The sequence below is a fragment of the Cobetia sp. Ld8 genome, assembly GCF_045066615.1.
In the GTDB taxonomy this organism is placed as follows: domain Bacteria; phylum Pseudomonadota; class Gammaproteobacteria; order Pseudomonadales; family Halomonadaceae; genus Cobetia; species Cobetia amphilecti.
Map to the genome: position 1 here is coordinate 517,279 of NZ_JBISHF010000007.1, position 57,671 is coordinate 574,949.

At 62.1% G+C, this 57,671-nt stretch carries 46 protein-coding genes (1 of these 46 running past the window's edge); 32 read left to right on the plus strand and 14 right to left on the minus strand.

What is annotated here, in order from left to right; genetic code table 11:
• The 5 genes from ACJJV2_RS07060 to ACJJV2_RS07080 form a co-directional block, all read left to right on the plus strand.
• Positions 1-3,348, plus strand: the 3' end of a protein-coding gene (locus tag ACJJV2_RS07060; protein WP_405279402.1) for a VCBS domain-containing protein. The gene continues 15,642 nt to the left of window position 1, outside the view; only the last 3,348 of its 18,990 coding nucleotides appear in the window; the start codon falls outside the window, past its left edge; it ends in the stop codon at positions 3,346-3,348.
• Positions 3,349-3,557: 209 nt separating this feature from the next.
• On the plus strand, positions 3,558-5,108 hold the full coding sequence (locus ACJJV2_RS07065; protein WP_405279405.1) for a TolC family protein: 1,551 nt from the start codon (positions 3,558-3,560) through the stop codon (positions 5,106-5,108).
• A 37-nt stretch (positions 5,109-5,145) separates the two neighbouring features.
• Complete coding sequence (locus ACJJV2_RS07070) at positions 5,146-5,958, plus strand: efflux RND transporter periplasmic adaptor subunit (protein ID WP_405279407.1); 813 nt, start codon at positions 5,146-5,148, stop codon at positions 5,956-5,958.
• Between the two features lie 74 nt (positions 5,959-6,032).
• Positions 6,033-7,331, plus strand: a complete 1,299-nt coding sequence (locus tag ACJJV2_RS07075; protein WP_405279409.1) for an efflux RND transporter periplasmic adaptor subunit — start codon at positions 6,033-6,035, stop codon at positions 7,329-7,331.
• Positions 7,332-7,334: 3 nt separating this feature from the next.
• Complete coding sequence (locus tag ACJJV2_RS07080) at positions 7,335-9,437, plus strand: HlyD family efflux transporter periplasmic adaptor subunit (RefSeq protein WP_405279412.1); 2,103 nt, start codon at positions 7,335-7,337, stop codon at positions 9,435-9,437.
• 202 nt (positions 9,438-9,639) lie between these two features.
• On the opposite strand, the gene ACJJV2_RS07085 is transcribed toward ACJJV2_RS07080, so the two are convergent.
• Positions 9,640-12,909 carry an EAL domain-containing protein gene (locus ACJJV2_RS07085; RefSeq protein WP_405279414.1) on the minus strand — a complete coding sequence of 1,090 codons (3,270 nt, stop codon included), beginning with the start codon at positions 12,907-12,909 and terminating at the stop codon, positions 9,640-9,642.
• A gap of 222 nt (positions 12,910-13,131) precedes the next feature.
• Between ACJJV2_RS07085 and ACJJV2_RS07090 the strand changes: the two genes are divergently transcribed.
• From ACJJV2_RS07090 to ACJJV2_RS07115, 6 genes are all read left to right on the plus strand, one after another.
• Positions 13,132-13,656: a CidA/LrgA family protein gene (locus tag ACJJV2_RS07090; RefSeq protein WP_405279417.1), complete on the plus strand. Its 525-nt coding sequence runs from the start codon at positions 13,132-13,134 to the stop codon at positions 13,654-13,656.
• Positions 13,653-14,381, plus strand: coding sequence for an LrgB family protein (locus ACJJV2_RS07095; protein ID WP_054557016.1), 729 nt, complete (start codon positions 13,653-13,655; stop codon positions 14,379-14,381). The genes ACJJV2_RS07090 and ACJJV2_RS07095 overlap by 4 nt, the downstream gene beginning before the upstream one ends.
• A gap of 323 nt (positions 14,382-14,704) precedes the next feature.
• Positions 14,705-15,580 carry a hypothetical protein gene (locus ACJJV2_RS07100; protein WP_405279420.1) on the plus strand — a complete coding sequence of 292 codons (876 nt, stop codon included), beginning with the start codon at positions 14,705-14,707 and terminating at the stop codon, positions 15,578-15,580.
• A gap of 147 nt (positions 15,581-15,727) precedes the next feature.
• Entirely contained in the window at positions 15,728-16,390 is a 663-nt protein-coding gene (locus ACJJV2_RS07105; RefSeq protein WP_215822920.1) for a response regulator, read from the plus strand.
• Positions 16,387-17,805 carry an ATP-binding protein gene (locus tag ACJJV2_RS07110; protein ID WP_405279424.1) on the plus strand — a complete coding sequence of 473 codons (1,419 nt, stop codon included), beginning with the start codon at positions 16,387-16,389 and terminating at the stop codon, positions 17,803-17,805. The genes ACJJV2_RS07105 and ACJJV2_RS07110 overlap by 4 nt, the downstream gene beginning before the upstream one ends.
• Before the next feature lie 224 nt (positions 17,806-18,029).
• The gene (locus tag ACJJV2_RS07115) at positions 18,030-18,803 is read left to right on the plus strand and encodes a 3-hydroxybutyrate dehydrogenase (RefSeq protein ID WP_248377924.1); all 774 of its coding nucleotides are present in this window, start codon (positions 18,030-18,032) and stop codon (positions 18,801-18,803) included.
• A 120-nt stretch (positions 18,804-18,923) separates the two neighbouring features.
• Here the strand turns inward: ACJJV2_RS07115 and ACJJV2_RS07120 are convergent, their stop codons facing one another.
• From ACJJV2_RS07120 to ACJJV2_RS07140, 5 genes are all read right to left on the minus strand, one after another.
• Complete coding sequence (locus ACJJV2_RS07120; protein WP_043336058.1) at positions 18,924-19,460, minus strand: response regulator transcription factor; 537 nt, start codon at positions 19,458-19,460, stop codon at positions 18,924-18,926.
• A gap of 32 nt (positions 19,461-19,492) precedes the next feature.
• The gene (locus tag ACJJV2_RS07125; protein WP_176677262.1) at positions 19,493-20,764 is read right to left on the minus strand and encodes an ATP-binding protein; all 1,272 of its coding nucleotides are present in this window, start codon (positions 20,762-20,764) and stop codon (positions 19,493-19,495) included.
• Positions 20,765-20,932: 168 nt separating this feature from the next.
• Positions 20,933-22,480 (minus strand): DASH family cryptochrome, encoded by a 1,548-nt coding sequence (locus ACJJV2_RS07130; protein ID WP_405279429.1) that lies wholly within the window; start codon positions 22,478-22,480, stop codon positions 20,933-20,935.
• Positions 22,467-22,634, minus strand: a complete 168-nt coding sequence (locus ACJJV2_RS07135; protein ID WP_084589600.1) for a DUF2256 domain-containing protein — start codon at positions 22,632-22,634, stop codon at positions 22,467-22,469. The genes ACJJV2_RS07130 and ACJJV2_RS07135 overlap by 14 nt, the downstream gene beginning before the upstream one ends.
• Before the next feature lie 114 nt (positions 22,635-22,748).
• Entirely contained in the window at positions 22,749-23,267 is a 519-nt protein-coding gene (locus ACJJV2_RS07140) for a MarR family winged helix-turn-helix transcriptional regulator (RefSeq protein WP_405279433.1), read from the minus strand.
• Positions 23,268-23,515: 248 nt separating this feature from the next.
• On the opposite strand from ACJJV2_RS07140, the gene hmgA reads away from it, so the two are divergent.
• The 3 genes from hmgA to maiA all read left to right on the plus strand — a co-directional run bounded on the left by hmgA (position 23,516) and on the right by maiA (position 26,769).
• Positions 23,516-24,844 carry a homogentisate 1,2-dioxygenase gene (hmgA, locus tag ACJJV2_RS07145; protein WP_405279436.1) on the plus strand — a complete coding sequence of 443 codons (1,329 nt, stop codon included), beginning with the start codon at positions 23,516-23,518 and terminating at the stop codon, positions 24,842-24,844.
• Positions 24,845-24,953: 109 nt separating this feature from the next.
• Positions 24,954-25,973, plus strand: a complete 1,020-nt coding sequence (locus ACJJV2_RS07150; protein ID WP_285461052.1) for a fumarylacetoacetate hydrolase family protein — start codon at positions 24,954-24,956, stop codon at positions 25,971-25,973.
• 145 nt (positions 25,974-26,118) lie between these two features.
• On the plus strand, positions 26,119-26,769 hold the full coding sequence (maiA, locus tag ACJJV2_RS07155; protein WP_405280707.1) for a maleylacetoacetate isomerase: 651 nt from the start codon (positions 26,119-26,121) through the stop codon (positions 26,767-26,769).
• A gap of 72 nt (positions 26,770-26,841) precedes the next feature.
• Here the strand turns inward: maiA and ACJJV2_RS07160 are convergent, their stop codons facing one another.
• On the minus strand, positions 26,842-27,624 hold the full coding sequence (locus tag ACJJV2_RS07160; protein WP_405279440.1) for a cation transporter: 783 nt from the start codon (positions 27,622-27,624) through the stop codon (positions 26,842-26,844).
• 68 nt (positions 27,625-27,692) lie between these two features.
• On the opposite strand from ACJJV2_RS07160, the gene ACJJV2_RS07165 reads away from it, so the two are divergent.
• The gene (locus tag ACJJV2_RS07165) at positions 27,693-28,163 is read left to right on the plus strand and encodes a helix-turn-helix domain-containing protein (protein WP_405279443.1); all 471 of its coding nucleotides are present in this window, start codon (positions 27,693-27,695) and stop codon (positions 28,161-28,163) included.
• A gap of 82 nt (positions 28,164-28,245) precedes the next feature.
• Here the strand turns inward: ACJJV2_RS07165 and ACJJV2_RS07170 are convergent, their stop codons facing one another.
• Both ACJJV2_RS07170 and ACJJV2_RS07175 read right to left on the minus strand, forming a co-directional pair.
• On the minus strand, positions 28,246-28,986 hold the full coding sequence (locus ACJJV2_RS07170) for an aspartate/glutamate racemase family protein (RefSeq protein ID WP_405279446.1): 741 nt from the start codon (positions 28,984-28,986) through the stop codon (positions 28,246-28,248).
• A 100-nt stretch (positions 28,987-29,086) separates the two neighbouring features.
• Complete coding sequence (locus tag ACJJV2_RS07175; protein WP_405279449.1) at positions 29,087-30,571, minus strand: Na+/H+ antiporter NhaC family protein; 1,485 nt, start codon at positions 30,569-30,571, stop codon at positions 29,087-29,089.
• Between the two features lie 205 nt (positions 30,572-30,776).
• Here ACJJV2_RS07175 and ACJJV2_RS07180 point away from each other — a divergent pair, with 205 nt between their 5' ends.
• The 5 genes from ACJJV2_RS07180 (at position 30,777) to ACJJV2_RS07200 (ending at position 38,026) form a co-directional block, all read left to right on the plus strand.
• Positions 30,777-31,607 (plus strand): helix-turn-helix transcriptional regulator, encoded by an 831-nt coding sequence (locus ACJJV2_RS07180; protein WP_284728764.1) that lies wholly within the window; start codon positions 30,777-30,779, stop codon positions 31,605-31,607.
• Between the two features lie 132 nt (positions 31,608-31,739).
• On the plus strand, positions 31,740-33,329 hold the full coding sequence (locus tag ACJJV2_RS07185; RefSeq protein WP_153635928.1) for a peptide chain release factor 3: 1,590 nt from the start codon (positions 31,740-31,742) through the stop codon (positions 33,327-33,329).
• Between the two features lie 388 nt (positions 33,330-33,717).
• Positions 33,718-34,200, plus strand: a complete 483-nt coding sequence (gene mscL, locus ACJJV2_RS07190; protein ID WP_405279454.1) for a large conductance mechanosensitive channel protein MscL — start codon at positions 33,718-33,720, stop codon at positions 34,198-34,200.
• 140 nt (positions 34,201-34,340) lie between these two features.
• Positions 34,341-35,108 carry a TatD family hydrolase gene (locus tag ACJJV2_RS07195; RefSeq protein WP_405279457.1) on the plus strand — a complete coding sequence of 256 codons (768 nt, stop codon included), beginning with the start codon at positions 34,341-34,343 and terminating at the stop codon, positions 35,106-35,108.
• A gap of 74 nt (positions 35,109-35,182) precedes the next feature.
• Positions 35,183-38,026 carry an EAL domain-containing protein gene (locus ACJJV2_RS07200; protein WP_405279460.1) on the plus strand — a complete coding sequence of 948 codons (2,844 nt, stop codon included), beginning with the start codon at positions 35,183-35,185 and terminating at the stop codon, positions 38,024-38,026.
• Positions 38,027-38,158: 132 nt separating this feature from the next.
• Here ACJJV2_RS07200 and ACJJV2_RS07205 read toward each other — a convergent pair whose 3' ends face one another.
• Positions 38,159-39,295, minus strand: coding sequence for a YgfZ/GcvT domain-containing protein (locus ACJJV2_RS07205; protein ID WP_405279463.1), 1,137 nt, complete (start codon positions 39,293-39,295; stop codon positions 38,159-38,161).
• Between the two features lie 284 nt (positions 39,296-39,579).
• On the opposite strand from ACJJV2_RS07205, the gene ACJJV2_RS07210 reads away from it, so the two are divergent.
• The 8 genes from ACJJV2_RS07210 to ACJJV2_RS07245 all read left to right on the plus strand — a co-directional run bounded on the left by ACJJV2_RS07210 (position 39,580) and on the right by ACJJV2_RS07245 (position 48,287).
• Positions 39,580-39,771 (plus strand): hypothetical protein, encoded by a 192-nt coding sequence (locus ACJJV2_RS07210; protein ID WP_054557000.1) that lies wholly within the window; start codon positions 39,580-39,582, stop codon positions 39,769-39,771.
• An 87-nt stretch (positions 39,772-39,858) separates the two neighbouring features.
• Positions 39,859-40,293 (plus strand): OsmC family protein, encoded by a 435-nt coding sequence (locus ACJJV2_RS07215; RefSeq protein WP_405279467.1) that lies wholly within the window; start codon positions 39,859-39,861, stop codon positions 40,291-40,293.
• 66 nt (positions 40,294-40,359) lie between these two features.
• Complete coding sequence (gene uvrB / locus ACJJV2_RS07220; RefSeq protein WP_405279470.1) at positions 40,360-42,387, plus strand: excinuclease ABC subunit UvrB; 2,028 nt, start codon at positions 40,360-40,362, stop codon at positions 42,385-42,387.
• A gap of 652 nt (positions 42,388-43,039) precedes the next feature.
• On the plus strand, positions 43,040-44,140 hold the full coding sequence (locus ACJJV2_RS07225; RefSeq protein ID WP_287024684.1) for a branched-chain amino acid ABC transporter substrate-binding protein: 1,101 nt from the start codon (positions 43,040-43,042) through the stop codon (positions 44,138-44,140).
• A gap of 257 nt (positions 44,141-44,397) precedes the next feature.
• Positions 44,398-45,318, plus strand: coding sequence for a high-affinity branched-chain amino acid ABC transporter permease LivH (gene livH, locus ACJJV2_RS07230; protein WP_043336883.1), 921 nt, complete (start codon positions 44,398-44,400; stop codon positions 45,316-45,318).
• Positions 45,318-46,643 carry a high-affinity branched-chain amino acid ABC transporter permease LivM gene (livM, locus tag ACJJV2_RS07235; protein ID WP_405279474.1) on the plus strand — a complete coding sequence of 442 codons (1,326 nt, stop codon included), beginning with the start codon at positions 45,318-45,320 and terminating at the stop codon, positions 46,641-46,643. The genes livH and livM overlap by 1 nt, the downstream gene beginning before the upstream one ends.
• 112 nt (positions 46,644-46,755) lie before the next feature.
• A complete protein-coding gene (gene livG, locus ACJJV2_RS07240; RefSeq protein ID WP_082388869.1) occupies positions 46,756-47,511 on the plus strand; it encodes a high-affinity branched-chain amino acid ABC transporter ATP-binding protein LivG in 756 nt (251 codons plus the stop codon).
• A gap of 74 nt (positions 47,512-47,585) precedes the next feature.
• Positions 47,586-48,287 carry an ABC transporter ATP-binding protein gene (locus tag ACJJV2_RS07245; protein ID WP_405280712.1) on the plus strand — a complete coding sequence of 234 codons (702 nt, stop codon included), beginning with the start codon at positions 47,586-47,588 and terminating at the stop codon, positions 48,285-48,287.
• A gap of 211 nt (positions 48,288-48,498) precedes the next feature.
• Here the strand turns inward: ACJJV2_RS07245 and ACJJV2_RS07250 are convergent, their stop codons facing one another.
• The gene (locus tag ACJJV2_RS07250; RefSeq protein WP_405279477.1) at positions 48,499-48,858 is read right to left on the minus strand and encodes a hypothetical protein; all 360 of its coding nucleotides are present in this window, start codon (positions 48,856-48,858) and stop codon (positions 48,499-48,501) included.
• 219 nt (positions 48,859-49,077) lie between these two features.
• A complete protein-coding gene (locus tag ACJJV2_RS07255; protein ID WP_405279480.1) occupies positions 49,078-50,076 on the minus strand; it encodes an N-acetylmuramoyl-L-alanine amidase in 999 nt (332 codons plus the stop codon).
• A gap of 348 nt (positions 50,077-50,424) precedes the next feature.
• On the opposite strand from ACJJV2_RS07255, the gene ACJJV2_RS07260 reads away from it, so the two are divergent.
• From ACJJV2_RS07260 to ACJJV2_RS07275, 4 genes are all read left to right on the plus strand, one after another.
• Positions 50,425-51,930 carry a fumarate hydratase gene (locus ACJJV2_RS07260; RefSeq protein WP_317292071.1) on the plus strand — a complete coding sequence of 502 codons (1,506 nt, stop codon included), beginning with the start codon at positions 50,425-50,427 and terminating at the stop codon, positions 51,928-51,930.
• Between the two features lie 218 nt (positions 51,931-52,148).
• A complete protein-coding gene (gene cls, locus ACJJV2_RS07265; protein WP_054556992.1) occupies positions 52,149-53,576 on the plus strand; it encodes a cardiolipin synthase in 1,428 nt (475 codons plus the stop codon).
• Positions 53,577-53,819: 243 nt separating this feature from the next.
• A complete protein-coding gene (gene mtnK, locus ACJJV2_RS07270) occupies positions 53,820-55,070 on the plus strand; it encodes an S-methyl-5-thioribose kinase (protein WP_405279484.1) in 1,251 nt (416 codons plus the stop codon).
• Positions 55,071-55,252: 182 nt separating this feature from the next.
• Positions 55,253-55,792 carry a YaeQ family protein gene (locus ACJJV2_RS07275; RefSeq protein ID WP_216060746.1) on the plus strand — a complete coding sequence of 180 codons (540 nt, stop codon included), beginning with the start codon at positions 55,253-55,255 and terminating at the stop codon, positions 55,790-55,792.
• A 129-nt stretch (positions 55,793-55,921) separates the two neighbouring features.
• On the opposite strand, the gene ACJJV2_RS07280 is transcribed toward ACJJV2_RS07275, so the two are convergent.
• Positions 55,922-57,025, minus strand: a complete 1,104-nt coding sequence (locus ACJJV2_RS07280; RefSeq protein WP_405279489.1) for a GGDEF domain-containing protein — start codon at positions 57,023-57,025, stop codon at positions 55,922-55,924.
• Positions 57,026-57,292: 267 nt separating this feature from the next.
• Positions 57,293-57,562, minus strand: coding sequence for a hypothetical protein (locus ACJJV2_RS07285; RefSeq protein ID WP_405279492.1), 270 nt, complete (start codon positions 57,560-57,562; stop codon positions 57,293-57,295).
• Between the last annotated feature and the right edge of the window lie 109 nt (positions 57,563-57,671).

Sequence of the window (57,671 nt, forward strand, 5' to 3'; positions counted from 1 at the left end):
GCGTTTGATCATCTGGCAGTGGGCGAGAGCCTGGTGCTTGATTACACCGTGGTCGTCACCGACAGCCAAGGTGCCACTGCCGAGCAGGTCGTCTCGATCACCATCAACGGCACCAATGATGTGCCTGTCATTGCCATCGACGGTGACGACAGCGCGGCGGAATCTCTCACGGAAACCGACGCACCGCTGACTACCGCCGGTACGCTCTCCGTCAGCGATCTGGACACCACCGACGAAGTCACGCCGAGCGTCACGGCTGTGGCGGCTACTGGTGATACCGATGGCCTGAGCAATGCCGAGCTGCTGGGCATGTTCTCCGTCGATGCCGACGCGATCATCGATGGTGCCAACAACGACGGCACCCTGAACTGGACCTTCGACAGCGCAAGCGTCGCCGATGAAGCCTTCGATCATCTGGCGGTGGGCGAGAGCCTGGTGCTCGACTACACCGTTGTCGTCACCGACAGTCAGGGCGCCACTGCCGAACAGGTCGTCTCGATCACCATCAACGGAACCAATGACACACCGGTGCTGGTCGATGGGGCGCAGCCGGCCGATCAGACTGCCAATGACGGCGACGCGATCACACCGTTCACCATTGCCGACGCCTTCACCGACGTCGACAACGGTGCAGAGCTGAGCTTCTCGGCTGACAATCTGCCGGAAGGCCTGGTGATCGACCCGACCACTGGCGAGATCAGTGGCACGCTGTCCCCGGATGCCTCCACCGGTGGTGACAACGCTGACGGCATCTACACCGTCACGCTGACCGGCACCGACGAGAACGGCTTGGATGTCACCACGACCTTCACCTGGACGGTGGCCAACGTCGCGCCGGAAGCCTTCGACAACACTGCCGGGCTGGATGAGGGCGTCGCCACCAGCGACACCAGCACCACGACTGGCAATGTGCTCAGCGATGCGCAGCCTGATACCGACACCGATGGCGGCAACGACAGCGATGCACTGATCGTCAGTGGCATCGGTGCTGGCGCCAATGCCGGCACTGACTCCGCCGCAGGTACGCCGGTCACCGGTACCTACGGCAGCGTCACCATCGCCGAAGACGGCAGTTACAGCTACGCGCTGGATAACAGCAACGCGGCGGTGCAGGCGCTGGCCGAAGGCGAGGTGATCACCGAGGCCTTCACCTACGAGATCTCTGATGGCCAGGGCGGCACCGACACGGCACTGCTCATGGTCACCATCAACGGCACCAATGATGCGCCAAGGGCGATCCTTCGAGCTCCGCAGGTGGAGACGGGAAGTGACGGGGAAGAGATTTCACCGATCAGCCTCCAGTATGCCTTCCAGGACGTCGATAGCGGCGCTCAGCTGAGCTATACGGCCGAGAACCTGCCAGGTGGTCTGGTCATTGATCCGGTGACGGGCGTCATCAGCGGCACACTTGCCGACGATGCCTCTCAGTCAGGCAACACCACGACAGACGGTCGCTACACCGTGACCGTGACAGCCACGGATGAACAAGGCCAATCGGCTGACGTCACGTTGAACTTCTTTGTCGCCAACGTGGCACCGGAAGCCTTCGATAACACTGCCGAGCTGGACGAGGGCGTCGCCACCGGCGACACCAGCACCACGATCGGCAACGTGCTCAGTGATGCGCAGCCCGATACCGACACCGATGGTGGCAACGACAGCGATGCGCTGATCGTCAGTGGCATCGGTGCTGGCGCCAATGCTGGGACTGACACCGCCGCGGGTACGCCGGTCACTGGCACCTACGGCAGCGTCACCATCGCCGAAGATGGCAGCTACACCTACGCGCTGGATAACAGCAACGCGGCGGTGCAGGCACTGGCCGAAGGCGAGGCGATCACCGAGACCTTCACCTACGAGATCTCCGATGGCCAGGGCGGCACCGACACGGCGCTGCTCACCGTCACCATCAACGGCACCAACGATGCACCGGTGCTGGTCGATGGGGCGCAGCCGGCCGATCAGACTGCCAATGACGGTGACGCGATCACACCATTCACCGTTGCCGACGCCTTCACCGATGTCGACGAAGGTGCGGAGCTGACTTACAGCGTCGACAATCTGCCGCAAGGCCTGGTGATTGACCCGACCACCGGCGAGATCAGCGGCACGCTGACCTCGGATGCCTCCACCGGCGGTGACAACAATGACGGCATCTACACCGTCACGCTGACCGGCACCGACGAGAACGGTGCAGAGGTCGCCACGACCTTCACCTGGACAGTCGCCAATCCCGTACCGGAAGCGTTGGATCAAGTGGCGGAAGTCTCCGAAGACGGCGTGACGACCGTAGATGGAAACGTCCTGGTGGATGCCCAGGGGCAGCCTGTCACGATCGATGTCGATGGCGATACGGTGATGATTGCCAGCGTCAATGGCGCAGCGGTAGATGCTGATGGCGCTATCATCCAGGGGACCTATGGTCAGCTGATCATTGCGGTCGATGGCTCCTGGAGTTATGAGCTGGCCAATGAGAGTGCGGCGGTTCAGGCCTTGGAGGATGGTCAGCGAGCCACAGAAGACTTCAGTTTCGTCGTCAGTGATGGTCAAGGTGGTGAGGCTGCGGGCCAGCTTTCCATTGGAATAACGGGACTGGGTGAACCAGTGGTACGCGCGTCCACGGCACCTGCGTTTACTGTTACACCTACGAATCTTGTCGCTAACAACGGCTCCGATGGGGATGAGGTAGGCAGCCTCACAGGGCAGAATGACAATAGTGATCGACTGTTGTTGAGCGATTTCACTCTGGTGGATATCCCCAGTATCCAGCCGGTGCAGCTCACCATCATCCTGCGTGACATCGTGGCCAATGAGGCCGTTTATGAATTCGCGTTGCCGGCGGGCGCATTTGAAAGCACCAACAATGAAGAAATCAAGGTCGAGGCAACAAGAACAGATGGTTCGCCGTTGCCGGATTATGTGGCTTTCGACAGCGATTCCCTCAACTTCCGCGTCAATCGTGCCATGGCGTTGTCACTCGGCGTCGAGCGTGTCGATGTCAAGGTCATTGGTCGCGATGAATCAGGTAACGAGGCCAGTACTACCTTCGTCATCTATCTGACGCCAGAGCAGGAAGAAGAAGATTCCTCCGAGTATTTACGCAATCTGGCTAATGATGGGAAAACCAGTGCTCCTGTTGATGGCCAGCAGAATGACAGCGAGGCAAAAGATAGCGACCTCAGTAGCGCACCAGGGACTCGTGAAGGTGTTAATCAGGCTAGCGTGCCTGGTGCGGTGCCACTTTCAGAGATGCTCAAGGTCGCAGGGCGTGATGGGTTCAGCCATGACCAGGCTGACGTGCTGGCCGACCTGATGGCACTGTTGAGCGTTGATTCAGAAATCTCTTGATTATCGTTACTAGAATAAACCGCACTGGGCGCGCAATAGCGTCAAAGTGAACTCATAACATGCATGATGCCCGCCTGATAACGGCAGGTGGGCTGACAGGATCAAGGGACAGAGGCGAGATCATGACAGGATATATGACAAATGAATCGGCTCGAGTGCTGCCGGAAAAAGAGCAACGAGGGCGGGTTCGTCTCAAGACACTGGCCATTATGGTAGCCATCAGTGCGGCCGGTGTTGCGCTGTCAGCTTGCGGTACAGTGCAACCGGAGCCTCTGGATCGTCAGGATATCGCGGCCGCCATCCAGGGAGATGAGGTGCTTTTTCAGCAGATGACGCCTGAAATCACCGAGCCACTTGATCTCAATCACGCGATGGCGCGTGCGCTGAAGTATAACCTCGACAATCGCGTCAAGCTGATGGAGCAGGCGTTGGCCGAGCAGAGCTTCAATCTGGCCAAGATGGACATGCTGCCGGTATTGGCGGCAAACGCCGGTTTCACCAGCCGCAACAATGAAGATGCCTCCTCGAGCGAGAACGTACGCACTGGCGTGCAGAGCCTTGCCCAGTCGACCTCTGTCGACAAGGACCGCACCGATGCCGATCTGCGTCTTTCCTGGAACGTGCTGGATTTCGGTGTCAGCTACCTGAAGGCCAAGCAGGAAGCGGACCGCTTCCTGATCGTCAAGAATGCTCGACGTGACATCATGGCCAAGCTGCTTCAGCAGACGCGCAGCGCCTACTGGAAGGCTGCGGTAACGCAGAAGCTGAAGCCGCGTATCGATGCCTTGCTTGTGGATACTGAACAGGCGCTGGCTCAGCTGGATCAGATCCAGCGCGAGCGCCTGAGGGCACCGCTGGATGTCCTGCAGGAGCAGCGACAGCTGCTCTCCATCATGCGCAATCTCAAGAGCTTGCAGCGTTCCGTCGAGACCTCCCAGATTGAACTGGCGAGCCTGATCAATCAGGCCCCCAATGTCGAGATCCCCTTGCAGGCGCCGAGCCAGTTGCCGGAACTTCCTCCGTTGCCCTCCAATGATCTGGATGTGCTGGAGCGTGTCGCGCTGGCCAATAGCGGGGAATACGTCGGCCAGCTCTACAATGCGCGCATCGCACAACGTGAAGCACGCAAGAGCATGCTACGTCTATTGCCGGGGCTGGAGTTTTCCTACAGCGCCAATTACGACAGCAACAGCTATCTGTACAACGATACCTGGGCACAGGCGGGCGTGCGGGTCAGCTGGAACATCTTCCGTCTGCTCGCGATCGATGAGATCAAGGCCCAGAATGAAGCGCGTGACCAGATGGTCGAAGCGCGCCGTCTCGCCAGCAACATGGCGACGCTGGCACGGGTGAATCTGGGCTGGCAGCAGTACCACAACTCTTTGGATAGCCTGGCGATCGCGCAGCGCTTCCAGGCATTGGATGAGCAGATCGCGGACTTCAGCAAGCAGGCGCGGGCAAGCCGTGCGATCTCGGGGACGCAATCCCTGCTCAACCAGGCCAAGGCCTTGAACTCCGTGCTGAGCAATTCATTGGCCTACGCCGATGCACAGGACGCCTATGGTGGCTTCCTGTTCAGCCTGGGCTTCAATCCGGTCCCCGAGGATTATCAGCGTTACGACGTCGATACGCTGGCCAGCAACCTGGATGCCTCCTTCCGCCAGTGGTCAGGCGGCAGCCTGCCATTACAGGACCCGGCACTCTGGCTGGAAGCCCAGCCCGAGACAACCCAAGCACAGGACGGTCAGGCCAGTCTGTAAGCTAGCCTCCCGCCATATTTCAACAGGGATGCTGACGATGATGATCGCTGGTAAAGGTATCAATCGCCGCATGGCGAGGTTGGGGGGAACCCTGCTGGTCGCCATGCTGCCCGGGCTGATGAATGTCGCGCACGGGGCGGAGCAACCGACCGTTCGCGGTCAGGTCAGTGCTGTCAATTCCACCATTCTGGCGGCGCCCCTGTCGGGACGCCTGCTGGAAGTCAATCGGCGTGTCGGGGAAGAGGTCAACAAGGGCGATGTGCTGGTGCGCTTCGATTGCCGTTCGCTGAAGGCGGAACGGGCAGTCGCGAGTGCGCGTCTGTCTGGTGCAAGCTCCCAGTACAAGGTCAACAAGCAGCTGGCACGCTATGACAATGTCAGCCAGCTGGACGTGGATCTGTCGCGAGCGGCGGTCAATGAGGCCAGTTCCTCGGTCAAGCTGTCGGATGTCTATCTCAGCGATTGCACCATCACGGCGCCCTTCGATGCGGAAGTGGTCTCGCGTGCGGTCAATCCTCATCAGTTCGTCTCCAATGGCGAGCCGATGCTGGAGCTGGTGAGTTCCGACGAGCTCGAGATCGAGGCCGTCATTCCCGCCATGTGGCTGGGGCAGGTCGGCGCGGACACCCCGATGACCTTCACCGCAGATGCCACGGGGGCGGAACTTGCCGGCAAGATCGTGCGCGTCGTCGACAACATTGACCCGGTCAGCCAGACCCTCAAGGTGATCGCGCGGCCGGATGCCAAGCCGGATGGCGGCATCAAGCCAGGCATGAGTGGTGAGGTCCGTTTCCCCTCTCTGAGTCCTTCCACCCTCGATGATGTGGATAGTGGAGAGGCGGCACAATGAATCGGCGGGTCGAAATGCCAGGCAATGTCACGACAGATCGCCTGGCGGGCCTCATCACCTTGCAGAAGCGTTTGATGAGCGCCAAGGGGCGCAAGGAAGCAGAGTATGTGCTGGTCAATGACACAGGCTACCTCTTTCCCGCGCGCCAGATGTTGCTGGTCAGCAATGGCAAGCTCTCGTCACACTCCGGCGCCACGGATGTCGAGCAGCAGAGTCCCTATCTGCACTGGGTAAGACGCGTCATCAAGACGTTTGATCTCGATCGTCAGGTCGTCTCCGACAAGGCAGGTGATTCCCGGGCACTCAAGCCCGAGCAGGTCATGTCACTGACGCCGGAGCGCCTCAAGGAGCGCGATGCGTCTCTTGCCGAAGACTGGAGTGAGTATTGGCCGCGTGAAGGACTCTGGGTGCCCATGGTATGGCGAGGCCGTATCGAGGGTGGCTTGCTGTTGTTGCGCGAAAAACCCTGGAATGAAGCCGAACAACGCCTGCTGACCCATTGGGTGCAAGGTGCCGAGAACGTGCTGGCACGTCATTCGGGTCGCAGGCGCCAGCCAGTGGGCAAACGCCTGCTGTGGGGCGCGGCCTTGGTGGTGATCGGTCTGCTGATGTTGGTGCCGGTACGCCTTTCCGTGCTGGGGCAGGCGGAGGTGGTGCCGGAGGTCAGCAGTATCATCCGCTCACCCCTGGATGGCGTGCTCAAGGACTTGTCCGTGGCGCCCAATCAGGTGGTGGAGAAGGGCCAGTTGCTGGCGAGTCTCGATGATGCCGAGCTCAAGGGGCGGCTGGCCGAAGCCAATCAGGCTCTGGCGGTGGCACAGGCGGAATATGCGCGTGCCCGGCAGCGCTCCTTCACCGAGCGTGAGGCCAGTGCCGAGGTGCCGCTGTTGAGGGCGCGGGTGGATCAGGCGCGTGCCGACGTCGATTTCCTTGAAACACAGCTGACGCGTGTGCGCGTCGAAGCGCCGCGTGAGGGTGTCGCGATCCTCGGCGATACCAGCGATTGGGCAGGGCGTCCGGTCAGGCTTGGCGAGCGTCTGCTGGAAGTGGCCGACACCCGGGGTGCCGAGGTGGAAATCTGGCTGCCGAGTGCCGACAACATTCCGCTGCCGCAAGGCGCCGAGGTCTCGTTGTTCTTGAATGTGGACCCCTCACAGGTTCGTGAAGCACGGCTGACGCACGTCAATTATCGGGCCGAGCTGGCACCGGATGGCGAGCTCGCCTACCGCGCGCACGCCGTGTTGAGCGATGCAGAGAATCTGCCGCGCGTCGGCTGGCGGGGCACGGCCAAGGTAGAGGGGGAGCAGGTCACGCTGGGTTATTACCTGTTCCGTCGCCCGTGGGCCACGCTGCGCAGCTGGACCGGGTGGTAAGGCATGATCTCACAGACTCCCCCGTTGGCCGTGCTGCGCGAAGACCTCAAGTTGCACCCCGTCGAGCAGGATCGCGATGGCAAGCGGCGCTGGTTGCTGCATGACCCGGTCGCCCAGCGTTTCTATCGGCTGGGCGAGGCTGCCATCGAATTGCTGCCCTTCATTCGCGGTGGTCAGGAAGCGGCAGCCGCCAAACAGGCCAGTGCCAGTCTCGGTCGTGAAGTACCTGGTGAGCAGTTGCGCGCCCTGTCGGAATTTCTGCGTCAGCATGATCTGGTGCGCGGGGATCCCGGTCAGCAGGAACGCTACCAACGCCGTCTTGAGTCGCGCCCCACCGGGCTCAAATGGTTGATGCATCACTATCTCTTCGTGCGCATTCCGCTGGCCAATCCGGATCGCTGGCTGAGCCGGCACGTCAACAAGGTACGCTGGCTGGGTAGCCGGGGCTTCTTCTGGAGCCTGGCGGTCCTGTTTCTGGTGGGCCTATGGCTGACGGTACGCCAGCTGGATACCTTCATCGCGAGCTTCGCGGCACTGGGCGCTGTCGGCGGCTGGCTGACGCTGGGGCTGGCGCTGGTATTCGTCAAGATACTGCACGAGCTGGGGCACGCCTTCGTTGCCAAGGCCAAGGGCGCGCGCGTCCCGACCATCGGGGTGGCCTTCATCGTCGGCTGGCCGGTGCTCTACACCGATACCAGTGATGCCTGGCGACTCACCGAGGCCCGGGACAGAGTTGGCGTCGATATCGCGGGTGTCGCGGTCGAGCTCTCGATCGCGATACTGGCGTTACTGTGCTGGCATCTGTTGCCGGAAGGTCTGCCGCGCACCCTGTGTTTCTGGCTGGCGACGACGACCTGGATCATGTCGGCGCTGGTCAATTTCAATCCTCTGATGCGTTTCGATGGCTATTACCTGCTGTCCGATGCCTGGCGACAGCCCAACCTTGAGCCGCGCTCCCAGGCGCTGGCGCGTTGGCAGCTGCGTGAATGGCTGTTCGCCTTCAAGGAAGCGCCGCCTGAGCGTCCGCAGCGTGCCCTGGTGCTGTTCGCGGTGGGCGTTTGGGTGTATCGCCTGCTGCTGTTTCTCGGGATCGCCCTGGCGGTCTATCACTTCTTCTTCAAGCTTCTCGGCATCGTGCTGTTCGCCGTCGAGATCTGGTACTTCATCATGCGGCCAATCGTGAATGAAATTCGGCGCTGGTTCAGTGAAGGTCGCAAGCCACGCGCCAATCTGGCTCTGTTGCGTACCGGGATGATCGTCGTGGCGCTGGGGGCCTTGCTGGTCTGGCCCTGGCAGAGCGAGCTGCGCCTGCCGGGGTGGCTGGAGCAACCCTCGGCTCGTCTCGAAGCGCCCTTCGGTGGCCGACTGAGTCTCGATGTCGCCCAGGGTGACGAGGTGAGCGCCGGTCAATCGCTGGCGACCATCAGTGCCCCGGAAGTCGCCCAGCGGCTTGCCAGTGCCGAGCGTCGCGTGGAGCAGCTGGACTGGCGTCGCTCCGCCAGTGGTCTGGATCGCAGGCTGCTGCAGGATAGTCCGGTGGTGCAGGCTGATCTTGACGTGCAGCGCCAACGGGTCAGCGCGCTGCAAGCCGAGCAGGCGACCGGTCAGCTGGAGGCGGCATTCGCCGGCAAGGTGCACTCGCTCAACCCTGCCTTGCGAGAGGGGGGCTGGGTCGGTGAAGGGGAGTGGGTGATGACGCTGCGCAATCCCCGGCAGGTGACCCTGACGGCCTGGGTGGAAGAGGAAGAGGTGCTGCGTGTCGATGAAGGCGCCACTGCCTGGTTCTATCCGCTGGCGCCGGTAGGCAAGCCGCTGGAAATGCGCGTGGTCAGCGTCGAGCCTCAGGCAGTCGCAGTGCTTGAGCAGCCGGAAATGGCCGCGCCCTACGGAGGGGAGTTGAAGGTTCGCGAGGGCGAGGAAGGGCAGCTGGAACTGATGCGCAGCCTCTATCGTGTCACGCTTGAGCCGGTGGACTTCTCGCAGGCGCTGGTACTCTCGATGCCCGGCCGGCGCGGCATGGTCAACGTCGAGACTGAGCCGCGCAGCCTGTTGAGCCGAACCTGGCGTGAAGTGGTGGGGGTCTGGCGTCGCGAATCCGGTTTCTGATACCGCTATTCTTCCTCCTGCGCCCTGCATTCTGAATAAGAAAACAGAAGCCCAGCCTATGAGTGGCGTTTGCCGCTCGGAGGCTGGGCTTCTCTGGCCTGGTTCTGGAGAGCGGACTTGTGAAGGCAGGGCTTTTGAAGAGAGGGCTTTGTGTGGTTTCGAGGAAATGCCGCGCTCCGCCTTGACTCAGAAAGCCCCTGATTTAGCCAGCCTTAGGAGCAAGAGGCTGCGCCACGCGAGCATCATTGACCCGTGAGATCGGGCTTGAGACTTTGTCGTCAGTATGCCCCTTGCCGTCGCCATCATCGGTATTGGAGCAGATGGCGAGTGTCTCGAGAGGCTCCGGCATGCCCAGCGCGTAGCCCTGCACATAGTCGGCGCCGATGGTGGCGACGGAGGCGAGCACTTGCGCACTCCCCACGAATTCCGCCACGGTCTTCATGCCCATTTCACGCGCGACCTCGGCAATGGCGCGGGCGATGGAGTAGGAGACGCGGTTGGTGTCCATGTCGCGAATGAAGGCGCCATCGATCTTCAGGAAGTCGACAGGCAGGTTTTTCAGGTAACCAAAGGACGACACGCCACTCCCGAAGTCATCCAGCGCGAAGGAGCAGCCGAGTGCGCCGAGTGCCTCGAAGAAGGCGCGAGCGTCGCCCAGCCTCGTGATGGCGACGGATTCGGTGATTTCGAAACACAGCTTGTCACCCGGGATGCCACTGTCGCGGACCAGCGTGACCAACAGGTCGCGAAAGCTCGGGCTGCTGATGGAGTGCCCGGAGAGATTGAGTGACACCATGGTCAGTCGCTGGGCATGCGCAGGGTGCGCTGCCAGCCAGCTCAGGTACTGGCGAATGACATGTTCATCGATGGCGGCTGACAGGCCATAACGCTCCGCCGCAGGCAGGAAGGCACCCGGCGCAATGATGGTGCCATCCCGGCCTTTCAAGCGCACCAGCACTTCGTAATGTAGTTCGCAGTTCAGCTCGCAGAGCGGCTCGTTTCCAGGCTCTGCGCTGGCAGGTTGTGCAGTGGCGAGGGTGCTGACAATCGGCTGTTGGTAAAGCACCAGACGCTGTTCTTCGATGGCTGCGGTGATTTCTGTCAGCCAGTGCATTTCCTGCATGCGCCGTGCTACCTCATCACCGGATTCACTGTGGCGATGAATGCGGTTGCGCCCGGCATCCTTGGCCTCATAGCAGGCAGCATCGGCGGCACTCAGCAGCTGGTGCGGATCGTTGTGGTTACTGTCGATACTCACGAGCCCAATGCTGGTGCTGATGGTGAACAGCTTGTCTTCCCACATGAATCGGAAGCTGGTGACGGACTGGCGCATCTGTTCAAGCAGCGCCTCGGCGTCATCCAGCGTCATGTCGGGCATCAGCAAGCCGAATTCATCTCCTCCCAGGCGCGCGAGACGATCCTGCTTGCGCAAGCCGGTGGCAATGACGTCGACCAGCTGGATCAATAGCGCATCGCCGGCCGAGTGGCCACAGGTGTCATTGACGACCTTGAACTGGTCCAGATCGATGTAGGCGAGACAATGCAGCGCGCGAGTGGCGCGCGCATCATCACAAAGTGTCGTCAGTTCACGCTTGAAGGCACCGCGATTTAGCAAGCCCGTCAGACTGTCATGGTTAGCCTCGTGAATCATGCGCTGTGACATGGTGTGATTGAGCGTATTGTCGATCAGCGCCAGCAGCGTGTAGCCATCCTGGTCTGGAGTTGCCTCGACCGCAGAGACACTGACCTCTGCATGTACCGAGTTGCCGGAGGCATGGATGAAGCGGCATTGTTGAGTGAAGTAGTCATTGCGCTGTTCGATCAGTGCCTGGTGCTGCTTCAGGAAGCTGTCCAGGTCATCTGGTTCGATCAATTCTCTGATGGTGCTTTGAGACAGGGTTTTGGAGGGGTAGCCTAAAATGTTCTCAAGCCGTTGATTGACCCTTGTCAGCTGGCCACTGCCATTCAGATGTGCCATGCCAACCGCAGAGTATTCAAAAGTCGCCCGATAGCGTCGTTCACTGGCTCTCAAGCGTTGCTGAGCAGCCTGTTGTTCGAATTCGGTCATGAGCTGCGAAACGTGGTCAGCGACGGAGGCCAGAAACGCCTGCTCATCATCTGCCCATTCGCGCGGGGCATTGCTTTCGGTGCAGCAGATGACGGCCACCACCTGGCCCGCCACACGGATTGGGCTATCAATGATGGCTTTCACGCTGCAGCGGAAGGTGCCATCAAACAGCAATTCCTGATTGGCCTTGGTGACATCTGCGAGCGCAAGTGCATGTCCCGCATCCAGAGCGCTGAAGTAAATCGAGTTCTGTTCTCGGCTTAGGGAGGACGGTGTGGTGATCTGGGTCGCATTATGTGGGGGCGGCAATGATGCATCGTGTACATGAGCAAGTGAGAGGCAATCATGCGCCTCGTTCATGTACCAGAAACTGACCTTGCGAATCTCGAGGCCCGCCGCTACCTGCTCGCATAACCAGGGCAGCAGGCTGTCGAGTTGAGTTTTTTCGTCATGGCGGGCGTTGCCCAGTTGAATCAGTGCCATCTGCTGGCGTTCATAGCGGCGTAGCTTGTCGGCCTGCGCGACCTTGACAAGATGCTGCTGATGGATGTCCAGCAATGACCCGATGAAGCGATAGGGCGCACCGTTCCTGACCTCGAATTGAGCGCGTAGCTCAAACCAGCGATGGTCACCCTGCTGGGTGCGGATCAGCAACTCACAATTGAAAGGTGCCTCACACAATCGCTTGGAGCTGATCAATGCCTGGAAATCGCCACGCATGCCAGGCGCGACCCTTTCATGTAGCGCCTCGAGTCCGGTGTCGAGTGTGCCGGCCTCATACCCCAATTGATTTTCCAGACGAGGAGAAATAGTCAGTCTCTGGTTGCCTGCTTTCCATTCGATGATGCCATCGGTAATGCTGCGCAGGATCCAGCTGGCACGTGTTTGGCTATCCTCGAATTCGGCATTGAGCTGACTTTGATTCACTTGGCGTTTCAAGGCTTCAGTCGCGAGAACGGCAAGTCTGCCAAGTTGGGATAATACTCTTGGGGAAGGCAACTGTTCATGGGGAAGAGTGTCACACAGGCTCATGCAGCCGATGACTTCGCCATTGTCTGACTTGAGTGGCAAACCGATGTAATAACGAATGCCATCGGCAAATACCGAGCGGGTAATGTTCAGCTCTGGTTGTTGGCTGGCATCGCAAGTCAGGAGAGGTTTTCCTTGGAGTACTGCAATGCCGCAGAGAGTGTCATCTATTAGGGATGGCTCATGCATTTTGTCATCGAGGCTCAGCCAGCGTTTGAGCTGCTCGCCATCGCGAAGATTGATTATCCCCAGCGGGGCGCCCGCCAGATCAGCTGCCAACTCTAGAATCATCAAGGCTTGATGGTTTTTTTCAAGCCTTAACATCTTGATCCAAGTGGGAATGATGGAAGTTTCGAGTCCGGGAGAATCTGGCATCTTGTGACTGCCTTCCCTGTCAGTGATGGTGTGAGGTCTCTCAGGGCTGCAGGCTATCATGGCGCAGCGTTGCTAGAGCGTTATTTCAGTGTCGAAAACACTCTTGAGGTATCGACGTGATATTCCATTTTCCAATGCACGGTGTCTGACCTTGCCTGAGAGCTATGAGATAATTGTCAGGATCGGAGGCCTGCAAGGCTGATGCAATCTTGGAGGGCGACAGTGACGGCATTGATCAAAGGGTTTTGTATTCTGCTGTTTTGCCAATTCGTGGGTGAGGTCATGGGCCGTGCACTGGGTCTGCCGGTGCCGGGGCCAGTACTGGGAATGTTGTTCCTGTTGCTGGGGTTGATGTTGCGAGGTCGGCTGCGCAAACGGTTGTTGCCTGCCCCGGACAGAGAGGGGGAAGGAGTGCTGCGTGTTGACGAGAATGCGGATCGAGACCTCGGTCAACGTCAGCTGGCCCGTGCGCTGCTGCGGGAACGCGTGCCTGCCAGTCTCAGGCTTGCCAGCAATGGCCTGCTCTCGCATCTGTCGCTGCTGTTCGTGCCCGCGGGCGTTGGTGTGATGGTCCATTTCGAGCTCATCGCACGCGATCTCACCGCCATCGCCATCACGCTGGTCGCGTCGATCGCGGTCACCCAGTTCGTCACGGCGTGGCTGTTGCAACGTCTTATCGATCGAGGTTCTGCGACACCGAGTGGAGCAGGGGGAAAGTCACCCAGCGCCGATGAGGTGTCCTCATGAATCTGGCCCCGCTGGACGCCCTGTGGGTGTACCTGAGCGCTTCTCCGTTGCTGCATCTGTTGTTGACGCTGGTAGCCTTTCTGCTGGCGACGGCGATCAATCGTCTGGCCCGGGGCGCATCGCTGGCGCATCCGGTACTGGTCTCCATCGCGCTGATCATCGGGTTTCTGTGGCTGACGGACACCGACTATCCCACCTACTTCGAAGGGGCCCAGTTCATTCACTTCCTGCTCGGGCCAGCCACCGTCGCGCTGGCGGTACCGCTGTTTGACCATCTCGATCGGGTCAAGCAGATGCTGTGGCCACTGCTGACGGCCTGTTGCGTCGGTATCGTCACCGCCGTGACCACCACCCTGGGTCTGGCGCTGGCACTGGGGGCACATACCCAGGTGGCCTTGAGCCTGGCACCCAAATCCGTCACATCGCCGATCGCGATGGGGATCGCCGAAAAACTGGGCGGTATTCCCTCGCTGACGGCAGGGCTGGTACTGCTGACCGGCACCCTGGGTTGTGTGGTAGGCCCCGTTGTCATGCGACTGGCAGGGGCGCGAGACGATACCGTCAAGGGCTTCACCATGGGCTTGTCAGCGCATGGTATCGGTACCGCCTTCTGCTTCTCGTCGGTGAGCACGCTGGCGGGTGCCTTCGCTGGCATGTCGATGGGGCTGACCGGTCTGCTGACCGCCTTCATCGTGCCGCCTATCGTCAGGCTGTTCGGCTTCTGAGTATGAGGGGCATTGGTGGAGAGTCGAGCTGGAGGTGAGCAAGCGGCGGGCAAGAAGCAGGAAGGCTGGCGCTATCGTGGCATCGTCTTGTGAGAGCTTAAGTTTGCGTTAAGCGCAGCCATTCATGCTGGTGATCACTCCATGGTTCAGCTCAGCGCTTGCGTGTTGGCCATGGGAATCGCCAGCACGTCTTGTGGAAATGTCACCTCGTTGCCACATGTCTGTCAGTGAGCTGATCGATCATGCTCCTATGCAGGTCCACAAGGCGTGTCATCCACTCGCGCCTCTGTGTCTGGCAATGCCTCGACCCAAGGAAAGCCCTCATGTTCACTTCTCTTGCACGCACAGTTCTTGAACGCACTGGTCTTGCCCGCACCGCTGCAAATCTCAAGCCCGCTGGCCTTGCCGGGCATCGTGTACTGGTCGAGGCGCCGATGGCCTCCAGTTGTCGAGAGCTCTGTTGGCAGCTGGCGGCGGCAGGGGCTGCATTGATTCTGGTCGAGCGAGAGGGGGATGACCTTGCCTTGCTGTGCAGGTTGTTGCCCACCCCGAGTGGCCAGCAACATCGCCGCCTCTCATTGACGCACGCAGATGTGAGGGGTGACGCGCTATGCACGCAACTGCGCAACATCCCGGCTTCGGAGCGCCCCGATACCTTGCTGAGCCTGCCGGGCGATGGCCGCTGGCATCTGGAGAGTGGCCGCGCCTGGCATGTGGTCGAGCGTGGGGGATGGCCGGCCGAGGTGCGCGCCAAGGTACTGGAGTGTCTTGAGCTGCATGGCTCGGCGGATAGCCGACGCCCGCTGCTGGAGCTGATCGTGCAGGCAGACGGCGACTTTTTCGTTCCGCTGCCGACAGCGAAGCACTCTCGTATCCGGTTGCATACCCCAGCGCTGATCACCGGTGAAGAGGACCCTCTGTTGATGCGCCTGGCGCGTCATCAGGGCAATCATCCTGTCAGTGTGGGGCGTCAGGCGCGCAAGCTGATCTTCCGACTGCGTCTGGCGCGAGCCAGGCACCCGCTCGCGTATGGCTGGCTGATGGCGGGCGAGGCACTGCGGCGTGTCATCGGCGGGCCGCGCCGCATGCTGGAGCGTGGCGCGCTCGGGCTGCGCGAGCAGAGGATGCTGCTGACGGCGCGTCTGGCCAGGTGGCGCCATGCTCGACACCAGGGGCGTCGCGCACGCAGCGGTGTGTGAAGGCTGGCTGATCCATCGACGCAGGCGATGTGCTATCCCGCAGTATGCTTGCAACGTCCGTCACCGTTCGGTGGCGGACGTCTTGTCTCATGTCCCCTCATGTCCCGATATGACATGGCAGAATCAGAACGATTTCAAGGAGTCCAGATGCGAGTTCTGCTCGTCGAAGATGATCCGTTGTTGGGCGAGGGGGTCAGCCATACCCTGCGCCGCGAGGGCATGAGCACTGAATGGTTGAAGGAGGGCGCCAACGTTGCCGCCACGCTCAAGCATTCGCCCTTTGATGTGCTGGTGCTGGACCTTGGCCTGCCGGATCTCGACGGTCTGCAGGTCTTGAGTCACTTGCGCCGTCAGGGCCAGACGTTGCCGGTATTGATCCTGACGGCACGTGATGACATCAGCGACCGGGTACGTGGTCTGGACGGCGGCGCGGACGACTATCTGGTCAAGCCGTTCGACATTGCCGAGCTGGTGGCGCGTCTGCGTGCGTTGGTGAGGCGCCATGCCGGGCAGGCCAGCGGTTGCCTGCAGCTGGGGCCGTTGCGCATTGATCAGGCTGGCCGCACTGTCACGCTCTCCGGTAGTGAGGTCGGCCTGGGGCGGCGCGAGTTTGATCTGCTGGAGTTCCTGCTGCTGCACCCCAGTCGTGTCTTCAGCCGGGATCAGCTCGTCGAGCAGCTCTATGGCTGGGATGGCGATGTCGAGAGCAATGTCATCGAGGTACATGTGCACCATCTGCGCCGCAAGTTCGGCACCGGGGTGGTCAAGACCGTGCGCGGCGTGGGGTATCGGCTGGGGGAACTCACGTGAAATCCATCCGCAGTTTCCTGCGGCGCAACCTGATCGGTGGCGTCGTGGTCGTGCTGGGGACGGCCGCCGCCTGGAGCTACTTCGATTCCCGCGAGCAGATTGATGAGCTGTTCGATGCTGAGCTGGCTCAGAATGCGCGCATGCTGGGGCGACTCTATCAGTCCCGACTCGCGTCATTGACACCGGCCGCGCGTCAGGAAGCGTTGCAGCAGATGACATCGGGCCAGTTCAGCCTACGTCCGCCCTCCTTGAGCTTTGCCGATGGCCATGAGAAATCCCCGCTGGGACATGTCTATGAAGACAAGCTGATCTTCCAGATGTGGGATGCGCTGGGCCAGCCATTGCTTGGCCTCTCGTCACGCTCAGTGGCGCTCGATTATCTGCCGGTGCCCGGCTATGGCAGGCAGCATGACAATCACCATGACTGGTTCACCTTCACGCTGTATTTCCCCGAGAGTGGCATCTGGGTCACGGCGGCCCAGCGTGAAGATGTGCGCGATGAACTGACCGGCCAGATTGCGTTGCACAACGTGCTGGCGCTGGTGGTCGGGTTGCTCGTGATCGCCTTGCTGATCGGTGTGGCAGTCTCGCGGGGTTTTCGTCCCGTATTGCGCCTCAGTCATCAGATCACGGCCCGTCAACCCGGGTACCTTGAGCCGCTGGATGCCAGCGAGGCGCCGGACGAGATACGTGGCATGGTGGATGCTCTCAATGGACTGCTGGCGCGTCTGGCGGACACCCTGGACAAGGAGCGGCGCTTCACGGCCAATGCCGCCCATGAATTGCGGACTCCCCTGGCGGGCATCAAGGTGCATGCCCAGAATCTGGAGGCCGATGCCAGGGATGAGGCCTCGCGGCGCTCGGCACGCATGATCGTGGATGGCGTCAATCGCATGACGCGGGTAGTGGAGCAGCTGTTGACCCTGTCACGACTGGAAAGCGGGGCAGAGGCACCGCGTCGTCCAGTCGATCTCGCCCAGCTGACCCATGAGCTGGCGCGGGACCTGGGCCCCATGGCACGCCAGCGAGGCATCAAGCTGCATATCGAGGTTGCACCCGGCGCGCAGCTGGTCAGTCATGAGAACGGCCTCTACGTGCTGCTGCGCAATCTGCTCGACAATGCGCTGCGCTATACGCCAGAAGGCGGAGAGGTGCGCCTGGGTATCCGCCGTGACGACGCTGGATGGCGCATGGAAGTGGCCGATACGGGCCCCGGAATCCCGCTGCGTGAACGCGAGCGCGTCTTTGAACGCTTCGTGCGTCTGGCCGGCCAGAAGACTCAAGGTTCCGGGCTGGGCCTTTCCATCGTGCGCGAGCTCGCCGAGCGACTAGGCGCAGCGCTGGCGCTGAAGGAGAGCCCCTTGGGAACGCCGCAGGCACCGGGGCTGCTGGTACAGGTTCACTTCCCGTCATAGCAGGTTCGCGTTACGTCCAGGACAGCGCCTGTCGGCCGGGTTGCGTCAGCGTAGGCCAATGATTGCGTCGAATGCATCATGCGGCTGTGATGCTGGCTGGCGCTCGATAATGCCAGCGGGGAGTGCAACTCGGCGATGGTCGGGTGGCAAAGACGGCTAGATTAGCGCTATCTTCATTATATGTTGCAGAGCAGCATGACATTCCCCTCTGTCAGGAGATTTGCATGAGTGAACAACAGTCTTCCCCTGTCCGTGTTGCACTGGTGACCGGCACCGCCAGTGGTATCGGCGCCGCCATCATGCAGGCGATGTGCGATGCCGGGCATCAGGTGCTGGCGGTCGATTTCAGTGATGAGGGGGCAGAAGTCGCCGACAAGGCAGGGGCTGCCTTCTTCAAGGCCGACCTGACGGATGCCGAGCAGTGTCGCGCGGCGGTGGAAGAAGCCGTGTCCCGTTTCGGGCGCCTCGATATTCTGGTCAACAATGCCGGCATTCAGCATGTCGAGCGCATCAAGGACTTCCCCGAAGCCAAGTGGAATCAGATCATCGCCTTGATGCTGAGTGCGCCATTCACGCTGATCCAGGCGGCCTGGCCGCACATGGAGAAGAATGGGTATGGGCGCATCGTCAACATGGCGTCCATTCACGCCCATGTCGCGTCACCGGGCAAGGCGGCCTACGTCAGCGCCAAGCACGGCTTGATGGGGCTGACCAGAACCGCTGCGCTGGAAGGGGGCGAAAGCGGCATCACCGCCAATGCCATCTGCCCGGCCTATGTGCGCACGCCGCTGGTCGACAAGCAGATCGCCGAGCAGGCCAAGCTCAATGACATGCCTGAAGATGAAGTGATCGAGAAGATCATGCTCAAGGGCGCGGCGATCAAGCACATGATCGATCCCTCCGAAGTGGCGGACATGGCGGTGTGGCTGGCCTCCGACAAGGCCGGCTCAGTGACCGGCTCCAGCTTCAACATGGACCTGGGGTGGACGGCGCAGTAACGGCGTACCCTTGAGCAACGGCTCATTCCAGTCAGTGCAGAGACACGAAGCCCTCACCATCGATTCGCGCTTGCGAGCGAGGATGGTGAGGGCTTTTGCTTGGCCGGCAGAGCCGATGTCTCAGCGCTTGACCGGGCGCTTCTGCAGCTTGCGTTGCAGGGTACGGCGGTGCATGCCCAGGGCGCGGGCAGTGGAGGAGATGTTGCCATCGTGCTCGTTGAGCACCTTCTGGATGTGCTCCCAGGTCAGGCGGTTGACCGACGGCGGGTTGTCGGAGATCTCGGCGGCAGGGTCGCCGCCTTCGCGGTTGAAGGCGTTGAGAATCTCGTCGGCATCGGCGGGCTTGCACAGGTAGTTGACCGCGCCGAGCTTGATGGCTTCCACCGCGGTGGCGATGCTGGAATACCCGGTCAGCACCACGATACGCGTGTCAGGCAGCAGGGCGATCAGCTCGGGCAGCAGCTTGAGGCCGGAGCTCTGCTCGAGCTTCAGGTCCAACGTGATCAGCTCCGGGCGGTGGCTGCGTGCCACGCTGAGTGCCTGGGCTTCATCACGGGCCACTTCCACTTCATAGCCGCGGCGCGTCATGGCGCGCGCCGTGACCTGGCAGAAGAATTCATCATCGTCGATGATCAGCAGTCGGGTTGCATCGCTCATCAGGGTTCTCGCTTGGGCGGTCTTTGCCGCCATCATGTCAGATGAAGGGGGAGGCGCACTTCCGTCAAGGTGCCGCCATCTTCGTGGTTGTACAGACTGACGCCGCCACCGAACCGATTGATGGTGGCATGCGTGAGGAACAGGCCGATGCCCATGCCCTTGGATTTGGTGGAGATGAAGGTCTCGCCGAGCTGATCCGCCACCGCCATGGGCACACCATCGCCATGATCGCGGATGTCGATCAGCACTTCCTGATCGCGTTGCTCCAGGGTGATCTCGATATCATCCGGGCAGGCGTCGGCGGCATTGTTGAGCAGGTTCATCAGCGCCTGCTCAAGCGTGGTATCCACCAGCATGGAGGCCTGTTCAGCGCCGGGCGTCACCTCGACGCTATGCTGCACGTCCGGGCGCACCACCAGCCAGCGCTGCACGATTTCCTCCAGCCACTGGGCAGCATTGATGGGTTGAGGCTGTTCCATGCGGCGGCGGTCGGCCGCGGCCACCATCGCCTGCAGGCGTTGCTTGCAGGTGTCGACCTGACTGCGCAGCAGGGCAAGATCATCCTCCAGCTGAGGGTCATTCCTGTCCTTGGCATCCTCGCGCATCTCGCTCAACAGCACCGCCATGGTGGAGAGCGGTGTGCCCAGCTCATGCGCAGTGCCGGCGGCCTGGCTGGCCACCGCCAATACCTGCTCGCTGCGCAGGGCGGCCTCACGCGTGGTGGACAGCGCCTGATCCCGGGTGCGCAGGGCATGGGCCATCTTGTAGATGAAGTAGGTCACCAGCGACGCCGACAGGCCGAAGTTCAGCCACATGCCGATGACATGCAGGCTGATGCGTCCACCCAGCTCATAGGTCGCCAGCTGCGGCACCGGCTCATAGAACACCATCAGGAAGCTGTAACAGCCCATGCCGACCGCGGCAATCACCCAGGCGTAGCGCCAAGGGAGCGTTGCGGCCGCCATGGTCACCGGCACCAGATAATAGGGCACGAAGGGATTGGTGGAGCCACCGGTATGGAAGAACAGCATCGTCAGACCGGCGATATCCACCAGCAGGTGAATCAGGTTCTCGGTGTCGGTGACGGGATGCGACTGCCCGAGGCGCCACCAGGTCGCGACATTGACCAGTCCCATCGCGATGATGATCGAGATGACGGGCAGCACATTGAGCTGAAAGCCGATGATCTCGAGCCCGAAGATGATCAGGATGAGAAAGCCGGTCCAGGTGATGCCGCGCGCGATGGTCAGACGAATGAGATTGCGGTGCGGCGTGGACAGTGGTGGCGGTAGCGGCTGATTCATGACGACTCCTGCGAGGAATGCGGCCATGATAGTGAATAAGGCTCATAAAGTGCAGCCCTGACGGTCAGTTAGCGCCAAGGCGCCATGCAATCCCCTGCGTTGCTTTCTCTTCGTTGCACCCTCTTCGTTGCACTCGTTTTGTGGCGCTCTCTTCGTGGTTCAAAGTTATCAGCCTCGCTCGAAGGAGCCACTCAGCCAGGGCGTCACGCGTGTCGGTGTGATGTCGGCCAGATGGGCCTCCCAACCCTCGACATGCGTGAGAGGCTGGCGCGGGTAGCTTCCCGCTGATCCGTTGCGGCCAGCGCTGCTTGACCAGGCGAGCCAGGGCGCATGGCGCTGCATGCCGGCGGGCAGTGTCGCAAGCTCCGGTAGCCAGCGGCTGACGTAATGACCGAGAGGATCATGCTGGCGTGCCTGCTTCATCATGTTGAAGTGGCGATCCCCGCGCGGATCGCGTCCGATACCCGCCAGATAGCGCCAGTTTCCCCAGTTGGAGGCGACGTCGTGATCCAGTAGCTGATGCTCGAACCAGGCCGCTCCCTGGCGCCAGTCCACGCCAAGGTCCTTGACCAGAAAGCTCGCCACGTTCTGGCGCATGCGGTTGCTCAGCCAGCCGGTCGCCGCCAGTTCGCGCATGCCGGCATCCACCCACGGTACCCCGGTCATTCCGGCCTGCCAGCGTTCAAGCGCTTCCGACGTCTGCGCATGGCTGCGCGGCCGAGCCGCGTCGTGGCCTGGGGACTCGCCCGTGAAGGTGTGCCTGCCCAGCCGTCGTGCATCCCAATGGAAGTATTCGCGCCATAAAAGCTCGACGCGGATCCAGTCGCTGTCCTTGAAGGCAGCCTGCGGATGCGCGCAGTGCTCGGGCAGCGTGGCCTGAAAGCGGTGCAGCGCGTCCAGTATCCGCCGCGGTGACAGACAGCCCAATGCCAGCCACACGGAGAAGCGGGTCGAGAAATCCGCGCCGCTGAGACGATTGCGGGTGGTCTTGTACTGGCCGGCGAAGGCCGGGCTCAGGTAATCCTGCAGGCGCTGCAAGCCGGCGGGCTCTCCGGGGGCAAAGGTGTATTCGCCACGGGTGTCGGCCTGCCAGTGGCGAGCCTTGAGCAGGTGCCTGGCCGTGCCCTGAAAACCTCGAGGGGCGGCCTCTGGCCAACCGGGGAGCGTGGATGGTACGTCCAGCGGGGCAGGCATGTCGGTGAGACTCGGGCGGGCCTTCTCCAGCTTGCGCCGGAAGGCACTGAAGCTCTCGGGGAGCGCGGCGAGTGGTTCCGGCAGCTCGTCTTCGTCCAGCAGCAAACCACTGTTCAATTGCCGCAGGCGACACTGGCTTGCCACCGCGCGTTGCTGGCGTTGTTCCACCACGCCCGTGGCGCGGCGCGTGATGACGCCCCGGCAGCCATATTGCCTTGCCAGTTGCCCAATCAGCTGTGCCGCGTCGCCGTGGAGGATCAGCAGGTCACTGCCGAGCGCCTGAAGTCGTGTGCGCAGCGATTCCAGGCTCCCGAGCAGGGCATGTTGCCGTCCCGTGCTGAGCGGCTGCAGGCGTGGCTCCCCGGGGCTGACGCTGCCGAAGGGCTGAAAGGTCGTCTCCGCCACCACATGCACGACCAGCAGGTGGGAGGCTTGCTCCTCGAGCGCGGCTTGCCACAACGGGTTGTCATCCAGGCGCAGGTCCTCGTTCAACCATACCAGCCAGGGATCAGTGGACGTCATCGCGCGCCTCCCGTGCCAGCTGGCGTGCGTTGCGACGACAGCGCTGACTGCAATGGCGTACGTCGTCCCAACAGTCCTGCCACTTCTTGCGCCACGTGAAGGGGCGCTGGCAGGTCTGGCACAGCTTGCTGGGCAGGTGCGGTTTGCGATGCATGCTGGCAAGGCTCCTTAAAAACAGTACGTAACCTATACCATGATTGTACATCATGCGAAATGGCGGCCAGGAAATCCCCTGTCATTCAGTTGATGAGCGCCTTGCATGCCTGCCTCAGTCGCCGCCCGGCAGTTGATCCAGTTGTCGCTCAAGAGTCTGCATGGTGAGCAGCAGATCACGGTATTGGCGTGCATTGACGGCGCCGAGCAGCTCATCCTCGAAACGCCGCGCTTCGGGAATCAGCTCGGCGAGCATGGCCTCGCCCTCGGCGGTCAGGACAAGCAACTGCGCACGCTGGTCCTGCTCGCTCGGGCGACGCAGGATCAGTTCACGGCTCTCCAGTGATTTGACGGCGCGCGAGACGCGTACCTTGTCCATGTGGGTGCGCAGGCTGATTTCCCGCGCGGTCATCGGCACGCCTCGGCTCAACCAGGCCAGCAGACGCCACTCGGCGACATTGATTGCGAAGCGCTCGCCATAGCGGGCGAACATCGCCTCACTGGTGCGCTCGGCCAGCCGGTTGAGGCGATAGGGCAGGAACTGGTCAAGATCCAGCTCGCAGCGGGGCGTGTCCTGTGAGGCATCCCCATCAAGGGCATCGCGCGCTTCGGGAGTGTCATCAGTGCGTTGCATCGAGAGTTACCTGTCTCGGTGAGAGGGCTGACTTGCATTGTCACGACAGTGCATGGCGGTCGGATCAGGTTACCGATGTTACCACTTTCGACAGCGAGCAAGACAAAAGTCGAGCAATTGAGCGATTGCCAAGGTTTGGATCTGTCTATATGGTTTCATATGTAACTAGTTGAGGGCGGTGGCGGCATGTCGTGCCGTGGATGCCCCAGGTCATCAGGAGCCGCGAGCCCACAAGGAGATGAATCGTCATGCGCGAGCGCAATGCTGAGTGTCATTATCACGCCGGTTTTCGAAATCATGTCTCCAGCGAGGCGTTGCCTGGCGCCTTGCCGCAGGGCCAGAACTCTCCCCAGCGTTGCCCCTATGGCCTGTACGCGGAGCAGTTGAGCGGCTCGGCCTTCACCGCGCCGCGTAGCCACAATCTGCGCAGCTGGCTTTACCGCATTCGGCCCTCGGTGGTGCAGGGCGCCTATCAGCCCATGGAGATGCCGCAGGTCGCCACCGCACCACTGGCCGAGGGAATGCCGGATCCCAACCCGATGCGCTGGGATCCCATCGCGTTCTGCGCCGGCGATTTTCTGGAAGGCCTGATCACGCTGGCGGTCAATGGGGATGCCCAGGCGCAGCAGGGCTGTGCCACGCACCTCTACGCCTTCTCTCGCGGCATGCAGCAGCGCTTTTTCTACAATGCTGATGGCGAATTGCTGATCGTGCCGCAGCAGGGTGCCATCGAGGTGCGCAGCGAGCTGGGCCTGCTGGAAGTCGCCAGCGGCGAGATCGTCGTGATCCCGCGTGGTATCAAGTTCCAGCTCAATCCGCTGGCGGGACACGCGGAGGGCTGTCGAGGCTATGTGGCCGAGAACTATGGCGCGCCTCTCGAGTTGCCCTCGCTGGGGCCCATCGGCAGCAATGGACTGGCCAATCCGCGTGACTTCCTCGCGCCATCGGCACGTTTCGAGGACGAAGCCGGTGACTTCACGCTGGTGGCCAAGTTCGGCGGGCGTTTCTGGCGCGCGAGCCTGGATCATTCACCGCTGGATGTCGTGGCCTGGCACGGCAACTACGCGCCCTACAAATATGATCTGGCGACCTTCAATACCATCAATACGGTCAGCTTCGATCATCCTGACCCCTCGATCTTCACCGTGCTGACATCACCGTCGGACACCGCCGGGGTCGCCAATCTCGACTTCGTGATCTTCCCGCCGCGCTGGATGGTCGCCGAGAACACCTTCCGACCGCCGTATTTCCATCGCAACCTGATGAGCGAGTTGATGGGGCTGATCCATGGTGAATATGACGCCAAACGCGAAGGTTTCCGTCCGGGCGGCGCGAGTCTTCACAACGCCATGACCCCGCATGGCCCCGATGCTGCCACCTTCGAGGCCGCCAGTCAGGCGGAACTTGCCCCCCGCTATCAGGGCAATACACTCGCCTTCATGTTCGAGAGTCGCTATCTGTTCCAGCCCACCCCACAGGCCCTGTCGTCGAGCGCTCGTCAGCGCGACTACGGCTCGGTCTGGCAGGGGCTCGCGTCTCACTTCACGCCTCACGCCACTCCTCAATTCACCCCCTGATTCACTCCTTAATTCACCCTGCATCAGTGATGACCTTTGACTGTTCATCGTCATCCGACCCCAGGCAATTCCTGCATTATTGCTCACGTTGCTCTTCAAGGAGGCACCCATGAAATTCGCTACCTACCAGGATGGTTCCCGTGATGGAACGCTGCTGCTGGTCTCCCGTGACCTGACCCGCGCCGTCAAGGTCGCGGATGTCGCCGCGACCCTGCAGGCGCTGCTGGAAGACTGGACGTCGCTGGCGCCCAGGCTCGAGCAACGCTACGCGGCGCTCAATGATGGCACGCTGACGGACGCCTTTGCGCTGGAAAGTCAGGCGCTGCATTCCCCGCTGCCGCGCAGTTATCAGTGGGCAGACGGCTCGGCGTATCTGAACCATGTTCAGCTGGTGCGCCAGGCGCGTGGCGCCGAGATGCCCGAGACCTTCTGGCATGACCCGCTGATGTATCAGGGCGGCAGCGACAGCTTCCTGGCCCCCAGCGCCGATATCGTATGTGTCAGTGAGGAGCATGGCATCGATTTCGAAGGCGAGATCGCCGTCATCACCGATGATGTGCCGATGCACGTCAGTCCGGAACAGGCCGAGGACCACATTCGCCTGTTGATGCTGGTCAATGACGTCAGTCTGCGTGGACTGATCCCCGGCGAGCTGGCCAAGGGCTTCGGCTTCTTCCAGGCCAAGCCGTCGTCAAGCTTCTCGCCCATCGCCGTGACGCCGGACGAGCTGGGGGATGCCTGGCAGCAGGGGCGCGTACATCTGCCGCTGAGCGTGCATCTCAATGGTGAGAAGTTCGGTGAGCCAGAGTCCGGGCCAGACATGATCTTCAGCTTCCCGCAGCTGGTGGCGCATGCCGCGAAGACTCGCCCACTGGGCGCCGGCGCGATCATCGGCTCAGGCACCGTGTCCAATCCCGGCAAGGATGGCGGCCCCGGCAAACCGATCAGCGAAGGGGGCGTGGGCTACAGCTGTCTGGCCGAAGTGCGCATGGTCGAGAAGATCCTGTTCGATGAGATTCGCACGCCCTTCATGCGTTTCGGTGATCGCATCCGCATCGAGATGTTTGATCGCGATGGCCAGAGCATCTTCGGCGCCATTGATCAGCAGGTGACGCAGTTGGACGCCTGATGGCGGCGTCGTGAGGCAGAGCTTCTCAGAGACATGTCTCGGGAAGACGTCGTGTGCCGGTAAGCCTCAAGCCAACTGGGTGCGAGGCAGTGCGAAGGGGCGGCCGGCATCCAACCGCGTCACAGGGGAGTGCAGCATGAGTTCAATGAGCCTGTATGGCTATTACCGTTCATCTACCAGCTATCGGGTAAGAATCGCGCTGGCGCTCAAGGGGATAGAGGTCGCTCAGGTGCCGGTCAATCTGCTCAAGGGCGAACAGCGCAGCGAGGACTATCTGGCCATCAACCCCCAGGGACTGGTGCCGACCCTGATGGTGGGAGATACCCCAACATCTGTGGCCCTGACCCAGTCGCTCGCGATCATGGAATATCTGGAGGAGCGCTGGCCCACCCCGGCGCTGTTGCCCTCAGCGCCGGAAGCGCGTGCGAAGGTGCGCTCACTGTGCCAGTTCATGGCCTGTGAGATGCATCCGCTCAACAATCCGCGCGTGCTCAATTATCTGACCGATCGGCTTGAGGTCACCCAGCAGCAGCGCCTTGAGTGGTACCGACACTGGGTCGCCGAGGGCTTCGCGCGTCTGGAAGTGATGCTGGCGGAAAGTGCAGGGCGTTTCTGCCATGGAGATAGCCCGGGCATGGCGGATGCCTGCCTGATGCCCCAGCTCTACAATGCGCGCCGCTTCGAGTGTGAACTCAAGGACTACCCGAGGATTCTGGCCATCGAGGCGGCCTGTCAGTCACTGGAAGCTTTCCAGCAGGCCCACCCCGAGCGTCAGCCAGATTGTCCGGCGGCTTGATCATTGTCGGTATCTCGACATGAAAGCGCCCGGCGGTCTCGACGGGGCGCTTTTATGTCTCAGGCCATCGTCTCAACGACAGCACTTGCTGGAGTTGTCGCTGCTGACGGGTGTCTGCTCGACCACCACGGCAGACGTGGGTGGGGCGCAACAACTGCGGGTGGCGCAGGATGATGGCGGAGCGTAAGGGGCTTGGGAGCTTGCGTCTTGCTCATGCGCAGCTTGCACGCTTTCGGCCTGCTTGGCTTCGCGCAGCTCAAATCGCGCATCGCGTATGACCTGCCAGGCGGACTGCAGGAAGAGTGCGGCAATCGCCGCCCCCAGCAGCACATCCGGCCAGCGGGAGCCTGTCCAGCCGACCAGTAGTGCGGCGCCGAAGACCGAGGCATTGGCGATGATGTCATTGCGTGAACACAGCCAGGTGGAGCGCATGTTCAGATCATCCGACTTGAAGCGCCACAGCAGACCGAAGCAGACCAGATTGACGGCCAGTGCCAGCAGGGCGAAGGCGCCCATGCCGTGTGCGGCGGGGGCGACGCCATGGAGGGCCTGATAGCCCGCCTCGCCAAGGACGATCACGCCCAGCGCCAGCATCACGATACCTTTCACCAGCGCGCTCAACGCACGTTCACGCACGCTGCGGTGCAGGACGTAGAGGGTCAGGGCGTAGACGCTGGCATCGCCGAACATGTCGAGTGAATCCCCCAGCAGTGCGGTGGAGCCCAGCCACCAGGCTGCGGTGAATTCGATGAAGAACATGCTGGCATTCAGAGCCAGCAATATCTTGAGCACCTTGCCCTGAGAGGCTCTGAGCTCTGCCAGCTCGCCGGACTTGCTTTCGCAACAGCTTTTCATAAGGGGTCTTGGCCTCCTGTCGTATTGCTGACAGCATGGAGGTTATAGTCACTATAAGGTCAAGCCTCATGACACAAGGATCCGAGCGCGAGCCGGGAACAGCAGCACAAGACCCGCAAAGCTCCGGGGCTGTCACAGGGGCGATGAGCATCGGTCAGCTGGCCAAGGCCTCAGACGTCCAGGCGGTGACGATCCGCTACTACGAGAAGCAGGGGCTGTTGGCCCCGCAGCGGCGTGCGGCCAACGGCTATCGTGAATATGGCAATGCACAACTGCGCCGGTTGACCTTCGTCCGCCGTTGTCGGCGTCTGGGTTTCTCGCTGGATGATATCCGCGCCTTGTTGGGACTGGCGGACCAGCAGGCGTTGCCGTGCGATCAGATAGACGCGCGCATCGAGGCGCAGCTGGCCGAGGTGCGCAAGCGTCAGCGCGACCTCGCCGTCATGGAGGAGGAGTTGCAGCGCCTGACACATTGCTGTGCCGGCGGGGTGGTGGCGCAGTGCCGTATCGTCGAGTCACTGTCCGAGAGCGAGGAGTAAGGCCCCGGCAGGCAGTTAACTGTTGCCAGGGCTGGGTCAAGGAGGGGGGAAGTCAGGCGGGTTCAGGCGGTGCCAAGCCGGGTCAGACGCCGCAGGACTTGCGGGCGAGTTCCTCCGCGACCAGTTCCGTGACATCGATCAGTGTCTTGGCGGGGGCTGCGTCGTTGCCTGACGAGCTGACCGTCCTGACGGGAATCAGTGGCAGCTCGGTGCAGGCCAGCAGCACGGTGTCTGCCGACAGGCTCTCCAGCAGCGCATGAAAGCGCTGGACCACGCTCGGGTCATCGCCGCCATGCGCCTTCACGTCATAGATGATCTGATGCAGCAGGTGTGGGTCGGCGGGCACCTCGACTTCCACTACCTCCGCCAGTGCCCGATAGGGTGACCAGTCCCCCATGTCCGTCACGGATTTCGCGCCCAGCAGCGCCACCTTGCTCAAGCCGTCGCGCCGCACCCTGTCGATGACGACATCGCTGAACGACACCAGCTGGGCATTCAATGTCAGGGCCTCCAGCTGGGGCTGATAGTAGTTCAGCGTATTGCAGGCGATGGCGTAGTAGTCGACATGCTCGGCGAGCTTGTGGGCGCTGTCGGCCAGCGCCTCCCACACCTGTTGGTCATGAGTCTCGAGCTCCATGGACAGCCCGAGCGCCGGCTGGGAGATCAGGTGGACGTGTGGCGCATCCAGATCTCCCCGATAGCCAGGCCCGATACGGGCCTTGTTGGCGATCAGCAGCTTGTTCCAGAGGTCCAGTCCGGCATCCGGGCCGGAGCCGGTGAGGATGCCGATCACGTTGCGTTGGCGCAGCTCAGTATCTTGCATGGCGGTATCCGTCGTCTGTTGCGGGGCAGGCGGTGAAGGTTCAGTCGAGGGCAGCTCAGTCAAGAGCAGCTCAGTCAAGAGCAGCTCAGTCAGGGGCAGATCAGTTGGCTGAACTTGAGACTGAACTTGGGGCTGACGCTGACAGTGAGGAGCGCACAGCGGGCGTGTCGCCGGTGGCTTCGTCCTGCGCGCTCGCCTGGCCTGCCGGGCTGAAACGTCGGCCCCAGCCAGTGGCGATGGAGACACTCATCACGGCCAGCAGGACCCAGGCGTAGAGCACCCAGGGCGTCAGATCGAGCGGCATCAGGGCCGGCACGCCGGGGAAGGTTTCGGCGGCTTTCATGGATAGCCCGGAGGCGAACAGCAGTGCGGCGGACCAGGGCAGCGAATAGACCAGGGTGCAGGACATGCTGTCGATGATGTTGGCGCGACGGTAAGGGCTCAGGCCGAAGCGTTCACCGACCGGTTTGGCGTAGGACAGGCCGACCGCGAGGATCGCCGGGGCATTGATGCTCATCAGCGAGGACATCAGCAGCGAGAGCCCGGCCGAGGAGGCTTCCGCGCCACGCGGTGTGCGCACGACCCCCTTGAGCGCATTGATGAGCTTCTCACTGCCCCCGCCATCGAGCATCAGGCGAATGCCCGCCGACAGCAGGATCACCAGAATCGACAGGTCTGCCATCCAGCCGGCCACGCCGTTGATCAGCGCACCATTCTCGACCGACACGAAACCGCTCAGGGTGTTGAGGCCGGTGAGCATCGCCACCAGCATGCCGGACAGAATCCCCACGGTGGTGGCGAAGATCACATCGCCTTTCTTCATGGCCACGTAGATGGCAGCCAGGGCGGGCAGCAACATCACCAGGCCCTTGGGGTCCATGTGCTCGGCCAGCTGTTCATGCGCGACGACCAGCGGCGTCGTTTGCTGCGTCAGACTGATCAGCACCATCACCACGAGCGTGATGCTGCCGGCCACCAGCGTGAAAGGCAGTCGGGAGCGAACCACGCCGCCGATGTCAGCGCCCTGACTCGCCGCCGAGGAAATGGTGGTATCGGAGATGGGCGCCAGGTTGTCGCCGAAGGCGCCGCCGCCCACGATGGCCCCTGCCAGCAGCAGCGGGTCGGCTCCCAGCATGACGCCTGCGGGATAGAGCACGCCCATGCCCGCGGCGATGGTGCCGAAGCCGGTGCCTGCCGCGGTGGCGAACAGGGCGCAGGAGAGGAAGGTCACGACGAGGAAGGCCGTACCGGTGGCACCGGTGTGATAGGCCGCCCACAGGATGCCGTCCACCAGTCCCGAGGAGCGCAGTACCGTGGCGAAGATGCCGGCAAAGATCCACGCCGCCACCGGGGCGATGGCCACCTTGCTGGCCATGCCCTTCATGATGGTGTCGCTGTAGACGGACTTGTCACGGGCAAACAGGAAGGTGACCAGCAGGCCGGCGAGAATGCCGACCCACATGCCCTGGATGGTCGGCTCCTCCAGGCTGGTGGCCACATGGATGGCCGTGGTGATGAAGCACAGGATGGGCAGGAACGAGACCCAGGGCCCGCCGTGGAACGTGAGTTTGGATGCAGGAGTCATGCGATAGCCTCTTTTATGGTTATTACTATCTGCGTGTGAGGGACTTCTGCATTGCATCATTCACTCGTGAGGCGCGGAATTTGACGACCTGACTCAAGGTGGCGCACTCAGACGCACTATCTGATACAGACTGCGCCTGACGCGCTCTGGGTCATGGCGGGTGGGCGGCGTAGACTGAGGCTCTATCCCGGCGCGAGACAGACCCATGAACGAAGACCTGGCCCTCAATCTGCGGCTGCTGTGCAGCTACTACCGATCCATCGCCGAAGTGAGTCGGCGGCTCGAGATCAGTCGGCCACAGTTCAATCGATATCTGAGCGGTCAGTACCGGCCCGCTGCGCATACGCTGCGACGGATCTGCGAGTTCTTCGGGGTGGAGGAGCACGAGATCCTGCTGCCCAATCGTCAGTTCCAGCGTCTGGTGCAGGTGCGCCCCAAGCCGCGCGAGAGTCACGCCACGCGTGTGGAGAGCGAGCCGCTGGCGCAGCTGAGACGCTCGGGCGCCTCCGAGCTGAGCCGCTATGTGGGCCACTACTATGAGTACTATCTGTCGATGTCGTCGCCGGGGCGGATACTGCGGGGGCTGGTGTCCATCATCCAGCGTGAGGATGGCGTCTATTACCAGCGTCTTGAGCGCTTGGTCGAGCGCGAGTCGTCCGGCGTCGGCGTGTCACACTGCAAGTATCAGGGGATGGCGTTCTATCTGAGCGATCGCATCTTCATGACCGACTACGAGTCGATGACCGGCAATGAGATCACCCAGACCATCCTCTACCCGACCTTCACCAGCCGTGTGTCGCGCCTCAAGGGGCTGCGGATCGGGGTATCGGCAAGTGGTGACCGCACGCCGGCCAGCACTCGCGTGCTGCTCGAATATCTCGGGCGTGATATCCGGGTTCGCTGCGCGCTGAAGCAATGTGGCCTCTACCCCCTGGACAGCGACGAGATCGAGGATGCCATCCGCCACGAGATCCTCAATGATCAGGCGCCGGTGGGCGAGGGGCCCTGGCATTTTCGCGCGCGCAAGGATGACTGAAGGCCGCTGATCGCGCTCGCCTCTGTTGCCGCGCCGCGCCAGCCGCTACAATGCGCGCCATTCGTCTTGTTCTGCTATTCACCCAACAGTGCGCGCGGCGTGCCTCACGTCGGGCCGGATGCCTTTCAGCTCATGTCAGATTCCCAGATTGCCAAGGCGGCGGATGTGCGCCGTACATTCGCCATCATCTCTCACCCGGATGCCGGTAAGACCACCATTACCGAGAAGCTGCTGCTGTTCGGGAATGCCATCCAGATGGCCGGCTCGGTCAAGAGCAAGCGGGCCGATCGCCACGCGACCTCTGACTGGATGAAGATGGAGCAGGAGCGTGGCATCTCCGTGACCACCTCCGTGATGCAGTTCCCCTACAAGGACCGCATGGTCAACCTGCTGGATACCCCCGGGCACGAGGACTTCTCCGAAGATACCTACCGGACGCTGACGGCCGTCGACTCGGCGCTGATGGTTATCGATGGTGCCAAGGGTGTCGAGGACCGCACCATCAAGCTGATGGAAGTCTGCCGCCTGCGCACCACGCCGATCCTGACCTTCGTCAACAAGATGGACCGCGAGACGCGTGACCCCATCGAGGTGATGGACGAAGTCGAGACGGTGCTCAACATCCAGTGTGCGCCGATGACCTGGCCGATCGGCGTCGGCAAGGGCTTCAAGGGCGTCTATCACCTGCTCAATGACGAGATCCATCTCTACAAGCAGGGTCAGGGCAACCGCATCCCCGATGACGTGCGCATCAAGGGCCTCGATAGCCCCGAGGCCATCGAAGTGCTGGGTGAGGACCTGATCGAAGAACTGAGCATGGAAGTCGAGCTGGTGCGCGGCGCCTCTCACGAGTTCGATCTTGAGGCCTATCGTCGCGGTGAGCTGACGCCGGTCTACTTCGGTACCGCCATGGGCAACTTCGGCGTGCGCGAGATGCTCGACGGCTTCGTCGAATATGCCCCGCCGCCCCAGCCGCGCGATACCGATACCCGCGAAGTCACGGCCCACGATGAGCGTTTCACCGGCTTCGTGTTCAAGATCCAGGCCAACATGGACCCGAAACACCGTGACCGTGTCGCCTTCCTGCGTGTCTGCTCCGGCAAGTACGAGAAGAACATGAAGATGCGCCATGTGCGCATCAACAAGGACGTCAAGATTCCTGACGCCCTGACCTTCATGGCGGCGGACCGCTCCCACGTGGAAGAGGCCTGGCCGGGCGATATCATCGGCCTGCACAACCACGGCACCATCCAGATCGGTGACACCTTCACCATCGGCGAGGACATGCGCTTCACCGGCATTCCGCACTTCGCGCCGGAACTGTTCAAGCGCGTGCGCCTGAAGGACCCGCTGAAGATGAAGGCGCTGCAGAAAGGCCTGCAGCAGCTCTCCGAAGAGGGCGCGACCCAGGTCTTCCAGCCGTTCGACAACAACGACCTGATCGTCGGTGCCGTCGGTACGCTGCAGTTTGATGTGGTCGCTCACCGTCTGAAGGAAGAGTACAAGGTCGAGTGCATCTATGAGGCGATCAATGTGCAGACCGCGCGCTGGATCTACTGCGATGACACCAAGATGCTGGAAGACTTCAAGCGCAAGGCCAGTGCCAACCTGGCCTACGACGGCGGCGGCTGGCTGACCTACATCGCGCCGACCCGCGTCAACCTGCAGCTGACCCAGGAACGCTGGCCGGACATCACCTTCCGCGCGACCCGTGAGCACTGAGACAGTTGCCACAACGGCGTTGCCCTAGCGGCGATGTCGTAATGGCGTTGCCATAGCGACGCTGCGATAGGGAGACTGTCGATCACGCCATGAAGAACGCCACCCCTCGGGGTGGCGTTTTTTTATGCCCGGATAGAAGGTGGCGTTTTTCGTGGCCAGACATGCGTGTAACCCTACGTTTACACAGCCAACCCATCGCGCGGCATCAGCACGGCATAATGTTCGGGTCATGTTGTCTTGCTGGCATCCATGTGATGAAGCTTGCTAAGACGAAGGTCGGTAGGGCGCAGACAATGACAACAACAATGGCGTGGGATGTGTCTCAGTGCGGGCCATGCATGATGCGTGGCAATCCACCGGATGGTTAGCGAGTGACAGGAGATGACAGATGTCCGGATTCATGCAGGAATTTCGTGATTTTGCCGTCAAGGGAAGCGTCGTCGACATGGCGGTCGGAATCATCATCGGCGGGGCATTCACACTGATCGTCAAGAGTCTGGTCGGTGACATGCTCAACCCGCTGATCGGGCTTCTGATCGGCGGAGTCGATTTCGCCAACTTCTTCGTCGTCCTCAAGGAAGGCGCTCAGGCCGCGCCTTATGCCAGTCTCGAGGCCGCCAAGGAAGCGGGAGCCGTCACGCTGAACTATGGCTTGTTCATCAATGCCATCATCAGCTTCGCCCTGGTGGCGCTGGCGGTATTCGTGTTGATCCGCCAGATCAACAAGCTCAAGAAGGAAGCCGAGGAAGCGCCGGAAGAGATCACCGACAAGGATTGCCCGTATTGCCTTTCCAAGGTGCCGCTGGCGGCGACCCGTTGTGGTCATTGCACCTCCGAGCTGGCGCCGGCAGCGCCGGTGGAGGCGGCCTAGGCCATCTGCGCCAGTCACGACGACTGACGGAGCATTATCGACAATCGTCCTCAAGAGGCCGGCCACCAGGCCGGTCCCTTCGTTTGTCTGACACCCGCTGATATAGCACGATGGCTGTACGACCATCACCGGGAGATTCCATGCTGATTGACAGCCATTGCCATCTGGATTTCGCTGACTTCATGCCGGATCGTGAGGCGGTCATCGCGCGTGCCGAGCAGGAAGACGTCTCGGCCTTCGTGGTGCCCGCCACCACGGTGGCAAGCTTTTCGGCAGTGCTGGCGCTGGTGGATTCATCGGCGCGTATCTTCGGTGCCCTGGGACTGCATCCCTATTTTCTGTCCGAGCATGGCGAGGGCGCGCTGGCGGCGCTTCATCAGGCCCTTGATCAGCATGCTGGCCAGATCGTCGCGTTGGGCGAATGTGGCTTCGATGCGCGACTGGCCGATCATGACGCCCAATGGAATCTGTTCGAGGCCCAGCTGAGCATGGCACGCGAATTCTCCTTGCCTGTCATCGTGCACTGCGTGCGCGCCAATGACGAAGTCGCCAAGCGCATCAGGCAGGCACGACTCACCCGTGGCGGCATCATCCACGCCTTCGCGGGCAGTCAGGTGCAGGCGGAGCGCTTTCTCGAGCTTGGCTTCGTGCTGGGGCTGGGCGGCAGCGTGACCTACCCGCGTGCCAACAAGCTGCGCGGAGTGGTGGCGTCACTGCCCGACGATGGCTTCGTGTTGGAAACCGATAGCCCCGACATGCCGTTGTGCGGGTTTCAGGGTCAGCGCAATGAGCCATCGCGAGTGGCGAAGGTCGCGGAAGTGGTGGCGGAACTCCGCTCGAGCAGTCGCCACGATATCGCGTTATCCACGACGACGAATGTGCAGCGTATTCTTCAACTGAACGTCTGATCTAGACTGACCTCATTGGGCAGGCGACAGCCTGCCGACCCGATTCAGGAGGTCGCCTCATCATCGGTAAATCAATGTCAGATTCTTCAGCATCGCGTTCCTCCTCTCGTGTGCCGGCACACGAGTCTTCTGCTGTCTTCGCGCACGCCTCACTGCCTGCTGGCCCCCGTTATCGGATGTACCTGCTGCCGCTGCTGTTGCTGGCGGCATTGCTGGCCACCGCCTGGTTGACGGCCAGCCAGATCACGCAATCCCGCGAGGCGGATCGTGAGTCCGACAGGCAGCGCCTGGCCTTATGGGTCAAGAGTGAACAGCGCCTGCTCAAGGGGCAGTTGCAGGAGAACGGCTACTGGGAAGAAGCCGTGACCAAGTTTCTGCGCGAGCCCGAGCTTGACACGACCTGGCTCGAATACATGTATGGCCCCGAGTTCGCCATCAATACCGGCATACATCTGATCTCCGCCGTGCATGGCGATGGGCAGGTGGCAGCCTGGACGCAGCACAATGCCGGGTCCCCGGGGTCCGACTGGCTGGGCAAGCAGCCGGTGAGCTGGCGACGTGCGCTCGCCCCCGTCATGCAGGTTGCCCGCCAGACACCGACACAACCTCAGCTGGCCTGGTTGATGGTCGACAACCAGCCGTGGCTGATCGGCATGCAGGGGCTCTACGAGGATGAGGAGGCCTTGCCACCGCGGAACGAGCAGGGGCTGTTGATTCTGGGCATGCCGCTTACGGCAGATCTGCTGGATGAGCAGGCGGTCGTGCTGGGCTTGAAGGGGCTGCAGGTGGTCAGCAACGCCATGCCGCAGCCCATCGCGGCGCAGCAGGTTTGCGTTGCCTTGCCCGCGTCCGGCCGTGCCGATCGCTACAACCATGCCAAGGCCTGCTGGCAGGATGAAAACCGCGTCGCTCAGCTGGTGCAGGAGATGGGCACTCCGCTGGCGGTATTGCTGTTGGTCATCCTGTTGGCGGGCTTGGGGACCCTTGGCATGTTGGTGCGCGACAGTCAGCGCCGCAGGGCGAGTCGGGCCTATGGTGCGCAACTTGAGCATCAATACCAGCGTCACAGCATTCTCAATCAGCAATTCCTGAGCGTCCCCTATGAAACCCACACGCCGCAGAATGCGCGTGCGTCCCTCGCCCAGTATCTACAGCGCGTGCGCGAGATGCTGGGGGCGGAGATCATCATCTATCGTCGTGAGGTGGGGAACCCCAACGCCGGCTACCTGATTCTGCAGAGTCATGATGAGCGCGAGTGGTTGAGTGAGGCATCGTTGCGACGTGATCCTCTCTGGCGCCTGCCGGTGGGGCGTGTGTGTGTGTCAGCCGATGATCGCTCGCGGCGCTCTGGCGATGGGAGCGTCGACAAGAGTGTCGGTGAGCAGGAAGATCGCGCGCTGCAGTTATGTCAGCGACTGGGCGCCAGTCAGCTGATGGGCTATTCGGTCTCGCCGCACCCCGGGCGCAGCGAATTGCTGCTGGTGGCCAGTCGCGGCCATCGGCTCAACGCCGCCGAGATGATGCCGTTGCTGGACATGACACTCGATACGCTGGTGGTACGTGGACTGGAGCAGGAGCGTGTGCTGCTACAGCATCAGTTGCTCGAGGAGCGTGAGACGGATATCGACACCGGTCTGCTCAGCCGTGAGGGCATGCTGCGTCTGATCAGGATGCGGATTGATCAGCTGGGTGAGGTCGCGCCGATGGAGGGATTCGTGCTGATAGCGCTGCGTATCGGCGGGCTGCAGGTGCTCTACGATCATAAGGGCGCTGAGCCGGGCAATTACCAGCTCGAGCAGATCCAGGGGCGCATTGCCCCCTTGCTGGGCAATTCCGGTGATGTGGCGCGTCTCGAGACCGACAGATTGCTGATCATGGTCCAGCGCCGGCTGCTTGAAGCGACGCGTGGCGGTATCAGTGGCTGGCTGGATAACCTGCTGAACGCCGTGCGCGACAAGGTCACACTCAATGATGAGGTGATCTATCTGCAGCCGAGTCTGGGCATCACGCGCTATCCAGAGGATGGCCATCAGGTGGATGCGCTGGTCTATCGCGCCGAGCGTGCCTTGCACGACACTCAGCAGTGCAAACGTGAATGGCATTTCTTCGATGAGGAGGCGGAGCGTGAGTTGCGTCGCCTCAAGCAGCTGGAGGCAGAATTCACTGTCGCGCTGCGTGAGAATCAGCTCAGACTCTTCGTGCAGCCGATCGTTGACGGACGTACTGGTCGCTTGCAGCTGTCGGAGGCGTTGATTCGCTGGCAGCACCCGGAACATGGCTTGATGGGCTCGGCGGATTTCGTGGCGATCGTCGAGTCCGCACGCCTGGATGTCGCGCTGGGGCGCTGGGTGCTCAAGGAAAGCATCGCGACCTTGATGCGCGTGCACGAAAGTGGCCACGAGCTGCATCTGAGCGTCAACGTGACCGTGCGCCACATGATGGACAAGCGCTTCCTGTCGGACCTGGAAATGTTGTTCCGGCACCCGGAGCTGTGTGAGCGCCTGACGCTTGAACTGGTAGAGAGCCAGCTGCCGGAAGATATTCAGACCCTGGCCGTGCTGTTCCAGGCCATACGGGCTCACGGAGTGGCATTGGCACTGGACGATTTCGGCACGGGCTACTCCTCGCTGTCACAGCTGCAGCGACTGCCGTTCGACAAGCTCAAGATCGATCGGCAGTTCGTGACGGCGCTGGGCTCCAGCAAGGGGCAGGCCATGATCGAAGCGATGCTGGGGCTGGCGGAGGCCTTCCATCTTGCGGTGGTGGCCGAAGGCATCGAGACGCCAGAGCAGCGAGCGGAATTGCTCGCGCATGGCTGCTCCCTGCATCAGGGCTATCTCTATGCACGACCGATGCCGGTGCAGGAGCTGATCGAGCACCTGATCGCAGGAGATGGCTGGCTGCCGGAAGGGCTGTGAGCCCCGGCAGGTGCGTGAGGTCTGCAATCCGTGAAAGACAAAAGCCCCGCACCTTGGCACGTGCGGGGCTTTCCTGTGGCGGCTTTGCAGCGATCAGTCCCTCAGGGAGATCAGCCTTTCAAGCCGTACCCTTCAGCCCTTGAGCTGCTCCGGGTCGCGACGCTCGACGGCATAGGGCAGCGCGCTGCGCTCAAGCTGGGTGCCATCTTCCAATGCCAATGCGATCTCTTCATCGCGCAGGCTGATCACGGCCAGCAGCTCCAGACGTCCCTGCTCATCATGGGCTGCCTGCAGCACTTCGCCGAGGGACTTGCCGTCGGGGCTTGTGACCTTGCTGCCTACCGCCGGCAAGTCGGCCGGCTGCGCCGTCTTCAGGCGTTGCAGGCGCTTCTTGACCTGGCCGCGGAAGTGGGCGCGTGCCACGACTTCCTGACCGGTATAGCAGCCCTTCTTGAAGCTGATCGCGGCGAGGGCTTCCAGATTGAGCATCTGTGGCAGCCAGCTGTCAGTCTGCGCGGAAGTGACCCACTGCAGACCGGCGCGGATATCTTCCAGGCACCAGCGGGTGTCGTCGCTGGCGGCCACATCGCGCGCGAAAAGCGTCGTCGCGAGGTCTGCCAGGGCGGCATGCGGGCCGACCAGTATCGCGCGCGGGGTATTGCCTGACGGCTGGCGCGCCAGCGCGCAGGCCTGCGGTTCTTCGCCCTCGCTCGACTGCAGGGGCGACGGGAGGACCGAGCGCATGGCCAGGTCATGCTCGGCCAGCGCAGGTGCCGCCAGGGCGTCGGCACAGGCCGCCAGAGTCTGCTCGCCGAGCAGGCCGAGCACGCTCAGCTCACTCGACACCTCCAGCGTCACCTTGTAGAAGGGCGCGAACTTGGCCAGATGGGCACGCAGCGGTTCGGCGGTGCCAGCCGGCATCACCAGCCACAGGCGCTCTTCGCTGACGCGCAGCAGCTGAGCCATGGCCAGAATGCGTCCCTTCGGGGTGCAGAAGGTCGTCAGCGGCGCCAGCTCGCCATCGACCAGACTCAGCTGCTGTGAGGTCTGTCCCTGCAGAAAGCGTTCGCCATCCTTGCCGCAGACCTCGAGTACCTCGAAATTGCCCAGCGGAGTCAGTGCATTCTCGGCCAAGGCACGGTCGGCTACGCCAACGTGAGGCATGTCAGCGAGTGGCATGGAGGCGTCGGCTGGCTCACCCAGCGTCAGGCGACCGTCCTCGCCGAGCTGGTAGCCGTGGTCTTGCATCAGGGTCTTAAAGGGATTCATCTACCACCATCCTGTTGCGAAGGAGTGAACTGCCGGTGGCGCACTGGCAACCATGCGGCATGTCGGATGCCCGCATTGTCACGCGCCAGCTGGCGGCTGTCAGCCCCTTGTGCCACATGTGGCCTCAAAAGAACGGGCAAATCAGTGTTCCCGTCCTGACAGGCGTTTCTCGGGCCTTGCTCGCGACGAGTCTGATGCGCGCTGACTGTCAGGCAACCGTGCTATTCTTGACGGCTGCAATGCGCCGCGGCGCCCCTTTTTTTCTGCATGACAGGAATGACACGATGGCCAGCTTTTCTCTTACTCTGATCGGCGTCGAGAGCGTCAAGGACGTCAACAAGGTCACCACGGCGCTGATGATGATGGATGGCGTCAAGGAAGCCGAGGTCGGACGTGGCTTTGCCGAAGTCGACGGTCAGGTGCGTTATGACGCGCTGGTCAAGACGGTCGAGAAGGCCGGTTACAAGGTCAAGTGACCGCAGTGCGGTGACGCTGGACAGGCGGGAAACAGGTAACGTCTCACGAGCGGGATCACGGATAGATCAGCGACAGGGAGGTGACGAATGAGCATCGAGGTAATCAGCCGTCGGTCAGGCAGCTTCGTGCAACGGGTACAGGTCGCAAGCTTTGATGAGTTGCTGGTCGATGTGCCGGCGGTGGTCGGTGGCGACGAGAGCGCCCCGGACCCGCATGACTACTTCGACCTGTCGCTGGGGGCCTGCAAGTCGATCACCGTGCAGATGTACGCTCGGCGCAAGGGCTTGCCGCTGGCGGGAATCACCACCACGGTGGACCGGGACGACAGCGACGAGCGCCGTGGCAGCAACAGCGAATATCGTCTCACGGTCAGCATGCAGTTCCTGGCCGAGGAGGGCCATGAGCTGGACGCCGAGACCCGCGCGCGCCTGATCGAGATCTCCGAGCGTTGCCCCATTCATCGCCTGATGACCAGCACTCGGGTCTCGGTGACCAGTCGAGAAGCGCCCGCGAGCGAATGATGCCGCCGGGCAATCATCTGCCTGTCGTCAGTTGAAGACCCGACTGATTGCCACCATTGAGAGCGCATGAGCAAACCATTTCGCATCGATTCCAAGTTTCAGCCGGCCGGTGACCAACCGGCGGCCATCGAGAAGCTGATCACCGGCCTGGACGCGGGCCTGGCGCATCAGACCCTTCTGGGCGTGACCGGCTCCGGCAAGACCTTCACGGTGGCCAACATCGTGGAGCGCCTGCAGCGCCCGGCCATCGTCATGGCCCCCAACAAGACGCTGGCGGCGCAGCTATACGGCGAGTTCAAGTCGTTCTTCCCCGACAACGCCGTCGAATATTTCGTCTCCTATTACGATTACTACCAGCCCGAAGCCTACGTCGCCTCCTCGGACACCTTCATCGAGAAGGATGCCTCGATCAACGACCACATCGAGCAGATGCGTCTGTCGGCGACCAAGGCGCTGCTGGAACGCCGCGATGCGATCATCGTGGTCTCCGTCTCGGCCATCTACGGTCTGGGTGACCCGGATCAATACCTGAAGATGCGCCTGCACTTCAATCGTGGCGAGCAGATCGATCAGCGCGCCTTCCTCAGGCGTCTGGCGGAGTTGCAGTACACTCGCAACGACATGGATTTCCGGCGCGGTACCTATCGGGTGCGCGGCGATGTGATCGACATTTTCCCGGCCGACTCCGAAGAGCAGGCGGTGCGTGTCGAGCTGTTCGATGACGAGATCGATTCCATCCGGCTGTTCGATCCGCTGACCGGTGAAGTGGCCGAGTCGGTGCCGCGCATGACCATCTATCCCAAGAGCCACTACGTGACACCGCGCGAGACCATCGTCGCCGCGGTCGATCACATCAAGGAAGAGCTGGTCGAGCGCCTCGATTACCTGCGCAAGCACGACAAGCTGGTCGAGGCCCAGCGCCTGGAGCAGCGCACCCTCTATGACATCGAGATGATGATGGAGCTGGGCTACTGCAACGGTATCGAGAACTACTCGCGCTATCTGTCGGGGCGTGATCCCGGCAATGCGCCGCCGACATTCTTCGACTACCTGCCCAAGGACGCGCTGGTCTTCATCGATGAGTCCCACGTCAGCGTGCCGCAGGTCGGCGGCATGTACCGCGGTGACCGTTCGCGCAAGGAAACGCTGGTGGAGTACGGCTTCCGCCTGCCGTCGGCCCTCGACAACCGCCCGATGAAATTCGAGGAGTGGGAGAGCATCCTGCCGCAGACCGTATTCGTCTCGGCGACGCCTGGCCCCTACGAGGAAGAGCATGCCGGCCAGGTGGTGGAGCAGGTGGTACGTCCCACCGGGCTGCTCGATCCGGTCATCGAGGTGCGTTCGGCCTCGACCCAGGTGGATGACGTCCTCTCGGAGATTCGCGCGCGCACCAAGGTCGGCGAGCGCGTGCTGATCACCACGCTGACCAAGCGCATGTCGGAAGACCTGACCGAATATCTGGGCGAGCACGACGTGCGGGTGCGCTATCTGCACTCCGACATCGACACCGTCGAGCGCGTCGAGATCATTCGTGACCTGCGTCTGGGCAAGTTCGATGTGCTGGTCGGCATCAACCTGCTGCGTGAGGGCCTCGATATTCCGGAGGTCTCGCTGGTGGCGATCCTGGATGCCGACAAGGAGGGCTTCCTGCGCTCGGAACGCTCCCTGATCCAGACCATCGGCCGCGCGGCGCGTAACGCCAACGGCAAGGCCATCCTGTACGGGGACCGCATCACCGATTCCATGCAGCGGGCCATCGCCGAGACCGAACGCCGTCGCGAGAAGCAGATGGCCTTCAATGACGAGCACGGCATCACGCCGCGCACCATCACCAAGTCGGTGGCGGATATCATGGAAGGTGCCCAGGCGCCGGGCCGCAAGAGCAGCCGTCGCAAGGGCAGTGAGCGTCAGGTGGCGGAAGAGACGCCGGACTACGCCGCGCTGGCGGCCGAAGGCCCTCAGGCGCTCGAGAAGGAGATCAGCCGTCTCGAAGATGCCATGTTTGCCGCGGCCAAGAATCTCGAGTTCGAGGAAGCCGGGCGACTGCGCGACCAGATCAACGATGTTCGCAATCGCCTGATCGCGCTGGGCTGACGCTACTCTCCATCCCCCAGCATTCGCGTTGCCAAAGGCATGACCCTGCGCGCCCGACGATGTCATCCATCGTCGGGCGCGTGGCGTTCAGGGCTGGCGGGTATCTGGCGGGGAAGTGCCATCAGCAAGTTATCCCGTTATTTTGCCTGTTGCCTTGCAGCTCGTCGCATTGCAGTTCAGTGCATGGCTCAGGAGCAACCGGTTGCTCGGGGAGGGCGGCAGGATTGCTTCTCTTACAACCTTGGGCGTAGCCGGGCAGGGGGCTGCGGCGCGTCCTGATGGTGCAAGTGGAGAGGGAAATCCTGTTATCCGCGTGTTGGCATGTGCCAATGACTGGCTTTGATCGGGTTTTCCGAGGATTGTCTGGCCACATTGGAAAGCGTGGTGCTTTTCGCTATTGGCAGGCTGCCGAGCCGCATTCATGAGCGCCCAAACGGTCACTTTACATGCGTATTCGCTGCTGCCAATAATGCTTTCAAGGCATTCCTGACGTGTCGACCCCCTGCCTGCAGGCTGGCAGCGGCGCACAAGGTCAGCGAATGACAGACACTGTCGCCAGCCTTTTTCGGTCAGCCCAGCGCTGCCACCAGGCGTCAGTCAGGTCTGCCCGGCCGTAGTACAACAATAATCGGGAACAGGAATTCTCATCATGATGCGCAGGTCTCTTCTCGCTCTCGGTATCGCCGCGGCGATGTCCACCCAGGCTCAGGCCGATATCACCATCGCCATGGCAGGCCCGGTCACGGGGCCGGTCGCCCAGTACGGTGACATGCAGTTCATCGGTGCCGAGATGGCCATCGAGCGGATCAATGCCGCCGGTGGCGTCGACGGCGAGATGCTCAAGGGCGTCAAATACGACGACGCCTGTGATCCCAAGCAGGCGGTGGCGGTGGCCAACCAGATCGTCAATGACGGTGTCCAGTACGTGATCGGGCACCTGTGCTCCAGCGCGACCCAGCCGGCTTCGGACATCTACGCCGAGGAAGGCGTGATGATGATCACGGCGGCGTCCACCAGCCCGACCATCACCGAGCAGGGCTATGAGCTGGTCTTCCGCACCATCGGCCTGGATTCCCTGCAGGGGCCGGTCGCCGGGCGCTATATCGCCGAGACGATCAAGCCCACGCACATGGCCGTGATCCACGACAAGCAGCAGTACGGGGAAGGCATCGCCACCGGCGTGCGCGACACCGTCGAGGAGGCGGGCATCGATGTGGTGCTGTTCGAGGGCATCACGGCGGGCGACAAGGATTTCTCGGCGCTGATCTCCAAGCTCAAGAAGGAGAACGTCGATTTCGTCTACTACGGCGGCTATCACCCGGAGCTGGGCCTCTTGCTGCGTCAGTCGCGTGAGCTGGGCTTCGATGCCCCCTTCATGGGCCCGGAAGGGGTCGGCAACCCGGACATTTCCAAGATCGCCGGTCAGGCCTCCGAAGGCCTTTACGTGACGCTGCCGCCGGCCTTCGAGACCGACCCGAAGAATGCTGATCTGGTCGCGGCCTTCAAGGACAAGGATCAGGACCCCTCCGGCCCGTTCGTCATGCCGGCCTACACCGCGGTGGAACTGATCGCCGATGGCATCAAGGGCGCCGACTCCACCGACCCGTATGACGTTGCCGAATATCTGCGCGCCAACAGCTTCGACACGCCCATCGGCAAGGTCGAATACGACGAGAAGGGCGATCTGAAGGACTTCAACTTCGTCGTCTACAACTGGCACGCCGACGGAACCAAGAGCGAAGCGGCACATTGATCATCGGCTGGCCTCTGCTCGTCTGAGCCCAGCCTTCGCCACGGCCATGTGACAGCTCATTCGAGACCTCATGTGGCCGTGGTGGATCAACCCCGAGGCGCTTCCCGTCATGTCACCTGGCATGGCGGGCTTCTCCGTTCGGTCGAGTCCACGGTGATGCAATATCGCCGTGCCTTCCCGTTGTCGCCGCGCATGCGGCATTTCCCTGACGGTCACCGGCCACAAGCCGAAGACAGTCGCGGCCAAGGGTCGTTTCAATGGAAGACATCCTCTACTTCCTGCAACAGGTCATCAATGGCCTGACCATCGGCAGTACCTATGCCTTGATCGCCATCGGCTACACGATGGTCTACGGCATCATCGGCATGATCAATTTCGCCCACGGCGAGATCTACATGATCGGCACCTACGTGACCTTCATCGTCATCGCGGCGCTGGGCATGCTGGGCATCGCCAACCCCTTCTTCCTGATGGCGGCCGCCTTGCTGGTGGCGGTGCTGGTGTCCTGCGCCTACGGCTTTGCCGTGGAGCGGGTGGCCTATCGCCCGGTACGTGGCTCCAAGCGTCTGATCGCGCTGATCTCGGCGATCGGCATGTCGATCTTCCTGCAGAACTACATGCGGCTGGCCCAGGGCTCGCGTGACATGGCGATCTCCAGCCTGATTCCGGGCGGTTGGGAGTTCGGGCTGGAAAGCTTCGCGGTCAATCTCTCCTACATGCAGGTGATCATCTTCAGCGTCACCCTGGTGTGCATGCTGCTGCTGTCGTCCTTCATCTCGCGCTCCCGCCTGGGGCGTGCCTGTCGTGCCTGCTCGCAAGACGCCGGCATGGCGCGTCTGCTGGGCATCAATACCGACATGATCATCTCGATGACCTTCGTGATCGGGGCGGCGCTTGCCGCCGTGGCGGGCCTGCTGCTCGGCATGTACTACGGCGTGGTCAATCCCTACATCGGCTTCCTGGCCGGCCTCAAGGCGTTCACGGCGGCGGTGCTGGGCGGTATCGGCAGCATCCCCGGCGCGATGCTGGGCGGACTGCTGCTGGGAGTCGCGGAGGCACTGACCGGCGGTTACCTGTCCACGGAATACAAGGACGTGGTGGCCTTCGGACTGCTGATCCTGATTCTGCTGTTCCGTCCCTCCGGGATTCTCGGCAAGCCCGAAGTGGAGAAGATCTGATGCCCAAGCTTGCGAAACAGACTCTGAAGAAAGCGGGCACCTCGCCTGCCGAGACGTTGCCGCCCCAGCCTGCCTATCGGCGCCCCTGGTGGTCGGCGCTCGCGGCCGCCGTGCTGACCCTCGTGCTGGGCGGCTCGGTGCTGGGGGTACAGCTCGAATCCACCGGCATCACCACCACGGTACGCTTGATGGGCATGGATACCTGGGGCTGGTTGCTGGCCGCGGCACTGGCCGTCTTCCTGCATCAGCTGGTACGCCCGCAGATCGAGGAGTGGCGGGCGCGTACCCGCAAACCCTCACGTTTCAGCGTCCCCGATGTGATGAGCGGCCAGAAGCGTCAACTGTGGATCATGCTGGCCATCGGCGCGCTGCTGATCTTCCCGTTCCTCTCCAGCCGCTCGGCGGTGGATCTCGCCACCCTGACGCTGATCTACATCATGCTGGGCCTGGGGCTCAACGTGGTGGTGGGGCTCGCCGGGCTGCTGGATCTCGGCTACGTGGGCTTCTACGCCGTCGGGGCCTATACCTATGCGCTGCTCAACAGCTATCTGGGCTTCAGCTTCTGGGAGGCGCTGCCCATCGCCGGGTTGATGACGGCATTGTTCGGCTATCTGCTCGGCTTCCCGGTATTGCGACTGCGCGGGGATTACCTGGCCATCGTGACGCTGGGCTTCGGCGAGATCATCCGTATCCTGCTCAACAACTGGACCGAGCTGACCGGCGGCCCGAATGGCATCGCGCGCATTCCCAAGCCGACCTTGTTCAACCTCGAGTTCTCGCGGCGGGCCGACGAGGGCAACATCGCCTTCCATGAGTACTTCGGCATCGACTACGACCCGGCCCTCAAGGTGATCTACCTGTATCTGCTGGCCTTGATCCTGGTGCTGATCACGCTGTTCGTGATCTACCGCTTGCTGCGCATGCCCATTGGGCGCGCGTGGGAGGCACTGCGCGAGGATGATATCGCCTGTCGCTCGCTGGGCATGAACCCCACCGGCATCAAGCTCTCGGCCTTCACGATCGGCGCGAGCTTCGCGGGCTTCGCCGGTGCCTTCTTCGCCGCGCGTCAGGGCTTCATCAGCCCCGAGTCCTTCACCTTCATCGAGTCGGCGATCATTCTGGCCATCGTGGTGCTGGGCGGGATGGGCTCGCAGCTGGGCGTGATTCTGGCCGCGATCGCCATGACCTTGCTGCCGGAGCTGGCCCGCGAATTCAATGAATATCGCATGCTGCTGTTCGGGCTGATGATGGTGTTGATGATGGTCTGGCGTCCTCAGGGCCTGGTGCCGCTCAAACGACCGCAGATGGAGCTCGACCGTGGCTGACACACATGATAATCAGGTCCGTGACAAGCAGGCCCGCGACAGGCAAGACCACGACAATCCGATACCGGTTGCCTCCTCGCGTCGTCAGGCGCGCGCCGAGGGCGGAGCGCCATTGCTGGATGTGCGCGACCTCACCATGCAGTTCGGTGGCCTCAAGGCCGTGGACGGTGTGACGTTGCAGGTGCATCCGGGCGAGGTGGTATCGGTCATCGGGCCGAACGGTGCGGGCAAGACCACCGTCTTCAACTGCATCTCCGGCTTCTATCAGCCCACCGGCGGCGAGGTGTATTTCCAGAACCGCGCCATGCATCGCCTGCCGGGCTATCGCATCGCCCAGGCCGGCATGGTGCGCACCTTCCAGAACGTGCGGCTGTTCAAGGAGATGACCGTCATCGAGAACCTGTTGGTGGCGCAGCACATGCACGCCGAACGCAATCTTCTCAAGGGACTGTTCAAGACGCCGGGCTATCGACGCAGTGAAAAGGCGCTGATGCAGCATGCCGGCGACTGGTTGGAGCGAGTCGGTCTGCTCGAATTCGCCAACCGCGAGGCCGGTAATCTGGCCTATGGCCAGCAGCGTCGACTCGAGATCGCGCGCTGCATGGTCGCCAGGCCGCGGCTGCTGATGCTGGATGAGCCCGCAGCGGGCCTCAATCCCAACGAGACGCGTGATCTGGATGATCTGATCGTCAGCCTGACCCGCGATGAGGGCATCTCGGTGCTGTTGATCGAGCATGACATGAGCCTGGTGATGGGCATCTCGGACCACATCTACGTGGTCAATCAGGGCCAGCCGCTGGCGGATGGCAGTCCGGAGGACATACGGCGCAACGATGCCGTGATCAAGGCCTATCTGGGGGAAGAGTGATCATGAGTGAGCATGTCGAAGACGTGACGCCCGAGGCCACGCTTGCCGGTGAGGAGCTCGCGCCCCGGGAGACCATGCTGGCCCTCGAGCATCTGACCACCCACTACGGGCCGGTGCAGGCGCTCAATGATGTCTCGCTGGCCGTCGGCCAGGGCGAGATCGTGACGCTGATCGGTGCCAACGGTGCCGGCAAGACGACGCTTCTGATGTCGATCTGTGGCGATCCGCGTCCGACCAGCGGGCGGGTATGGTTCGAGGGCGAGGAGATCACCGGCACGCCCACGGCGCGCGTGATGCGCGGTGGGCTGTCGGTGGTGCCGGAAGGTCGCCGCATCTTCACCGGCATGACGGTGGAGGAAAACCTGGCCATGGGTGGCTATTACCAGAGCAAGGAGGAGAACAAGCGCAGCATCGAGCACGTGCTGGGGCTATTCCCGCGTCTCAAGGAGCGCTTCCAGCAGCGCGGCGGCACCATGTCCGGTGGAGAGCAGCAGATGCTAGCCATCGGGCGCGCCCTGATGAGTCGGCCGCGGCTGCTGTTGCTCGATGAGCCATCGCTGGGGCTGGCGCCCATCGTGATCGGGCAGATCTTCGAGATCGTCGAGCAGCTGCGCGAGCAGGGCACCACCATCTTCCTGGTGGAGCAGAATGCCCATCGCGCCCTGTCGATCGCCGATCGCGGTTATGTGCTGGAGCATGGTCGAGTGGTGCTGGCGGACAGCGGCAAGGCGCTGCTGGCCAATGACGATGTACGCCGCGCCTATCTCGGAGGCTGATCGTTCGCAAGTCGATCGGGTTCACCACACCAGAACGCCGCCCCCGGCACTGAATCGTCAGTGCCGGGGGCGGCGTCTTGTTTCGCTCTCGAGATGGGGATGAGGTGGAAGTGTGGGAAGGAGGGGATGAGAGGACAAAGGCTGGCTCGGTCAGTAGTGTGCTGCTCGTGCCAGTCCCTTTATCAGTACCAGTGACTTGCGTGAGCAGAGGTCAGGCAGAGAGCGATTCGGGAAACTCTTCGGGCATGTAGGCGACGCCGTCATGAATGCGGTAATGATCGGTGGGGCCCGAGGCCTGGCAGCTGTTGACGCATGCCTGGCTGGCGGGAAGCTGGCGCAGGGGGTAGCGCACGCCGGTCTGGCACAGTTCCAGCATCTTCTTGAGCGCGCTGCGCTCACAGTAACCACACAGGCACTCGAGGGCGTTGTCGAGGCAGTCTTCTTCGCTCATGCCCGCGCCGTAGATACGATTGTCATCACAGACGACGAATCCGAGAGCGCCGGGGGATGTGGCGGGTGTTGTCATGTCTGCTGCCGTATCAGGTACTGCACTGAGAATGTTGTCAGCCATGATGAACCTCATTGTGATGGGGTATTCCGGCTTCTCCGAGCCAGTCGCTAGCTTGTCTGTCCATGACCCTCTCTGGTCATGCCTCATCCCAGAGTAGACGGCGGTCGTCAAACTGCCATGCAAATCTGTTTGGCGCGTCAAGGACGAACCGATGCTGCGTCAGAAATGTGACAGAGAAATGACATTCAGATGACTGCATAGGCCCCACACCTGGCGGTCTCAGGATGGCTTGCAGCCTGTCGACTGGCGGTAACGTGAGTTGAGCGCCAGCAATATCGCGGCACTTTCGGCATCGAAGGCCCCGCTGATCGCCCCGGGGCGAAAATGTGCCTGGAACGCGGCAATCGCCAATTCGGGACGTGCGGCGTCCACCGGATAGCCGTAATGCGTGAGCGCGGTGAGCAGAACCTCCTTTGTTGGCAGCCCCTCGCTTGCCAGCTGACGCTGGAAGCACAGCACGTCAGAGGTGCGTGGCCAGGCACCGATGCCGGCCTCATGCAGACGCTGCCAGGGGAAGCGCGGGCCGGGGTCGGTCTTGCGCTCAGGGGCGATGTCCGAATGCCCGACGACATCCACCGCCTTGATGCCATGGCGCGCGATGATGGGCTTGAGCAGCGTGATCAGTGCGCTGATCTGCGCCTCGCTCCACGGCGCGAAGTCACGCGAGGGGGACCAGCGTCTGGCGACCGCCGCCGTGGCATCTTCCTGCTCGCCTGCCGGCAGTGGCACCAATGCCCGCGGCCCGGCATTGACGATCTCGATGCCGATGGAAGTGTCATTGAGGTTGCTGCGTTCACCCCACTGGCTGACGCCGGCATGCCAGGCGCGGCGCGCTTCCGGCACCAGCGGATAGACGCGCGGCAGGCCGGTCGCGGGCATCGGCGACGACAGCAGATAATGCGCGCTGACCTGAGAGCCGGTCAGGCTGATCAGGGAGCCGCGCAGATCATCATCGGTGTAGTGCAGCACCAGATGGCGAACCCGAGAATTGCTCTTGCCCTGGAGAGAAGATGTCACCCAGTCGAAGGTATCGCTCCCGTCACCGGCGCCAGAACCCGGCTGGGTGCCACAGCCTGCCAGCAACACAATGAGCGCGGCAGCGGCCAGTGACAGCAGACGTCTCGAGAAGAAGCGTGACGAGAAGAAGCGTGGTGAGAAGGAGGGTGGCGAGCAGGGACGTGGTGAACAGGGGCGCGGTGAATAGGTGCGTGGCGTCATTGAGCGGTCATCGTGGCTGAAGAAGGAGAAGCTGCATGACAAGACGGTACCGCAACGGGACGGCGTCAGTCGCCTCGCGATGCACGCGACTACCGGCAGCGAAGCAGACGGCTCCGGTCGGGAGAGCATCACGCAGACTTGGCCATAACCTGCTGAATTCTCATGACTTGCGGGTTGCAGGATTCGCTCTGCCGCCTCGTGCTCGCATGAGGTATAATCCTGCGCACCTGACCTGACGCTCGCCCCGTGGCGGCGCGATTGCCGTGCCTGACAACAGTAATCGCCCCTGTGCCCTGCGCGCCAGTGTGTCTGTCTTTCCCATCGCTTGCCCTTGAGGAGCCGATCCTGATGACCGTGATCCGCCAGGATGACCTGATCCAGAGCGTCGCCGACGCGCTGCAGTACATCTCCTACTACCATCCGAAGGATTTCATCGACGCCATGAACGCGGCGTACGAGCGTGAAGAGAATCCTGCCGCCAAGGATGCCATCGCGCAGATCCTGATCAACTCCCGGATGTGTGCCCTGGGTCATCGTCCCATCTGTCAGGACACCGGTATCGTCACCGTCTTCGTTCACGTCGGCATGAACGTGCGCTTCGAGGCCGACATGGGCCTGGACGACATGGTCAACGAAGGCGTGCGTCGCGCCTATCTGCTGCCGGACAACGTGCTGCGTGCCTCCGTGCTGGCAGACCCGGACGGCAAGCGTGCCAACACCAAGGACAACACGCCGGCCATCATCCACCACAAGCTGGTGCCGGGTGACAGCGTCGAGATCCACGTCGCGGCCAAGGGCGGCGGCAGCGAAGCCAAGTCCAAGTTCGCGATGCTCAACCCGTCCGACTCCGTGGTCGACTGGGTGCTGGAGCAGATTCCGAAGATGGGCGCTGGCTGGTGCCCGCCCGGCATGCTGGGCATCGGTATCGGCGGTACCGCCGAGAAGGCGATGCAGCTGGCCAAGGAGTCCCTGCTCGAGCCGATCGATATCCAGGAACTGCAGGCGCGTGGTGCCTCCAACCGTGCCGAAGAGATCCGTCTCGAGCTGTTCGAGAAGGTCAACGCCACTGGCGTCGGCGCCCAGGGCCTCGGTGGTCTGACCACCGTGCTCGACATCAAGGTCATGGATTACCCGACCCACGCGGCCAACAAGCCAGTGGCGATCATCCCGAACTGTGCGGCGACCCGTCACGTGCACTTCACCCTGGATGGCAGCGGTGTGGCAGAACTGCCGGCACCCAAGCTCGAGGACTGGCCGGAAATCACCCGTGAAGCGGGCGACAGCGTCAAGCGTGTCAACCTCGACACCGTGACGCCCGAGGAAGTGCAGAGCTGGCAGCCGGGCGACACCCTGCTGCTCAACGGCAAGCTGCTGACCGGCCGTGATGCCGCTCACAAGCGCATGACCGAGATGCTGGCACGCGGCGAGCAGCTGCCGGTCGACCTCAAGGGTCGCTTCATCTACTACGTCGGCCCGGTCGACCCGATCCGTGACGAAGTCGTCGGTCCGGCAGGCCCGACCACCGCGACCCGCATGGACAAGTTCACGCGCACGCTGCTGGAAGAGACAGGCCTCTTGGGCATGGTCGGCAAGGCAGAGCGTGGCCCGACCGCGATCGACGCCATCCGCGACAACAAGTCCAGCTACCTGATGGCCGTCGGCGGCGCTGCCTATCTGGTCGCCCAGGCGATCAAGAAGTCACGCGTGCTGGCGTTTGAAGACCTGGGCATGGAAGCGATCTACGAATTCGAGGTCGAAGACATGCCGGTGACCGTGGCCGTCGACAGCGCGGGCGTCTCCGTGCACCAGACGGGCCCGGCCAAGTGGAAGGAAATCATCGCCAGCCGCGCCTGATGACGGCCGAGTGATGAATCGTCACGTCCTTGTGGCATACGTCCTTGTGACGTGCGCCCTTGTGAGATGACCTGAAGAACCCCGCCCGTGATGACACATCGGCGGGGTTCTTGGCTTTGCGGCGCTCAAGACATCTTCCCGAGCGCCAACGCAACGGCATCGTCGCGCGCGCTGCTGTGGCATACTCTGGCAACCCTGACGCCTGCAATGGAGTTGCAATGACCGCCTGGCTACTCGGCTTTCTACTGCTGACCAGTCATATCCTCGGTGCCATGTCCGCCGTCATGGCCCTGATGTCGAGCCGCACTTCACAAGGGGCGATCGCCTGGATTCTGTGTCTGCTGACGTTCCCCTACGTGGCGCTGCCACTGTACTGGGTGTTCGGACGTCCACGCTTCTATGGTTACGTCAGCGCTCGTGAGGAGCGCGACTCGACCATGCGCCGCGTGCTGATGCGCTTTCGGCCCAAGCTGTCGCCGTGGCTGTCACGCCCGCTGGGCGGCAATCCCACCCATCTGGATGCCATCGAGCGTCTGGCGATGATGCCGGTCACCACTGGCAACCGCGCCAAGTTGCTGATCAATGGCGAGCACACCTTCGATGCGCTGTTTCATGCCATCGACGCCGCCGAGGACTACATCCTGATCCAGTTCTTCATCGTGCGTAACGATGAGCTGGGGGTGCGTCTCAAGCAGAAGTTGATGCGCCGCGCCGAACGCGGCGTGCGGGTCTGTTTCCTGTATGACGAGATCGGCTCGCGCAAGCTGCCCGACGGCTATCTGAATGATCTGCTGGAGTCGGGGTGTGAGGTCAGCGCCTTCAACTCCTCGCGCGGCTGGCGCCATCGCTTCCAGATCAACTTCCGCAATCACCGCAAGATCACCGTCATCGACGGCCGCGTCGGCTTCGTCGGCGGGCTGAATGTCGGCAATGAATATCTGGGCCATTCCGAGCGCTATGGCGCCTGGCGTGATACCCACCTCAAGCTTGAGGGGCCCAGCGTGATGGGCCTGCAGGAAGCCTTCTGGGAAGACTGGCACTGGGCGACCGGTGAGGTGCTGTCGCTCGAATGGCAGCCACAGATCAGCTGTGACGAATGTCAGCATGTGGTGATCGTGCCTTCCGGTCCAGCGGACCGCCGCGAGACGGCCAGCCTGCTGGTGCAGCAGGCGATTCACTCCTCGGTCAGTCGCATCTGGATCACCAGCCCCTATTTCGTGCCGGACCAGGGCGTGCAGGATGCGCTCAAGATCGCTGCGCTGCGCGGGGTGGATGTGCGGGTGATGATTCCTGAGCGTCCCGATCACCTGCTGGTGTTCCTGTCGGCGTTCTCGTTCCTGTCCGAGATGATTCGCTCCGGCGTGCGTGTCTTCCGCTATCAGCCAGGCTTCCTGCATCAGAAGGTGATGTTGATGGACAGCCATACGGCGACCATCGGCACCGTCAATCTCGACAATCGCTCCTTCCGCCTCAACTTCGAGATCACGGCGTTCGTGCCCGATCACCAGTTCGCCTCGGAAGTGGAGGCGATGCTCGAGGAAGACTTCCGCCACTGTCGTGAAATCAGCTGCGAAGAGCTGGATGCGCGGCCGATGTGGCGCAAACTGGTCTCGCGGGCGGCCTATCTGCTGGCACCCATCCAGTAATGCAGCACCCTGCATGCAAAGTTCTGCATGCAAAGTCCTGCATGCGACAAGCGCCTGCCGAGCTGAGCAAAACTCACTCGGCAGGTCTTGCCAATCGCCGCGCCAGCAGGCATCTTCTCGCTATAACTGATCGCCTTCTTATTTCTGTAAAGAATAAAGTGAGAGCCTTGAGGTGCTTCACGTGCCATGCACGCCAAGCGCCACCGAGGCCGGCGACTTCATGACTCAGCGCTGAGACCTGCCATGACTGCTCAAGACTCCACCGCTAGCACTGCACCCTCCATCGACTATCAGTTTCGCGATGATGCGGATGTGATCGCCTTCGCGCGCCAGCACGTCGGCGCACGCTATCCGGCCTTCGCGACCGCTGAAGAACTTCAGGTCGAAGAGATCGGCGATGGCAACATCAACTATGTCTATCGCGTCTGCACGCCGGACCGCTCCGCCTCGGTGATCGTCAAGCAGGGCCTGCCCTGGGTGCGCATCATCGGTGAAAGCTGGCCGCTGTCGCTGGTGCGTGTGCGCATCGAGGCGGAAACCCTGCAGTTCGAGGCCGACTGCGCGCCGGACCTGGTGCCGGCGCTCTATCACTTCGATGAAGCTCGCTCGGCGATCGTGATGGAAGATATCGGCGATCACCGCAACCTGCGCCATGCCTTCCTGGAGCGCGCGTCTTTGCCACGGCTGGGCGAGCAGATGGGGCGTTTTCTGGCCACCACGCTGTATCGCAGCAGCGACCTGGCACTCGATGCCCACGACAAGAAGGCGCGCGTCGCCCGCTTCATCAATCCCGATCAGTGCAAGATCACCGAAGACCTGTTCTTCATCGACCCGTTCTGCGATCACGAGCGCAACAGCATCAATCCGGCGCTGCGCGCGGATGCTGAAGCCCTGTGGCAGGACGCCGCCCTGAAGGTCGAAGTGGCGGAGCTCAAGCAGCGTTTCCTGTCCGCACCCGAGGCGCTGCTGCATGGCGATCTGCATGCGGGCTCGATCTTCGTGCGGGAAGACAGCACCAAGGTCATCGATCCGGAATTCGGCTTCTTCGGCCCGGCGGGCTTCGATATCGGTAGCTGGCTGGCGGCACTGTGGCTGGCGGCCTGCGCGCATACCGAACTTGAGGGAGAGCAGGGCGACAAGCGTGACTACGTGGCGCAGCTGCGTGCCCAGGCGGTCGCCAGCTGGGAAAGCTTCGCTCGTGAGTATCGTGAGCAGGCTGCCCACACGTCGGATGCCAGCTTTGCTGCGCCGGGCGTGGCAGAGCGTCTGTTGGCTCGCATGTTGCGTGACGCACTCGGCTACGCCGGCTGTGAGCTGATCCGCCGAACCGTGGGGCTTGCGCATATTCTGGAACTCGAATCCATCAGCGATGAGGCCACTCGCGCACGCGCCGAGCGGCGGGCGCTGGCACTCGGGCGCGAGCTGATCATGGCGCGCGAAAGCCTGAGCGATATCGATGCCATCGATGCCCTGGTGGCACGTCACCTCGCCTGAGGGCGGGCATGCCAGGCAGGAGTCGGGCGTTCAGGGCCCGGCTAGGGTAGACTCTGCGCTCCGCACCCACGCGCTTGCATTGTCATGCGCGTGGTTCAGTCGAGGAGCATGGTGCTTTATCGGCAGAGTGACTGCCTGCCATCGCCTTTCCAAGACGTCTGCCTTTTCAAGAAGAGATTTTCATGGCCCTGTCTTCCACGCCTTACAAGGTGGATCTGTCGCTGACCGACCTGGACCGCGGCGTCTACGAGACCCTGCGCTTCACCGTGGCTCGTCATCCCTCCGAAACCGAACTGCGTCTCTGCGTGCGTCTGCTGGGCCACGCCCTGTGGTACAACGAGAACATCGCGTTCGGTCGCGGCCTGTCCGATGTCGATGAGCCGGCGCTGTGGGAAAAGAGCCTCGATGGCCGTGTCCTGCACTGGATCGAAGTCGGTCAGCCGGATGCCGAGCGTCTGACCTGGTGCTCGCGACGCACCGAGCGTACCTCGCTGCTGGCCTATGGCAGTCTGCGCGTGTGGGAAACCAAGGTCGTGCCGGCGGTGGCGGGGCTTTCCAACCTCAACATCGCGGCCGTGCCGGAAGGTTCGCTGGATGCCATCACTGAGTCGCTGCCACGCAACATCAAGTGGACCGTGATGATCTCCGAAGGCACCATCTTCATCACCGATGACAACGGCCAGCACGAGATCAACCTCGAGTGGCTGAAGGGCGAGCGCTGAGCGACATCAGCCTCGCATCCGGCCCCAACGACAACGCCCCCGCAAGCCATGCTTGCGGGGGCGTTGTCGTTGGGGATGGCTCAGCCGGCGCGGCTGACGTGATCGAGGCTGATTCGGTCTGGCCGTGGCTCAGATGACGCTCAGGTCCTTGTCGACCATCAGGCGGCCTCGGCCATTTTCCTTGGCATGGTAGAGGGCGTCATCGCTGCGCTTGACCCAGCTCGACAGGGTGTCGTTGGGGTGCAATTCGCTGGCGCCGGTGCTGAAGAGGATCACGCCGTGCAGCAGGGGCGAGGCTTCGCAGCGCTCCCGCAGGCATCTATCGAACTGGCGAGCCGTCGCCAGGGTGCCGGGGATCAGGATCATGAACTCCTCGCCGCCATAGCGTCCCGCTTCCCCCGAGAACTCCTGCGTCAGCTGGCTGACATGGCGTGAGAACTCTTCCAGTACTGTGTCGCCATACGGATGCCCGTGGTTGTCATTGATCATCTTGAAGTGATCCAGATCGCAGATCAGCAGGCAGGCACTTTGCGAACGCCTGATCCAGGCTTCGGCCTGTTCATGGATGGCGCGGTGATTGTAGAGGCCGGTCAGGCTGTCCAGCAGGCTGAGGCGCTCGAGCCGCGCCGCATAGGCATTGGCGATATCGCGCTCTTCATGGATGCGGCGGGCGTAGCCTGCGATCACCACGCTGAGCAGCCCGAAGGCCAGCGTGTAGCTGAAGCCCATATCGAGAAAGCGCATGCCTTCGGTAGCATAGCTGCTGACCAGCCCCGGCCTTGCATGCTCAGAGGCCAGCAGTGCCCACGGCATGAACATCAGGCCGATGATGATGATGCCTCGGCGTCTGGGATTGGCGGGCAGTACCGCCAGCACATAGGCCGACGCCATCAGGTAGAACAGCAGGGTCGGGCCGGTCGCGCCATGATTGAACAGCCAGTTGCCCGGCAGCATCACGAAGGTGACCAGCGCACAGAACAGCCAGGCCATGCGCTGGAACTCACCATGAAAGCGCGAGCGATACCACATCAGGGCGATGAACGCGCTGGTGATGACCAGCACGATGTTGTACGCCGGCAGGGTGAGGTCAAACAGGGAGTTGAAGAGGGCCGAAATCAACCCGATGAAGACAGCGGAAGCGAGAAAGCCATGATGGAGTATCTCGCGGGCGGAGCCGGTCTTGCCGACCAGCCAACGCCAGGAGGTAACTATCAATTTCAATGGGCTGACCATGTGACCTCGGGCATCGAGATGTCAGTGCACGGCAGGCACCAACCGGGAAAGGCGGATGATACACCACCTCATCATCAGCCACAGCTCGCCAGAGCCAACGAAAGACACGCAAACTCTATGCTAACGCAGTGTGGGTCAAAACTTGCCTGATATATCATTGCGCGCAATGATGCAGGTCAACTTTGCGGGTGATGCGCAAGATGACGTCTGTATGATGCTGGCGCGATAACCTTTCAAGCTTCCTCAATGGTGTTCGGCGCTGCTCCGTTACTTCCAGGGCGTGTAGCGGTAGCTGTCGGGGTCGTTGGCATCCGGACTGTCGGCTTCCTTGAGGCGCACGAGGGTATTGCCACCGTCATCCTTTTCGACTCCCGTGACTGTCACCGGAAAGTTGGGTGACAGGGCATCGAGTGCCGGCCATTGCCCCTTGGTGATCTGGCTGCCGGCGGCAGGGGTGCTGTCGGCGCTGACCTTGATGGGGTCACCGCTGACGCTGGTGCCGCCTTTTAGCGTGGTGGTAAGCGTGAATTGGATCATCAGTCGTGAACTCCTCAGGACGATTGTCGTTCATGGGGCGCTGCATTCGAAGGTGCGCAATGAATGCCTGCTTCATGAACATGCGTCGCACCCGGGCATTTTGCAATGC

Excerpts from the sequence above, each read along its gene's own strand:
- ACJJV2_RS07065 (WP_405279405.1), top strand. The coding sequence starts at position 3,558 with ATGGTAGCCATCAGTGCGGCCGGTGTTGCGCTGTCAGCTTGCGGTACA.
- ACJJV2_RS07070 (WP_405279407.1), top strand. The coding sequence starts at position 5,146 with ATGATGATCGCTGGTAAAGGTATCAATCGCCGCATGGCGAGGTTGGGG.
- ACJJV2_RS07075 (WP_405279409.1), top strand. The coding sequence starts at position 6,033 with ATGAGCGCCAAGGGGCGCAAGGAAGCAGAGTATGTGCTGGTCAATGAC.
- ACJJV2_RS07080 (WP_405279412.1), top strand. The coding sequence starts at position 7,335 with ATGATCTCACAGACTCCCCCGTTGGCCGTGCTGCGCGAAGACCTCAAG.
- ACJJV2_RS07085 (WP_405279414.1), bottom strand. The coding sequence starts at position 12,909 with ATGCCAGATTCTCCCGGACTCGAAACTTCCATCATTCCCACTTGGATC.
- ACJJV2_RS07095 (WP_054557016.1), top strand. The coding sequence starts at position 13,653 with ATGAATCTGGCCCCGCTGGACGCCCTGTGGGTGTACCTGAGCGCTTCT.
- ACJJV2_RS07100 (WP_405279420.1), top strand. The coding sequence starts at position 14,705 with ATGTTCACTTCTCTTGCACGCACAGTTCTTGAACGCACTGGTCTTGCC.
- ACJJV2_RS07105 (WP_215822920.1), top strand. The coding sequence starts at position 15,728 with ATGCGAGTTCTGCTCGTCGAAGATGATCCGTTGTTGGGCGAGGGGGTC.
- ACJJV2_RS07115 (WP_248377924.1), top strand. The coding sequence starts at position 18,030 with ATGAGTGAACAACAGTCTTCCCCTGTCCGTGTTGCACTGGTGACCGGC.
- ACJJV2_RS07120 (WP_043336058.1), bottom strand. The coding sequence starts at position 19,460 with ATGAGCGATGCAACCCGACTGCTGATCATCGACGATGATGAATTCTTC.
- ACJJV2_RS07125 (WP_176677262.1), bottom strand. The coding sequence starts at position 20,764 with ATGAATCAGCCGCTACCGCCACCACTGTCCACGCCGCACCGCAATCTC.
- ACJJV2_RS07130 (WP_405279429.1), bottom strand. The coding sequence starts at position 22,480 with ATGACGTCCACTGATCCCTGGCTGGTATGGTTGAACGAGGACCTGCGC.
- ACJJV2_RS07135 (WP_084589600.1), bottom strand. The coding sequence starts at position 22,634 with ATGCATCGCAAACCGCACCTGCCCAGCAAGCTGTGCCAGACCTGCCAG.
- ACJJV2_RS07140 (WP_405279433.1), bottom strand. The coding sequence starts at position 23,267 with ATGCAACGCACTGATGACACTCCCGAAGCGCGCGATGCCCTTGATGGG.
- hmgA (WP_405279436.1), top strand. The coding sequence starts at position 23,516 with ATGCGCGAGCGCAATGCTGAGTGTCATTATCACGCCGGTTTTCGAAAT.
- ACJJV2_RS07150 (WP_285461052.1), top strand. The coding sequence starts at position 24,954 with ATGAAATTCGCTACCTACCAGGATGGTTCCCGTGATGGAACGCTGCTG.
- maiA (WP_405280707.1), top strand. The coding sequence starts at position 26,119 with ATGAGCCTGTATGGCTATTACCGTTCATCTACCAGCTATCGGGTAAGA.
- ACJJV2_RS07160 (WP_405279440.1), bottom strand. The coding sequence starts at position 27,624 with ATGAAAAGCTGTTGCGAAAGCAAGTCCGGCGAGCTGGCAGAGCTCAGA.
- ACJJV2_RS07165 (WP_405279443.1), top strand. The coding sequence starts at position 27,693 with ATGACACAAGGATCCGAGCGCGAGCCGGGAACAGCAGCACAAGACCCG.
- ACJJV2_RS07170 (WP_405279446.1), bottom strand. The coding sequence starts at position 28,986 with ATGCAAGATACTGAGCTGCGCCAACGCAACGTGATCGGCATCCTCACC.
- ACJJV2_RS07175 (WP_405279449.1), bottom strand. The coding sequence starts at position 30,571 with ATGACTCCTGCATCCAAACTCACGTTCCACGGCGGGCCCTGGGTCTCG.
- ACJJV2_RS07180 (WP_284728764.1), top strand. The coding sequence starts at position 30,777 with ATGAACGAAGACCTGGCCCTCAATCTGCGGCTGCTGTGCAGCTACTAC.
- ACJJV2_RS07185 (WP_153635928.1), top strand. The coding sequence starts at position 31,740 with ATGTCAGATTCCCAGATTGCCAAGGCGGCGGATGTGCGCCGTACATTC.
- mscL (WP_405279454.1), top strand. The coding sequence starts at position 33,718 with ATGTCCGGATTCATGCAGGAATTTCGTGATTTTGCCGTCAAGGGAAGC.
- ACJJV2_RS07195 (WP_405279457.1), top strand. The coding sequence starts at position 34,341 with ATGCTGATTGACAGCCATTGCCATCTGGATTTCGCTGACTTCATGCCG.
- ACJJV2_RS07200 (WP_405279460.1), top strand. The coding sequence starts at position 35,183 with ATGTCAGATTCTTCAGCATCGCGTTCCTCCTCTCGTGTGCCGGCACAC.
- ACJJV2_RS07205 (WP_405279463.1), bottom strand. The coding sequence starts at position 39,295 with ATGAATCCCTTTAAGACCCTGATGCAAGACCACGGCTACCAGCTCGGC.
- ACJJV2_RS07210 (WP_054557000.1), top strand. The coding sequence starts at position 39,580 with ATGGCCAGCTTTTCTCTTACTCTGATCGGCGTCGAGAGCGTCAAGGAC.
- ACJJV2_RS07215 (WP_405279467.1), top strand. The coding sequence starts at position 39,859 with ATGAGCATCGAGGTAATCAGCCGTCGGTCAGGCAGCTTCGTGCAACGG.
- uvrB (WP_405279470.1), top strand. The coding sequence starts at position 40,360 with ATGAGCAAACCATTTCGCATCGATTCCAAGTTTCAGCCGGCCGGTGAC.
- ACJJV2_RS07225 (WP_287024684.1), top strand. The coding sequence starts at position 43,040 with ATGCGCAGGTCTCTTCTCGCTCTCGGTATCGCCGCGGCGATGTCCACC.
- livH (WP_043336883.1), top strand. The coding sequence starts at position 44,398 with ATGGAAGACATCCTCTACTTCCTGCAACAGGTCATCAATGGCCTGACC.
- livM (WP_405279474.1), top strand. The coding sequence starts at position 45,318 with ATGCCCAAGCTTGCGAAACAGACTCTGAAGAAAGCGGGCACCTCGCCT.
- ACJJV2_RS07245 (WP_405280712.1), top strand. The coding sequence starts at position 47,586 with ATGCTGGCCCTCGAGCATCTGACCACCCACTACGGGCCGGTGCAGGCG.
- ACJJV2_RS07250 (WP_405279477.1), bottom strand. The coding sequence starts at position 48,858 with ATGGCTGACAACATTCTCAGTGCAGTACCTGATACGGCAGCAGACATG.
- ACJJV2_RS07255 (WP_405279480.1), bottom strand. The coding sequence starts at position 50,076 with ATGACGCCACGCACCTATTCACCGCGCCCCTGTTCACCACGTCCCTGC.
- ACJJV2_RS07260 (WP_317292071.1), top strand. The coding sequence starts at position 50,425 with ATGACCGTGATCCGCCAGGATGACCTGATCCAGAGCGTCGCCGACGCG.
- cls (WP_054556992.1), top strand. The coding sequence starts at position 52,149 with ATGACCGCCTGGCTACTCGGCTTTCTACTGCTGACCAGTCATATCCTC.
- mtnK (WP_405279484.1), top strand. The coding sequence starts at position 53,820 with ATGACTGCTCAAGACTCCACCGCTAGCACTGCACCCTCCATCGACTAT.
- ACJJV2_RS07275 (WP_216060746.1), top strand. The coding sequence starts at position 55,253 with ATGGCCCTGTCTTCCACGCCTTACAAGGTGGATCTGTCGCTGACCGAC.
- ACJJV2_RS07280 (WP_405279489.1), bottom strand. The coding sequence starts at position 57,025 with ATGGTCAGCCCATTGAAATTGATAGTTACCTCCTGGCGTTGGCTGGTC.
- ACJJV2_RS07285 (WP_405279492.1), bottom strand. The coding sequence starts at position 57,562 with ATGATCCAATTCACGCTTACCACCACGCTAAAAGGCGGCACCAGCGTC.